Here is a 41640-nt window from a genome sequence, read left to right as displayed (position 1 = left end):
GAGTTACTGGATCGCGTGATCGCGGGAGTGAAGTTCGTCGATGGTGTCGAACTCAACCCCAAGGCAATAGCAGCGTAAACACATTTACCCTTGGGATGCCCTCCACCCCCCGCCATCCACAACTTTTGGAAATTTCTCCGCCGCCGATTCGGATGGCGACTGCGTCACGGGGAGGGAAACGCACTGACGCCCCAAAGCCCACCGCAAACTCGAATCGTATCACATTGGTTGCAGTTTGCCGCCGCGTGCCCGCATCAAGGCGCACCGGTTAGAGAGGCTTGAGCCGTATGAAGGGAAACTTTCACGTACGGTTCTTAGAGGGGGGCGGGCTGGCAACGGCCTGCCCCCACTCGATTGAGCTTTGCTTCATTTTCAGAAGCGTTCATAATCGAGAAGCTGCCCCAGCGTCCAAATTCTTCGGCACCACCGATGCGATGGTTGGCGCGTACAGTTCAAGTTCGAGGGCAAGGCGAGTCAGGTACCGCTCATTTATTTTCCGAGGACGTTGGAGGTGTCTTGGTCAGAGTGACTTCAGCGCCTCTAGCTGTTGCGCTGACGAAGATACAAAGGCCAACCTTGCTTGGTGGGTAAACGAAGGTCGGGCCATGCCGGTCATTGGCTGGGCAATAAAATTGGGGCTCGCCATACGCGGACGTTAGAAGGTTCGTCAAGGCTTCAAATCCAATTCCCTTTGTGTCAATCGCAGAACCAAGATTGTCTCGCTTCACGTTCCAATCCCCACGCAATTCGCTAGTCCATGCCACATCATTCGTCGTTCCGTGGAGGCAACCAATTTCATTGGCCAAAAAACCAGTGAAGTTTCGATCCCCTGTGCATCCTGCCGCACATAGGACCATGGTCCATGCGAACGTCCTAACCAAGCGCGACGTAGGGTTCATTTTTTCTCCTTTGGAACTGGGTAAAATATGTCTTTGACCGTCTTTTTCCAATTCTTCCAACATTCAGCATCCCCGGCAAGACAAATACACTTTGCTATTGCATCCATCTCGTTGTCGGCTTGCGCAGGGGACTGTTTCATTGTTTGCAGATGGCCCCAGATGCAATCGCAAATTGCCCGTCCGCTGATGACTGACGAGCAGGGACTCAGGCATTTCTTCGGGTTGTTTGGCATGTTATCATAGACCTTCTTCAGGAATTTGAGCAAATCTATGAAAGGTTTAGCATCGTTATCGTCGGAAAGGCCAAAGGCGTCAATACGGGAACTGGGTGAGTTATGAAGAAAGGCGTACTCATTCGCAGAAGTCCCAATCTCACCCGAACTTCTCTGTCTCAGCGCCTCATGGCCCAATTCTGACAACGGATCTCTATTCAACCACCTTTGCAAATTCGGAGGATAGAACCGTTCGCCGTAGTAATACAACCCGCTGTTGACGTGGATTTCCTTGCTCGAAAAACGATACACGTTCGCTGCGGCGAGCGTGCCGCCGGACGAAATCAAATTCCCAAATGGATCGAAACGATACTCCGCCACTTTGCTCTGCGAACTGTTCAGCATGTACGTCACGTTCCCGTTTCCGTCCGCAAAGTAAACATTGTGATTTGTCAAATTTCCGGAACTACCGTTCGCACGGCCCAGCAATCCGCCAATCCCGCCCGCGCCTTCCAAGCTCCCGCTCAAATCAGTACCCCGCGTGTAAGCTACCGTCGGCGTGTTGCCGCTGTTGCGCTCCTGAATCACCCGCATCCCGTCATAAATGTAGCGCGTCTCAGTTGAAACTGCCCAAGCCGAACCAGTGACATTGTACTCCACCCGCTTGCGCAAGCGGCCTTTGCCATCGTAAACGAACTCCGTCCGCTTGTCCTTGGAGTCTGTCGGCTCCCCGTTGCCGTTGTAGCCGCCGTCATAATGATACCAATTCTGCAATTGATTCTCGTCGTCGTACGCGTAGCCTTGGAAAGAGCCGTCGGCGTAAGTCAAGTTGCCGTTGTCATCGTACGTTTGTCCGCCCATCGGCGTCGCGTTGGTCAACTGGTTCTTAACATCCACCAGGAACGTGTTCAGCGTCGTGTTGTTCGTCCGATAATTCAAGTTCCACGCCTCATCATAAACATACTTGCGATCCTGCGCCGCCAACGAGCTGTCCGCATTCGTCAACTGGCCGATCTTGTCGTAGGTGTAACCATACGTGGCGGCGTCCATGAAGGTCTGCTGCGTGCGCTGGTTGCCGACGTTGTAAGTGTATTCGTGCTTGTTCGTCAGCACGTTGCCGCTCGTTTTCAAATACGTGCCCGTCAGTCGCGCCATGCTGTCGTAGGTGTTGGTGATGTAACTCGTGTTGGGCAGGAGCAGTTTTTGGATGAGAGTTGAGGGTTGAGAGAAAGAATAGGAAAATGTGCCGGCGGGCGACGTGACATTCGTCAGTCGTTTCGCGGCATCGTAGCCAAACTGATTGGTCCAACTGCCGGTCGGCTGGGCCAGACTCAGGTTCGTCCGCATCCGATTGTAATACGTGTTGGTCACGGTAAACGGGTCAGTCCCGCAGATCCGCATATTTATTCAACCATTAAGTCTCGCACAGACACGCTGCGGTGTAGCCCGCTGTGCCCATCGCCAGGCGCTCGCCTATCCAGGCCCACGTCATCGTCGTCTCAGTGCGCAGTCGCCGCGCAATCATGATCTTCTCCGCGTCGGCTTTGCGGCGTGCCTCCAATTCGGCTCTGTTCCATTTGCGGCGAGCCATTTCCTCCACCACGATGCGTTCGGCTTTGGCCCTGGCTGTTTCGTTCCGCTCGGCCCCGCCGTGATGCGCGCCCATTCTTTCACCCATCTGTTCGAGGAGTTCCTTGCGAAATCGTTCCTCGCCCAAACACCAGCCTCGTCGCAACGCCTTCCAATCCTCCGGCTCGTCGCCTTGCCGGCGCTCTTCCATCAGCCGCTGGAATTGCTTGCGCCCGGCAGGGTTGTCTTTGGGGATGCGCAGCTCGCCCAGCAAGCGCTCCACGCGCAGCCAGGCGGGACGTTGCGGCGGCGGTTTGAGGTATTCCGCATAACTGCTCCAGGGATACGCGCGCAGGGATTGCTCCGGCTTGATGAGTTTCGCCCGCACGGGGTTCAGATGCACGTAATCGCAAACTGTGCGCAGATAGCCGTTGCCGCTGCCGTCCACGATCAGCGCTTTGTAACGTCCACTAAACAGATGGCCGAAAAGCTTGTGGCGGCGATTGAACCGCGAAGTGTATGTGCCCAGAAACCATTTCATGCCCGCCACGAGGTTGCCCTGCGGGGTTTCCAGCACCAAATGAAAATGATGTCCCATCAGACACCAGGCGTGGATTTGCCATCCGGTCCTGGCGCAGGTTTGGCCGAGGGTCTCCAGAAACAGCCGGCGGTCGGTGTCGTCCCGGAAGATGGGTTCCCGGCGGTCGCCACGATTGAGGACATGATAAATGGCGCCGGGATATTCCACCCGAAGTTTGCGAGCCATGAAGTGGAGCTTGCCTCGGCGCCGCTCTTTGTCAATCCCCCCTACTGTTGAATATGCGGGACTGACCCCTGGCGTGGTGTCGCCACCCAACGCTCTGAATCGGTCAGGAACATTTGTTCGGGCAGGAAACCCAAGGGCGCTTTTCGCAGCGGGAACGAGGGCGGCACTTCATGGCGCGGCGACAGGCATTCCATGATGAAACGTCCCCAGCTATGCTCATCGGCCCGCATCCAATCCGTCAGAAAACGGGCATCCAGCGACTTGGGTGTGAGGTAGAGCGCCTTGATGGGTTTCTGATAGTCGTTGATGGCGAAGAATTCTTCCTGCGCATTCAACGTGACCCAGATGCACTGACGTTTGCCGTACCACGCCACCGCCCACGGAATGTCGCTCATCATCAATTCGGATTCCTTCATCCAGCGCGCGGAGTTCTGAATCACCGGAGGGAAATACGGCGGATAAGCCATGGGATGCGCGCGGGGCGGCAAGAGGGCAAAGATCAGCGGCATTCCGGCCACCGCCAGGAACAGACCGATCACGAGATAACGCGCCTGCGGCACGGGAAAATTGATCCGCCCCAGCAACAACAAGAACATGCTCACCGCGTACATGAACACCAGCGGCGCCAGCAGGACCAGCAGGTTTTCGGAATTGATCTCCGGTGAGTCGTCCGATAAATGCGTCCGCCCTAACGCCTGCACCACCACGAGGACAGCCAGGGAGAACATCAAGAAGTATCGCAACCGGCTGATGGTTGGGCTCAGGAATCCCACCAGCAAACCGACCAGGAAGAAAGCCGTCACCCAACTGCCCCCGATTTTCGGAATGTCGCTCTGGATGATCTGCCGGGTGTTCGACAGGAACTTGTACCAGAAGTCGTAAAAGCCAACCTGTCTGAAATCCGGATTCAATGCGCGCTCCAGACGATTTCCCGGAAAAGCTGACGTGGCTTCAACCGCCGCATAACCGGCGGTGCCGAAGGATGTGCCGCTGACCTGGTAATTACGAACCACCCACGGCGCCATGAAAACCAGGAAGGCACCCGTGGCGGCTAGACACAGCACCACCCGGCGCTGGCCAAAGAACGACAACAGAAACACAAAAACCGGGATCATAAGCCAGCCGAACGAGTAACGGGTCAATGCGCCAACACCCACCAAAGCACCCGCCAGCGCGGCCAGCGTCACCAAAGCCCGTTCGCTGCGTGTCCCCTCCCGCGCTCCCTGCTCCAGCAGCGCCAGACACCAAACCAAACCCAAAAAAATCAGCAACAGCAACATTGTGGAAAGCCCGGATGCGCTGAACCGCCAGAAAGTTTCCGTGAGCAGGAACACGGTGGCCGAGAGCCAGGCCACCGTCGCGTCGAACAGCCGGCGGGCCAGAAAAAAAACCAGCAGGATGCAGAGAAAGAACAGAGCTTGATTGAAGAGGCTGATGAAGAAATCCGGTTGATACCACCAGAACTTTTGGTTCTCGTTCCAAAAAGATTTCCCCATGCTGATCTCAAAATGAAACGGGAGAATTTTCATCAAACCGGCCAGCACGAGCGGATAGGCGGGCGGATTGGCGAGATCCGGGTGCAGGCCGTCGAGCTGCGCGGTGCCCGGCGTCAAGGCCGCTGCCGGTTTGGCGCTCGCTTTTTGCAACAGGTAGATGCTTAACGGGCGGATGAACAGCGTGGTGTAGCCTTTGCCCTCCGCCAGGTTGCGCGCCAGTTGCGCTGAATCCATCGCCTCTTCGGTGGCCATGTTTCTGTACGCCCGCCAATTGTAACTCGCGGTCAGCGTCAACAGCGTGAGGAAGAGCGCAAGGTGTTTCAGGTAGCGGGTGCCGGTGCCCTGCTCCAGTTTATGAATCCATTCCTGTACATCCGCCATGTTTAGAATCCTTCCAGATGATAGGCGTGTAACTTGCGATGCAACGTGCGCCGGCTCATGCCGATCTTGGCCGCCGCCGCCGTGCGGTTTCCGTTCGCTTCTTTCAACGCGCGGATGATCAACTGCTTTTCCGCCTCCTTGACCGTCAAGTCCCGTTGCGTGAACAAACGTTGCGCGTCGGAGTCCACCGGTGCGCTGCCTTGATGGCGCACCGAAGGCGGCAGATCACGCGCGGCGATGCGTTCGCCGCGACTCAGCACAACCGCATGCTCGATGGCCGTGCGGAGCTCGCGCACATTGCCCGGCCATTGATAATGCATGATGGCTTCGAGCGCCTCCAACGTGAAATCGTTCACCGTTTTGCCATTTTCCTTTGCGAACTCGCGCAGGAAACTTTGCGCCAGCAGCGGGATGTCGCCGGTGCGTTCGCGCAAGGGCGGCAGCCAGACTTCCACCACGCGCAACCGGAAGAACAAGTCCTCGCGGAAAGTTCCCGCCTTCACCAGTTCCTCCAGATTCTTGTTCGTGGCAGTGATCAAGCGCACGTCTGCCGTCAGGGTCTTGTTGGAGCCGACGCGCTCGAAGGTTCGCTCGCCCAGAAAGCGGAGTAGCTTGATTTGAATCGTGGCGTCGATCTCTCCGATCTCGTCGAGAAATAGCGTGCCGCCCTGCGCCTGTTCGAACCGGCCCATTCGCCGCTCATGCGCGCCCGTGAAGGCGCCCTTTTCGTGCCCGAACAACTCGCTCTCCAGCAGCGTCGGTGAAAGCGCCGCGCAATGGACGGACACCATCGGTTGACGGGCGCGCGGACTGAGTTGGTGTATCGCCTTGGCGATCAATTCCTTTCCCGTGCCGCTTTCGCCCTGGAGCAACACCGTGGCCCGCGTCGGGGCCACTTGCTGAACCATGTCGAAAACTTCCTTCATTGCCGGCGATTCGCCGATGATGCTTTCGAGGCCGAACTTGGTGTCGAGCTGTTGCCGCAGACTGACGTTTTCGACTTCCAGATTTTGCTGGCGCAAGGCGCGGGCAATCCGCATCTCCAGTTCATCAATTTGCATCCGGCCCTTGGCGATGTAATCGTCGGCGCCGTGTTTCATGGCGTCCACCGCCAGTTCCTCCGAACCATAAGCCGTCATCAGGATGCAAACGGGCGGTTTGCTGAGGGACTTGGCCCGCGCAATCAATTTCATCCCGTCTTCCGTGGGCAATCGGAAATCCGTCAAGAGCACGTCAAAGTTTTCCTGCTCCAGCAGATTCATGGCGGCGCTGGCGTCTTCGGCCACATACACATCAAAACGATCTTCCAACGCGGTCCGCAGTCCATCGCGCGTCGGCTTCTCGTCATCGACAATGAGTAAAGTTGGTTTAATCACGCTTTGTTTTGAAATTTGATGCCTCGAATCATGTCAGATTCTTACGCGCGGATTTCCTTAAAAGTGTTCCGATAGTAGTAACCATTGCTGCCACGACGGTATAGAACACGGTTAATAATAGTTTATCTCCAAGTTCTGAACGGGCTTCCAAGCCGTCGCCTCTAGGTACATCAAGGTCGCTGGACAAGATCGGCCAATACCCCAAGAAGAGTGACAAAGCAGCAATCCCAAACAGCGTCCAGGCCGCAGAAAGTAGCAGTCCCTTTCTCATGTCGCAGAAAGTCGAGGGAAAATTGATCTCGCCTTAATCATGCAATCGCGCCTCCAGCAAACGCGGTGGTCGCTCGTGCAACGGCAGCCAGATGCGGAAGATAGTGCCCTTGCCCACGTGGCTTTCGAGGTCGATCTTGCCCCCATGCGCGCGCACAATCCGCTGAACAATCATCAATCCCAGACCGGAGCCTTTTTTCTTGGTGGTATAAAAGGGTTCAAAGATGCGGTTGAGTTGCTCCTGCGGAATGCCGCCGCCGGTATCGGCCACGCTGATCCAGACGCCGTCGCCGCCTTCGCCAGTCTGCACGGTGAGCGTACCGCCCTTGGTCATGGCCTGCATGGCGTTCTTGATCAGGTTGACGAGCACCTGTTTGATCTGTCCGGGATCAATCAAGGTGGCCGGCAACCGACCCGCCAGTTTTTCTTTCACCGTCAGCGCGCGGTTGTTCAATTCCGGTTGCAGCAGTTTGAGCGTTTCCCGGGTCACGTCATTCAACGAAGTCAATTTTAATTGTGGCGGCGTGGGCCGGATCGCCTGCAAAAATTGTGTAACAATGTAATCCAGCCGGGCAATTTCGCCCTTCGCTACGGTGAGATATTGTTCCAGTTTGCCGGCAATCTCTCCCGCTTCATTTTCCGTTGCGGGTTCGCGCTCGCCCCGCGGAGTTTGGGGCGGTACTCCACGGGGCGAGGCCGACACGGATTTGAGTTTCTTGAGCTGTCGCTCCATGAGTTGCAGATGAATGTGGAGGGCGTTCAAGGGATTTCCGATTTCATGCGCCACGCTGGCCGCCAGCAGGGTCAACGCTTGGACGCGTTCACTCTCGATGGCCTCAAAAGTTTTTTGGCGCGCTTCGGTGGCGTCGTGCAAAATCAGCGCCAGGCCGGAACTGCCGCTGGCGTCGCCATCAAGCGGCGCGGCGTAAAGACGCAGGAAGCGGGGACGCGGGTAACTCACTTCGAATTCGTGGCGGACGACCCGCTGCCCGCCTGCTTTGTCCAGCTCGGAAAGTTTCTGCCAGTCCAACTCTGGAAGAAGATGAGCAATCAATTTGCCCTCAGCGGCATTGGCCTGCAGACCAAGCAGACGAGTCACAGCTTGATTGAAATAAATGACGCGACCCATTTCATCCACGACCAGCACTCCGTCTTCAATGGTGTTGAAGAGCGTCTCGAGGAAACCGCGTTCGCGTGCCAGCCGTTGCACCACGGTTTGCAACCCTTCGGCGTCAAGCTGACCGATCCGGCCCAGCACCTTGTCGAGAAAACTGGATTTCGTCGAAGCCACGGGAATTAAAAATTATAGATTAGAACTGCAGAATTGAAACACGATGAACCATGGTGATGCGTCGGCGGCCACATCTTGAGTTTCGAAATCTTCATTTGAAATCGGCATCAAAACCATTCTTTCTTTTTGAAATACCAGTAGGTCACCAGCGTGGAGACAATCGTGACCACGACGGCCACCGTGTAACCGAGAGGCTGGTCCAACTCCGGCATGTTCTTGAAATTCATCCCGTACCACGTACCCACCATCATCAATGGCGTGGTAATCACCGTGATCATGGTCAGCAACTTTACAACCTCGCCGGTTTGATTCGACGACATGTTCAGATAAACCTGAAGGATACCGGTGAGCGAGTCGGTTTAATTCTGCGCCAGCTCGGAAATGTGGAAGAGGGCATCATATACATTGCGGTAATACGGGACCAGATGCGCGCGGATCAGCTTGAACTCGCCTTTGGCGAAGCGCGCCAGCACTTCCCGCTGCGGCCCGATGATCTGGCGCAGGTGCAAGACCTCTTTTTTCACCTGCAAGATTTTGTTGAGCGTCTCCTTGGTTGGGTATTGCAGGGCTTGCTGTTCCAGTTCGGCGATCTCCAAAGAGAGTTCCTCCAGCGCCGGCTTGTAGTTGTCCACGAGACCGTCCAGCAACGTGTGGGCCACGCGGTCCGGCGCGCGCGCGATGTGTATCGTGCCTTTCATGCAGCGTTCCTCGGCGGACTGAATGCTGCGCAGCGGCACGTCGTGATAAGTCACGAGAAAATTCTTACCGAGAAAAAAGTTCAACTCACTCGTCGCAAACACGCCGTCCTTGCGACTGTAATCGACCGCGTGAATCACCATGAATAGATAGGGCGAGAACTTGTCCTCCTCCTTCGGCGTATATTCCTCCACCTTGGGCGAGGGACTGGCCGTCACACAGTCCTCAATCGACAGCGGATGAAAGTGAAACACGTCTTCGAGGACAAATTTGGTTTCTTCGGCCTTGGGATCCTCCAAATCCACCCAAAGAAAAAGGTTCGTGTCCGCCAACAGTGTCGGCATCAGAAACCTTTCGATGTTTTCGCTGTGGAGACGGCCCTGAGTTGTAAAAGCAAATGACCGGATCATGCGCAAAATTGTCTGCGACCGGACTTCCCGCCGCGCCAAGTTGTCCCGCATCTTAGGCAGAAGGCTTCGCAAGGCAAGTTTGTTTGCGCTCCATCTCCTCCGATTGTTGAACGAAGTTAAGCCGCCCGTTGTAAGCGTAGCCGGGAGAATGACAGTCGGGCAGGAGTTTCCGATTTCCAAAATCCACCTTTTGCCGCTGGCGGTTGCCGTCGTGCTTCGACGTTGTTGAAGGGCTGTTAGATGAACGTGAGCAACCAATCCAATTTCGAGTCGCTTTCCTATCGATCGGTCGTTTGGCCGATGAGCGGTTGCAGCTTTATTCACGCCTTGCCTCGAAAGGAGGATGCGCTACGTGCCAGTCACAAGTCCGGCATCAAGGGCTACATTAATAAATTGATGGACATCGGGAAATTCACACTGGCACAATCCAAGTATCGAGGCTCTGTTGCCTGGTGCTGAATCCGGCAACGCGTCAAATACTGAACTCCGCATGAACAAACCTATTCGCGTCCTGGTCGTCGAAGACTCCGAATATGACACCTTGTTACTGGTGTATGAGCTTCGGCGCGGCGCGTTTGATCCAATGTTTCAAAGAGTCGATACGCCCGCCACCATGAGCGCCGCCCTCGACCAGCAAACTTGGGACATCGTGGTCGCCGATTTTTCCATGCCGCAGTTTAACGCGCTGGCCGCGCTGGAGTTGCTAAAGAAAAAGGGACTCGATGTGCCCTTCATCATCGTATCCGGCACCATCGGTGAGGAAGTCGCGGTCGCTGCCATGAAAAACGGCGCGCAGGATTACATCATGAAAAATAACTTGAATCGCCTCGTTCCGGCGGTCGAGCGGGAGCTGCGGGAGGCGGTGGCCCGGCGTAAACGGACGCGCGCTGAAGCTGAGTTACGCGAGAACAAGGAACAATTCCGCGTGGCGCGCGAAATCCAGCAACGGCTTTTCCCCAAAGCAGCGCCGCAATTCGGCCCCTTCGACCTTGCGGGAGGGTCGTACCCGGCGGAAGCCACGGGGGGCGATTATTTTGATTATCTGCCCCTGGCCGATGGCGGGCTTGGAGTGGTCGTTGCCGACGTGACCGGACATGGCGTTGGTCCCGCGCTCCTGATGGCGGAAACCCGCGCTTATTTGCGCACGCTGACAATGAACGACACAGACGTGGGTGAAATCCTGACGCGGGCAAATCGACTTCTGGCCGACGACGTGGATTGCGAGCACTATGTCACATTGATCCTGGCCAAGCTGGATCCCCTCTCGCAATCCTTGGTTTACGCCAGCGCCGGTCATCCCAACGGCTACGTGCTCGATGCCTCGGGAAAACCAAAAGCCTTGCTCCAGCGCACCGGCGTCCCCTTGGGACTCCAGCCCGGCGGACCTTACATCGCGGCGCCGCCGATTCGATTGTTGGCGGGAGACATTGTGGTGCTCGTGACCGACGGAATTGAGGAGTCGCTCTCGCCTGAAAATGACTTCTTTGGCCGGCAAAGGATTTTTGAGGTGGCCCGCGACCACGCGAAAGAATCCGCCCGCGAGATTTTAGAAGCTCTGTTTGGGGCCGTGCGCAATTTTTCGCAAGGCCGGCCACAATTGGACGATCTGACCGTTGTGGTAGCCAAGGTCAGCCCGTCTCCTTGACACAGCGACCGCTGGCAGAATCCCGAGGCTGTTGCTGCTCAGGAGAGCATTCCCAACCCCAACAAGAAACGCCCAATCTTTGCCAAGAATCGTGGAGCGGCAATTTCCCGCGCCGCTATTTTGAACTTACTTATGCGACATATTTCCCCAAACAAATTGGAGGATTAATGAGTCGTTTGCTGCTATTGCCACCGCCCCCGACGGAAGAAGAGGTCTTCCCGGAATCTGCCCCTCCCCTCAATATCGTGGTGCTTTTTGCCGACGTTGTCATGGCCAGGCGGTCATTGCGCATTTACAACGACCTTATCGATCAGTTCGCGCCGGATTGCGTCTTCAACGCGTCATGGTGGCAGTTTGACCGACTTCAGCGACCGGAGTGGTCCGAAGCTGCCAGTCACGCTGCGGCGGAAGCTGACATCGTGATGGTAGCGGCGCATGCCGACGATGCCTTGCCCGACGTGGTCAAGGCCTGGATGCACATGACGCTGGGTCAATCCGCAAAGCCGGATCGCCTCTTGATTGGTCTGCTCGGTGCGACGACCACACTGGATCGTGGAGAATCGCCGGTCGATCGATATTTGCAGACAGCGGCGCAAGAAGCGGGGATGGAGTACTTGTTGCATTGGTCGGCCTTTCCGTCCCGGATGTCGAACGGCTCTCTGGAGGACATTGCCAGTCGCGCGCAGTCGGTCACGCCAGTGCTGGCCGAAATCCTGGCTCACCCGATGGCCATTCCGCATGGCGGCATCAACGATTAGGAATCACCGTCCACCGCAAGAGCGAAGCGCGACTTGGGATGATAAACACGAAAGAGTTCCACACCTCCGTCTTAAAAAGATTCAGAGCTTGACGGTTTTTTGGCGTGTTCTTTACTTCTGATTCAGCCTAGCCGGACCTGTCGCCGATGGCAGTTCTTTGAGACCAAGTTCGAGGGAATCCAGAAATTCTGTCATTCCCTTCCGAGAATGCAGTTTACGTTGTGAAACCGAGCAATAGGCCGGAACAAAGCCACTTGAACTTGAAGCCAATCTCAAGAATGCCACGAATGAATGAATTCCGGGACGGTCATCGATGTCTAAATTCCAGTAATGAAAGTATAACTCCACCGAAATTATGAAAATGAAAATGAAAGCATCACCCTTGGTTTCCTTGATTAGTCTTATCGCGGGCCTCGCCTGTGCCGCCGACGTCCAGGAGAACTGGACCAAAAACTGCGCTGCCTGTCACGGCAAGGACGGTAAAGGCGAAACAAAAGCCGGCAAAAAAGCTGAAGTCAAGGACCTGACTGATGCGACCTATCAAGCGTCCTTTACCGATGAGCAAATGTTCAAGCAGATCAAAGAGGGAATGAAGGACCAAAGCGGTAAGGAGAAAATGAAGGCCTTTGCCGGCAAGCTCACTGACGAGGAGATCAAGGCGCTGGTGACTCATGTCAGGTCGTTCAAGAAATAATCGCAGTCGGAAACCGGGACGGGTCCGGCGGAATTAATCGTTCAAATACGACAACCCCGAATTACTTTGCGATCTTCCTCTGGCCTGTCAACGCGGCTACAAGGAGGACGGCCTTGTGCTGTCAGACCCACAGGAAGATATGCCAGGTATTTGACAACCGAGGTTTAGCCCACCCTGCCCGGTCCGGTTGGCATCCTGCCAGAAGATGAAGCGCGACTTGATGAAGCGCGACTTGAAACAATCATGGGTGCTGGGCGGAGTGACGGGGGCGTTTCTTGCGCTGACAACAGCTTTTCTCTTGAACCTCTGGGTCACTCCGCCCCATCGCCACTCATTCCACTGGTGGCGATACTTCGGGCCTCGATTGCCACGCCTGCCACGAAAAAAAGCAAGCCGCCCAAACTCACCTTCGATGCCGAGAACAACATCGTGCTGCCAAAGGAACACGAAGATCTCGTTATGGGCCACGGCCGGCACCAACGGAACAGCAACTGTTTCAATTGCCATGACGAAACGAACCTCGCGTTGTTGCAGACTCGCGACGGGCACAAGGTGAAGATTACGGACAGCCCGGAGCGGTGCACACCAGATGACGCACCTTCGACACTCATCATCTGTTGAATCACTTGGAGCAAAAGATGCGAAGAGTTTGCCAATCTATGGATAGCCGATTTTTGCGGCGGACAACAAATTGTGCCTGAAATGAACGCGTGAATCCGAACAAGGTCGCCGTTGGGTCCGGCGAAACTCTGCCACCGGCAAGCGCCGAAGCGCCGAGGGCTTGAATGGACCAAACGTCACCGATGCAACTGATGGCGATCTCAAATCCAGAATCGAACTAAACCAAATAACAATCAACCAGCAGAGCAAACTATATGGACTCGTTATCCAAACTCCTCAGCGTCGCCACCTGGCTGGTGGCGGTCGTGATCGTGGCCGTGGTAATCCTCCCCCAAACCTTCCGCGTTTTGCGCGAATACCAGCGCGGCGTCATTTTTCGACTCGGCAAGTTGCTGCGCGCAAAAGGCCCCGGGCTGATCTTCCTGTATCCCTTCGTTGACCGGATGGTGCGCATGGACCTGCGCGTCGTCACGATTGATGTCGATAAACAAGAAATCATGACGCGCGACAATGTGCCGGCCACGGTGGACGCAGTGGTTTACTTTCGCGTCGTGGACCCGGTGGCGGCGGTCATCAAGGTGGAGAACTATCTGAAGGCGACCTCGCTGATTGCGCAGACGACGCTGCGGAGCGTGCTGGGCGGGGCCGATCTGGACGAGCTGTTATCCCACCGGGACAAGATCAACCACACGTTGCAGGAAATCATTGACCGGCAGACCGACCCGTGGGGCGTGAAAGTCACGGCGGTCGAAGTTCGGGATGTCGCACTGCCAGAAAGCATGAAGCGCGCGATGGCCACGCAGGCCGAAGCGGAACGGGAACGGCGCGCCAAGATCGTCAATGCGGAAGGCGAATTTCAGGCCGCTGAGAAGATGGTCCAGGCCGCCGCGATGATGAGCCAGCAGCCGATTGCGCTGCAATTGCGCTTTCTGCAAACCATGCGGGAGATTTCCAGCGAGCATAACACGACGACGTTCTTGCCGATACCCATTGATCTGTTCTCGCCGTTTCTGAAGAAGTCGTAAGCTGCTTGCAATACCCTGAGCATAGCCATCATCCTCGTTATCCAAGACGAATCGCCTTCGTCCTCGTCCTCGTGCTTGATGGTCGGGGCTTTTTCGATGACCAGGGACGAGGATGCGGACGAGAAGGATCACGAATGGGCAAGCCCGATTTTGTGAAGAAGTGAGCAAAAAATGCGAAGCTCTGGACAACCCTTGTTTAGCGGAAGGCTCGGCGTCCGGTCATGTTGAGGGCAGCAGAGTATGAATGCCGACACCAAAACCGCCGCTGTGCTGATCGCCTCGGCCGTTCTGTTCCTCGCGCTGGCCGCTGCGTTCCAACGGGATTTGTGGGGGCGGCCGGCTGCGCTGCCGGCTATCCCGTTGGTGGACCCCGCGTTCACCAATCCGGCGCCCACGCGGGTTTCGGCGGCGGAGCTGAAACAGACCGGGGGCGACACTTCGGGTCTGGAATGCAACACGTGCCACGAGTTGAACAAGCCGGTCACCTTGAAGTTCGACGCCAAGGGTCAAGTCATCCTGCCCAAGGAACACGACGATCTCGTGATGCATCACGGGCGAAACGACCGCAACAACAATTGCTTCAACTGCCACAACCCGCTAAATCGCGAGGAATTGATGACCAAGGACGGGCACAAATTGAAAATCGAGGAGAGCACGCGGCTCTGTGCCAGTTGTCACGGGCCGACCTACCGCGATTGGGAATTAGGCGTGCATGGCCGGATGAGCGGTTATTGGGATCGCGCACTGGGGCCGTTCACCCGGTTGGACTGCGTTTCGTGTCACCATCCACACGCGCCCATTTTTGCGTCGCGCCCACCGGCCCCCGGCCCGCATCCGCTCCGTCCGGCGGCGGTTCCGCCCAACCCGCAACACTCGCCCCGTGGGATAAAGCCTCCAGCATCCGTCTCAGTACCGGCGGCGCGTATCCCACAGGGCGAGAGTCACTGATATGAACGATCCTGCTTCCAAACAAGGCCCGGCGTGGGCGTGGTCAGACCCCTCGAAGGGGAATGGTATGAATCGGCGCAGTTTTCTTCGCGCCACCGTCGCGGCGGCTTCGGGACTGGCGGCCGTGGCCGCTTTGGCGCCGCTGCGGGAGTTGAATAACTTTACGTCCGTGGATGAGTTCCTGCAAAAACACTATACGGAACTGACTCCGGAGGAAATGGCGAAGGTCCTCAAGCGCATCGAGAACGAAGTCGAGAAGCAATACGGTCTGCGCCCCCACGTTAAAGATTACAAGCCGATGAACGGCGTCGAGTTCGTCTATTGCCTCAACCTGACACGCTGCATCGGTTGCCGCAAATGCGTCCATGCCTGCGTGGCGGAAAACAACCAGTCGCGCACCCCAGAGATTCAGTACATCCGCGTCCTCAAGATGCCCAACGGCACCTTCGACACGGAAAGGGCCGAACACAATTACGCGCCGGAATCCGTACCGGAACCAGGTTTTTATTACATGCCGGTGCAATGCCACCAGTGCAAGAATCCGCCGTGCGTCAAAGTCTGCCCGGTCAAGGCCACTTGGCAGGACGGCGACGGCATCACGGTGATTGATTACAATTGGTGCATCGGCTGTCGGTACTGCGAAGCCGCCTGCCCGTACTGGGCGCGCCGGTTCAATTGGACGAAGCCTTCGATCCCGAAGGAGCGACTCAATCTCGACATGTCGTATCTGGGCAATCGGCCGCGCAAACAGGGCGTGATGGAGAAATGCCATTTCTGCATCCAACGCACGCGGGCCGGGCGGTATCCGGCGTGTGTGGAGGTTTGTCCCGCGGGCGCGCGCAAGTTCGGCAATATCCTCGACCCGGCCAGTGAGGTCTCGCACATCCTGAAAGACAAGCGCGTCTTCGTCCTGAAGGAGGAGATCGGCACCTTGCCGCGCTTCTACTACTACTTCGAGATCTGATGCGAGCTGTTACGAGCTACCTCACCTTCCTCAGCCGCTGTGCGCGCATCGCGCTCGTCGGTGACTGGCGCTACTACCTTTGGGTGGGCGTGCTCGGCGTGGTGTGCCTGCTCGGGCTGAATGCCTACGCCAAGCAGTTCGTCCACGGGCTGGTGGTCACCGGCATGAGCGATCAGGTATCCTGGGGCGTTTACATCGCCAACTTCACCTTCCTGGTCGGTGTCGCCGCCGCGGCCGTGATGCTCGTGATCCCGGTTTACATCTACAAGAATGAGGAACTGGAAGAACTGGTCATCTTTGGCGAACTCCTGGCGGTGGCGGCGATCCTCATGTGTCTGGCCTTTGTGACGGTGGATTTGGGCCGGCCCGACCGTTTCTGGCATTTGCTGCCTGGGATCGGAAAATTCAATTTTCCCGGTTCGATGCTCAGTTGGGACGTGATCGTGCTGAATGGGTATCTGGTTTTGAACGTGTATATCTGCGGTTACATGCTCCACAGTCGTTACCGGGGCAAACATCCCAGCAAATGGTTTTACATCCCGTTTGTTTTCATTGGCATTGTCTGGGCCGTCTCCATTCACACGGTCACAGCCTTTCTCTATGTCGGTTTGGGGGGGCGGCCATTTTGGAACTCCGCCATCGTGGCGCCGCGGTTTCTGGCTTCGGCGTTCACCGCCGGTCCGGCGCTGATCATCCTGGCGCTGCAAGTTATTCGTCGGGTCACCTCTTACCGAAGTCCAGGCGCGATGGGTTTGGAGCGGATGGCCACCGACCTGGGGTCCGGCCGGGCCGCCGGCCTTGAGGATCTGGATACCCTGGCCGTGCATCTGCCGGCCCTGCGGAACGTTTCGAAGGAAATCCGCCACGAATGTCTGGTCGGAGCGCGCGTGTTTGAAGTGCCAGCCGGCGCCGTCGTGACGCACGAGGGCGACACACAAACGAACAGCTTCTTCATCCTGAGTGGACGGGTGCTCATGCGCCGGCAGGAGGGTGAGAATTACCGCATTGTGAAAATCCTCAACGCCGGCGGACTTTTCGGTGAAATCGCCGCGCTTACGGGCGCCCCCCGCGCCGCCACCGCGATCACCGACGGCCCGGTCCAACTCTTGCGCTTGCCGCCAACGTCTCTGCGCCGGCTCATGCGCGACCACAAGATGCACTCGCTGATCAAGTCCGGCATGGCCCGGCGGGTGGTGATCACGGACCGCGCGCTCCTCACCTTGCGCGGCATCGTGCAGGTTTCCATGGTCATCAACGTTTTTCTGTTGTTCACCGAGGTCTTCAAAGAGTTCTACACCGAGAGCCTGCACGGCGCCTCGGCCAAATACCTCTTCTTCGGTCTGCACGGGTATCACGCGTTGAACCCGTGGATCTGGACGGCGATCGCGTGCAACTTGACCGCGATGGTGTTGCTCCTCCTGCCGGTCAGCCGCAGTCTGAAGTTCCTCGATGTCGCCTGTGTGCTGGCCATTGTGGGCATCTGGATCGAGAAGGGCATGGGCCTGGTCATCCCCGGTTTCGTTCCCACGCCCCTCGGCGAAATGGTGGAATACACGCCCTCGCTGAATGAGACGCTGATTTGCCTTGGCATCTGGGCGTTCGGACTGCTGTGCTACACGGTGTTGCTCCGCGTGGCTGTGCCGATCTTGCAAGGCGAGATCTCGCAAGCCAACGAGCCGGGGGCCGGGCTGCAAGACACGGATGCTCAGTTGCGGTCGCTGGTTGAAGCGCAGTCTTCGCACAAATCCCATGTCGAAACCGCTTACGATTGAAGACGGACGGCAATCGTTGAACGCGCACGTCGCCAGCAAAGCCGACGAGATTCGTGCGAAATACGGTCCGCACATCGGCTGGAAAGAGTTGCTGCGGATCGTGGAAGACCGCGCGTGCGTGCGTTACCCGTGCGAAATCGTCTTCGATGCCGGACCGTTGAAGGAGGGTGAACTGGCGCATCCGATCGCGAAAGGCGAACGTCCGGAAGACGGCTTTACGATGTTCGTTCACCCCATCTTCATGACGCAGCTTCCGCAAGTGCCTTACCTGGTTCTCTACCAGCTCGTGTTGGTGAACTACGGTGACTTTGCTTCGCCGGACGACGCCGAGACATTCGGGGCCACGGTGCTGGGCCTCTCCAAGGATGAATACTATCGGGCGCTCTGCGAGATGGCGGACGCGCTGGGCAATGGCGACTGCGCGTAGCTGCCACGCGCATTCCACCTTGCTCTTCCGCTGATGGAATCCGGCGAAAATCTGCGAACCGCTTGGCGTCGAGTCGTCCCGAACAAACCACGTTCGTAGGGCTCTTCGTATGCCGGATGAAAGCCAAAAAATGTCAACAGTTCGCCAATCTTTGGTGAGCCGGCGCGCTCACGGGAAGTCAATGTTGCCGCAGTTATGAATCGCGCAGCGATCAAAGAGTCGGCAGCGACCCATTCGGGAAGCAGGCGCTTCGACGTTGCGGACGATGGTTTCCAAGATCCACTCCAACCCTGGTTGATAGAAACACTGCTATGAAAAAAATACTCGTGCTCATCGTCGCCGCCCTGGCGGCAACCGCATTGGCCGCTCGCGCCGCCGAGGCCAAAGAAATCTTCACCAAGCAATGCGTATCGTGCCATGGCCCTGACGGCAAAGGGGACACCAAGGCAGGGAAAAAAATGGGTGCGGCCAACTTCACCGATCCGAAGCTGCAAGAAAAATTCACGGATGAGCAGATGTTCAAGACCATCAAGGAAGGCGTCAAGGACCAGGAGGGTAAGATCAAAATGAAACCGGCGGAGAAAGTGACCGACGATGAGATCAACGCCCTCGTGAAACTGGTCCGCTCCTTTAAGAAGTAGTGCCCAGTGACTGAAACAAAATTCTGGCACGCTGGTCTCGATCGGGAGTACCTTTCCTCTAAATGCCACAGTCTTACAACGTCACGGTTCCGGATGTTGGCTATTTTGAGCGACAGGTGCTCTGTCGCACGGGTTGTCCGGTTCAGACGGATGCCGGCGGTTACGTTCAAGCAATCGCCGAGGGCCGGCACGAAGACGCCTACGTCATCGCCCGCAGGCCGAATCCCTTCGCCTCCATCTGTGGGCGCGTGTGTGCGGCGCCGTGCGAGGCGAAATGCCGGCGCAAAGACATTGACGCCGCCGTCGCCATCCGCGCGCTGAAACGATTCGTGTGCGAGCAGCACGGGGTGGACTCGGGACACTTCGATCTCGACAAGGTTTATCCCACCGCCCAACGCACTGAGCGCGCCAAGTTGGGCAACGGTCGCAGAGTTGCCGTGATCGGGGCCGGGCCGGCGGGCTTGGGCTGCGCGCACGATCTCGCCTTGATGGGATTCAAGGCGACGGTCTTCGAGGCGCAGAACATGGCGGGCGGGATGTTGACGCTGGGGATTCCGCAATACCGTTTGCCGCGCGAAATCATCCAGGCCGAGATCCAGGTGATCGTCAATCTCGGAGTCGAGATCAAGTTGAACAGCCGGCTGGGCCGCGACTTCTCGCTGACCAGTCTCAAGCAGGATGGCTTCGAGGCGATCTTCCTCGGCATCGGCGCGCACAAGAGCCGCGAGTTGAACATCGAAGGCGTGGACCTGGACGGCACGTTCCGCGCGATTGATTATCTGCTCAACATCAATCTCGGCTACCAGATCAATCTACACGGCAAGGTGGTCGTGATCGGCGGCGGCAATGTGGCCTTCGATGTCGCGCGTTCGGTCGTGCGGCAAGCCGGAGAGATTGACGACATGAGTCCGGAAGCGATGCGCAAGATTCTGAAGGAAGCCACGACCACCCTCGATCAACTCACCCGGGGAGAAAAGGAAGGCCCGGAGGACTTGAAAGTGGCGCTCGACGTGGCCCGGCAGGCGTTGCGCGCCGGGGTGCGCGAAGTCCACATGTATTGCCTCGAAAGTTTGGAGGAGATGCCCGCGACGAAAGCCGAGATTGATGAGGCCGTCGAGGAAGGCGTGAAACTCCACACGCGCTGGGGACCGAAACGCATTCTGGGCAAGGACGGAAAGGTTTCTGGAATCGAGTTGATCAAAGTCGCCTCCGTCTTCGATCAGAACCGGCGTTTCAATCCCACGTTCCTGGAAGGCACGGAGGAAACGGTCCCCGCCGACGGGGTCGTTCTCGCCATCGGCCAGTCGGCGGACCTGTCCTGGGTGCGCCCCGAAGACAATCTCAAGACTACTGGCCGCGGCACGATTGAAGCCGATCCGCAGACCTTGGCCACTTCGCGGCCCGACGTGTTCGCCGGTGGCGATCTTGCTTTCGGGCCGCGCATCATCATCACCGCCGTGGCCGAAGGCCGCCGTGCGGCGCGGTCCATCGCCACGTTTTTGACCGGCAAGCCGCCGACCGAATCCACGACCGTCCGCACGACCATCTACAACGCGCACCGGATGTTTCCCGGTTACGAGCGGCTGCCGCGTCGCGAACCGCCCGCCATCGCGATTGAACGGCGCGTCGGCATCGCCGAAGTCGAGAACGCCTTTCCGCAGCCCGAGGCGTGGACGCAGGCCAATCGTTGTTTGAAGTGCCACGTCGGCCCGGTTTTTGACGGCGACCTTTGCGTGCTGTGCGGCGGCTGTGTGGATGTCTGCCCCGAATCCTGCCTGCGGATTGTGGACGTGACCAACATGAAGGGCGACGCAACGCTGACCGCCGCCATCACCGCGCGCTACGGAAGCCCGCCGACCAGCGGCATGGCCGCGGCGATCATCAAGGACGAAACCGCCTGCATCCGCTGCGGTCTCTGCGCCGCCCGCTGCCCAACTCACGCCATTACCATGGAACGCGTTGAACGACTGCAACTCGCCTGAGCTATGAACAAAGGCCATTCTCCCACCGCCACGCCCGCCTCGACCCGCGCACCGCAACCCGCCAACGGTTCCAGCCGGCGCAGTTTCATCTGGTTGAGCTTCGGCTGGCTGGCTTCGTTGTTTGCGCTGGCCGCGAGCGGCTTTGCCACGGTGCGCTCGCTGGTGCCGAATGTTTTGTATGAGCCGAGCCGCCGTTTCAAAGCCGGCCGGCCAACAGACTATCCGGATGACACCGCCACCTTCATTGAGGAGGTGCGTCTGTTCGTCGTGCGCAAAGGAAACACCTATCGCGCCATGAGCGGCATTTGTCCCCATCTCGGTTGCACGGTGAACGCCGTCCCCGGCAAGCTTCCCTTTCTCTGTCCGTGTCACGGCAGCCACTTTGACAACAACGGCGCCGTGGTCAGCGGCCCCTCGCCGCGCGGGTTGACTTGGTTTTCGGTGACCATGAGCAAGGACGGGCGTCTGGTGATTGACATGGACCTGGCCGTGACCCACGACAAGAACCTCGTCATCAAAGCATGAAATCACTCAAGCAGATTTGGCAGACGTTTGCCGGAACGCGCGTCGGCCAGTCAGGCCCGATAAATAACTGGTCGTTTAAGCAATAGAATGAATCGCCCGATTTATCTTGATTACAACGCAACGACGCCCGTTGACCCGCGCGTGGCGGAGGAGATGTGGCCGTTCGTCGAGGAGCAGTTCGGCAATCCGTCGAGCGCGCACGCATTGGGGCAAACGGCCAAGGCGGCAGTGGAGAAAGCGCGCGGCGAAGTGGCCGGCCTCCTGGGCTGCCAGCCTGACGAGGTCGTGTTCACCAGCGGCGGCAGCGAATCGAACAACATGGCCATCAAAGGTGTGGCGTACTCGCTTCGCGCGAAAGGCAACCACCTCATCACCTCGCAGGTCGAACATCCCGCTGTGCTCAACCCTCTGCGGTTTCTGGAGCGTAACGGATTCAGGGTGACGTATCTGCCCGTTGATCGCTTCGCCATGGTCCGCGTACCCGATGTGGAAGCCGCGGTCACGCCGCAGACGATTCTCATCACCATCATGCACGCCAACAACGAGGTCGGCACGGTCGAACCTATCGCGGCGATCGGGCAAATCGGCCGGGCGCGCGGCGTGCTGGTTCACACCGACGCGGCGCAATCGGTGGGCAAAATCCCGACGCGCGTGGACGATCTGAACGTGGATTTGCTCACCGTCGCGGGCCACAAACTGTATGCGCCCAAAGGCGTCGGTGCGCTTTACGTGCGGCGCGGAGTGAAATTCGAGCCGCTGATTCACGGCGCGGAACACGAGTCGGGCCGACGCGCGGGCACGGAGAACGTGCCGTCCATCGTCGCGCTCGGCAAAGCGTGCGCACTTGCTGGAAAGGAACTGGACGAGCGCCGCGCGCGCCTGACCGAGTTGCGCGACCATCTTCACAACGACTTGCAGAGGCTGTACAGCGACCACCTGCACCTGAACGGTCATCCCAGCGAGCGGCTGCCGAACACACTCAATGTGAGTTTCGAGGGCCGCATCGGCAGCGAAGTGTTGGACGCGCTGGGTCAGGTCGCGGCCTCGACGGGTTCGGCCTGCCACGCCGGCACGCACCTACTCTCGCCCGTGCTCAAGGCGATGGGCGTGCCCGAGCGCCTCAGCCTAGGCGCGGTGCGGTTCAGCCTGGGCCAGGGGACGACCGACACGGAGATTGACCGTGTGACAAAGTTTTTCCAAGAAAAGGTGAAATGATCAGTTCCGCCAAGCAGAAGCCACTTTCGGAAATGACCTCCAACGAGATCAAGGCGGCGGTGCGGGAAAAATACTCGTTGGTGGCGACGACGCCGGACGCGGAGTTCAACTTTCCCGTTGGACGCACGTTCGCGGAAAGCGTCGGCTACCCGAAACTGTTGCTCGATCAACTACCTGCCTCGATATGGGAATCGTTCACGGGCGCGGGCAACCCGCAGCCATTTGTGGACGCCAAGCCCGGCGAAACGTTGCTCGATCTCGGCTGCGGCGCGGGGCTTGATCTCTACCTGTACGCGCGCGCAGTCGGACCGACGGGCCGGTGCTACGGCGTGGACATCGCCGAGGCGATGGCCGCCAAGGCGCGCGAGAACCTGCGCACGCTCGGCGTAGCCAACGTCGAGATTCTAGTGGGCCACTCGGACAACATCCCATTGCCTGACGCCTCGGTGGAAATCGTAGCCAGCAACGGCATCTATAATCTCTCGCCACTTAAAGAGCCGGTGATGCGCGAGGTCTTCCGCGTGCTCAAGCCTGGCGGGCGCACTGTCTTCGCCGAGATAGTGTTGAAGAGAGCGCTGCCCGAGGAAGTCCGTAAGAGCGTAAAGGACTGGTTTCGATGCATCGGCGGAGCGTTGCCTGAGTCCGATTTCGTGGCAGCGATGAAGAAAATTGGATTCGAGCGGATCGAGGTACTGGCCAAAGGCCGCAACGCCCGTACGGGCCACGAGTTGGCCTTGTGCGCCACCATGCGGGCTTTCAAACAACACACCTAAGGGCAATGCCAATGCAGATACAACTCTGGAAAAAATTCCTCAACACGCGCGTCGGCCAATCCATCTTTCGCGTTGGTTTGCCGGAGAGCAATCTGGGCCGGATGCAGGCGATGGTTTCGAGTTTCCTGCTCCACCTGCACCCGGCCAAGGTGCACCGGCACTCGCTCAAGTTTTCCTACACCCTGGGCTTGGGCCTGATTTCGCTCTACCTCTTTTTGATTCTGTGCATCACCGGCGTGGCGCTGATGTTCTTCTACGTCCCGAGTCCGGAGCACGCGTACAACAACATGAAGGACCTGGAATTTGTGGTGTCGGCGGGAATGATCGCGCGCAACATGCACCGGTGGTCCGCGCACCTGATGGTGCTCTGCGTGTTCCTGCACATGTGCCGCGTGTTTTATACCGGGGGTTACAAGCCGCCGCGCGAATTCAACTGGACCGTTGGTGTCGGCTTGTTCGTCATGACGCTGGGCCTTTCCTTCACCGGCTATCTGCTGCCGTGGGACCAACTGGCCTTCTGGGCGATCACGGTCGGAACGAACATCGCCGGCTACGCGCCAATCATCGGGAAGAAGATTCAGTTCGTTCTGCTGGGCGGAAATATCGTCGGCGAATCGGCGCTGCTCCGCTTTTACGTGCTGCACGTCATCCTGCTTCCCGCCGTCGTGGTGTTTATGATCGCCCTGCACCTCTGGCGGGTGCGCAAGGACGGCGGACTCTCGCGGCCCGGCGAACCCGACGTGCTCGTGCAACAGTCGGAAACCGGCCAGCTTTCCACGAGCAAGACCTACGGACTGATGGAACTCGCGCGCGGCACATCGCCTGCCGTGGGTCTCAAGCCCGAGGAGGAATTGCCGGCCTGGCCGCACCTGGTGTTTCGCGAACTTCTCTTGTTCCTGGCCACGATGGTCGTGGTCATGTTCCTGAGCGTGTTCTGGAATGCACCGCTCGAGGAGTTCGCGAATGCGACGCATCCGCCGAATCCAGCAAAGGCGCCTTGGTATTTTCTCGGGTTGCAGGAACTTGTGGCTTACTCGGCGTTCTGGGGAGGCGTGGCGGTGCCGGCGCTGCTGCTCGTGGCGCTCGTCGCCCTGCCCTATCTCGACCGCAAACGAGCGGGGATCGGCGTCTGGTTTGCGCGCGAGCGACGCGTGGCGGTCACGATCTTCACGATTTGCGTCGTGGCCGCAGTGGTCTTCACCGTCATCGGCACTTATTTCCGCGGGCCGAACTGGGGCTGGGTTTGGCCGTGGGCTGCGTCGGCTCTCACCCCTCACTGAACTATGGACTCTTTGCGAAAACTTTATCCGTGGTTTGCGCTACTCGGACTCGCCGTCGGCGGATTGGTGTTGGCGGGCTACTACAACGACGAATACCGGGAATGGAAACGCTGGCAGCAGAAATTCATTGCGCAGGAACTCAACCGCGCCACCACGCCCGAACAAAAGGAACTGGCCCGCGCCCTGCCGATCGAAATCAAGCAGGTTGTCTTGCCGGGACTGCAACGCGTGGATCGTTGCATTACTTGTCATCTGGCCGTCGAAGATCCGAGCTATGCCGGCTATCAACAACCGCTGGGTTATCACCCCAATCATTCGCAACATCCGGTCGAGAAATTCGGTTGCACCATCTGCCATCAAGGCCAGGGACGGGCGACGGACCGCGAGGCCGCGCACGGCCACATCAAGCATTGGGAGCATCCGATGCTGCCCATGAAATACATCGAGGCCTCATGCGCCAAGTGTCATTCTGCGGCAGACCTGCCCCGGGAAAATGTCCTGACCCGGGGCCGCGCCGTGTTCGACGAACAAGGTTGCATTGGCTGCCATAAACTCGGCGGCTTCGGCGGAAACATCGGTCCCGAGTTGGACAAAGTCGGCGCCAAACGCAGTCCGGAATGGCTGGCCCAACATTTCAAGACGCCAGGGGAAATCGTGCCCGGCTCCGGCATGCCGCCGTTGAAGCGCAGCGAGGCGGAGATCGAGGCGCTCACCCTCTTCATGCTCGGCCAGACGGGCGAGCCGCTCACGGAATATTACGTTTCGATGAAGACGATCCCCGGGCCTGAACTTGGCCTGCGGCTGTTCGAACAGAAAGGCTGCATCGGCTGCCATTCGGTTGGAGGCAATGGCGGCAAAGTCGGCCCCGCCCTGGATGAAGCCGCGAAGCGACGTGGCAGCGACTGGATTGTGAAACATTTTCGCGATCCGGCGGCCGTCACGCCTGGAACCGTGATGCCGAAATTTAATTTTGCGGAGCCGGAAATCCGGGCGCTGACTTCCTTTCTGGTGTCGCTGACGGAAACCAACCTCGTCGGGTTCATGCGCGTGCCGACGCAGGCCTCGCCCGTTGAACGCGGCAAAGCCGTGTATCGGAAATACGGCTGTGGCGGCTGTCACGGGTCGAACGGCGAAGGCGGCGTGCCGAATCCCAATGCCGCCAAGGCGAACCAGCACGTCCCGCCACTCACCGGCTCGAAGGATGTCTCCGATGTTTTTCTGGAGTCCTACATCACTGAAGGCATACCGACGACCGCACAACTGGACGAGAAAGGTCCCAAGCCGCCCCTCTACATGCCGGGCTGGGGCGACAAGATCACCGAGGGCGAACTGGCGGATCTCATCAAGTATCTGCAAAGCCTGAAGCCGTAATGAAAACCAAACACCGGATCGCGCGAACAAGCGCGCCCGCCACCGATGTCGAAGCAACTCACGGCTGACGATTTCAAGCGATCCCTCAACGTGCCCCTGGCGACGAATGGCGAGTAGATTCGCGAGAAATCCGGACCGTACATCGGGTGGAAGAACTCTTGCGCATCCTGGAAGACCGCACGTGCGCGCGCTATCCCTGCGAAATCGTCTTCGACGCCGCGCAACTCGAACCTGGTGAGTGCGCGCACCCGGTGTCACAAGACGAAAATCCCGAAACGGGTTTCACAATGTTCGTGCAGCCGGTTTTCCTGACCGAGGTGCCGTGTGTTCCGCCTCTGGTTCTCTACCAGCTCGTGCTCGTGAACTGCGGGGGTTTTGCCTCGCCGGACAATGCCGAAACGTTCAGCGCGAGCGCGCACAGCGTTTCCAAGGAAGAGTAGTACGCGGCGCCTTGCGAAATGGCGGACCCGCTTGGCAGTTGCGAACGAGTTCGAAGCGTCCAGGTGCGCGCGTCACTTGCTGATATTCCATTATGCCAAGAAATGTTCAACCTTTGCCAAAATGTGGCGAGCCACAAAATTGGGAGTGTCAGAGAGTCGCCGTACCTCGTATGAAGCAGCTACTCGCGACTCGGCCTCACCGCCTTGGCCGACAGGACGCTTGGCCAGTGTACCAAGTGTTGGAAACCCCAAAGGAAACCTATGAAAACAATGCGAATCGTTCCCATCGGCCTGGCCGCTCTGGCCGCGGTGTTTTTTCAAAAAGTTCCAGTTTCGGCAGTTGATACGCCACCCTTCATCGAAAGCTTCTCCAAACCCGAATCTGGGGAAATGGAAATCATTTTCTATGGCGGCACCGGCCCGTTTCGGATTGAGATGAGAACTTCCCTCGACCCTTCCGCGTCGTGGGTCAATGTCGCCGGAGCGAGCGCGACCGAGCTTCGTCCAGGCGTGTACCGGGGTCTTATTCCAAGCGGTACCGAGGACATCGCGTTCTATCGGGTCGCGAGCGAAAGTGATGGTATCGCCGAACTGAATGGGTGGACTATTGTGGCGAAAGTTTCCGCTCCTTCCAACGGGCTCTATTTTGTCCAGGGCGAAAGTCCGGTGGTGACCGTCACTATCCTGGATACGTTCGCGCCGCACCTGAGCCTGCGCGAATTCTCCACGCTCAATCTCTACCTGTACGGTCCCCAAGACCCGCGAGAAACTGTGACGGCGGCCAAGTTGCTCAACGCCTCCACTAATCGCGCCGCCAGGCCGCATCATTACATCGATCTCAAGACGAACCCGGACGTTCAGGTCAACAACAATGTGCTCACCTATCGGTTGCGACCCGTGACTGACGAGGCGCCAGGCACCTACCGGATGAGCGTCTGGTCCGTACTGGCGTCGGACCCGATTCAGCAAATTATGAAGTTCGCGGATCTGCAGATCGGCTCCGCCACCGTCGAGAGTCCGGTGGTGGCCAAGACCAAGTGCGCCGCCTGCCACGAAGGACCGATCAGCGGCAAGACATACTTGCATCACATCGACCCATCTGGATCACCCGGGTCAGTGGGCAATTGGTCCCTGGATTTCGAGCCGGTGAAGACCTGCAAGAGTTGTCACAACAATGAGGGCTATGCCGCCTACTCCGATACGAATGCGCCCGGGGGCCGCGTGCCGGATCCCATTGTGCGGCGGGTTCATGGCGTTCACATGGGCGCGGACCTGAAGCTGCCTTTTAACATTGATCCCGCAACGGGCGACTTCAAGGATTACATTCATGTCGAGTTCCCTGCCAATATCCGCAATTGCACGAAATGCCACCTGGACGACCGGTGGAAAACTAATCCCACCCGTACGCTCTGCGTCACCTGCCACGATAACGTTTGGTTCGGCCCCACGGCGCAGACACCCACGGGTATGGAAAACCACCCGGTTCCCTTGTCGGATGACCTAAATTGTTCGTTTTGCCACCCGCCTGATACTGGCGGGTTCATATGGAATGGCAAGGACATGGCAATAGCTGCGGCCCATTATGTGCCTCCAACGGCGATTGGCTATCCTCCACGGGCGATGAATGTGATCGATGTCACGCTGACCCCGCCTGCCAACGGCGAGTTTTATATCGCGGGCGAGCGGCCGGTGGTCACGCTGGTCTTCAAGAACGATGCGGGCAATTCCATTGGCGACCACGCAGTGGTAAACACCACCAACTTCTCCACGGCCAGCCTCTTTGTCTATGGGCCACGCAGCCGCGCGCTGCCGGTGCTGACCAGCCTGGCCAAGCTCGGAGTGGATACCAAACGCGCCTCCGTGACGTGCGCCACCAATGGCCCGTGGGCCATCAACGGGAAGACGTTCAAGATTGGCATCAACGGTACTGCCCCGCAGAATATAACGATCGTAGGGACCAACAGCCTGGTGACGGCGGCACAGGTGGTCGCTTCGCTGAACCCGGTCATCACGAACCTGAACGGCGGCGCCATAGCCTCCGTTTCCGGCTCCAGGGTGAACATCAGGAGCCTGATCCGGGGAGTGGCTGCCCGGATCGAGATCTACAACGGTGACGGTGAGGTCACGACGGCTATGGGCTGGAAGGCCAAGGGTGTGGTCTTGGAACCGGATGTCTTTGTCGCGGCGGTATCCACACCGGGCAATGACCTCCGGCCGATTACGGCGGATCCTCTCGACTTCAACGATCCGATGGTGACGCGCACGACGACGAACATTATGTATCAGTTGGACAATGTGGCAGGTCTCACGCCGGGCACGTATAACATCTATGTCTATTATCTGCCGGTGGCCGGCAAGATACCCGGGATCACCAACCTCACCGGCATCGGGCACCTCATGTTCCAGGTGGGAACGAGCACGCCGGAAAAAAAGATCGCCACAAGCTGCAAGAATTGTCATGGCGACACGATCTGGCACTTGTATGAAGGCCCCATCCATGCCGAGCCGTTCGACACGGATTACTGCACAGCCTGCCACGATTACAGTCATCCCAATACGGGCGACATGTTCAAGAACCAGGGCGGGACTTCGCTCAACGGCTGGAGCGGTTTCGGCGCGATGCCCATCGTCAGGCGAGTCCACGGGGTTCACCGCGGGAATTACCTGGAACATCCGGAGGAGATCTACGCCAATGCGACGGTCGATACCTTCGGCCACATCATCTTCCCGCAGGATATCCGGAACTGCACGAAGTGTCATGCCGAAAGCACCACGTGGAAGCAAAAGCCGGCGCGGATGGTGTGTCTGGCCTGCCACGACAGTGACGCAGCAAAGGTCCACGGCCTGCTCATGACCTATATTCCGGATCCGAACGATCCGTACGGATCGAAGGCGCAGGAATCCTGCGAAGTCTGTCACGGCGCGGACGCGGCGTTCTCACCGGACAAGGTGCATAACATATCGAATCCCTACGTGCCGCCCTACCCGCGGGCGCCGAGAGAAGAGGAGATCATCCGAGTGCTGACTCCCCTCGAGGCCGCGAATGTGGCTCGGGGCGGGGCGCTCTACGACGAGTGGTGGGCGGTGACGGGCGCCGCCGAGCCCAGCACCAATCATCCGTTATGGGCCTCGCGGCCGGACACGACCAGTAACACCCGCACAGGCTCAGTCACTTGGCGGTGTAAGGAGTGCCACGGGTGGGACTACAAGGGAGTGAACGGCGCCTACGGTTCGGGCAGCCACCGGACGGGCATCGGCGGAATCTTCGGCACCACGAAGGCAGCCCAAGAGGTTTTCGATCTAGTCAAGACCGACCACGCGTATGGTGCTGCGGGACTGAGCGACCTGAGCATCTGGGATCTGGTAAAGTTTGTTCTCCAAGGACAGATCAACACGGGGGCGATCATCGACGCGAGCCGTAAATTCACCGGGAGTACAGCTAGGGGACAGACGCTGTATAACTCGGGGATCGGCTCGAACACTTCGTGTATGACCTGCCACGGCCTCGACGGGCTGACCCCACCGCCGGATTATCCCGCGTTTGACCAATACCCCGGATTTCTATCGAACGACAACCCGTGGGAATTCCAGCACAAGGTGCGGTTTGGTCAGCCGGGCAGAGCGATGCCCAGTGCGGTGGCCGGAGGGGGCACGCTCCAGGACGTGGCGGACGTGTCGGCGTACTGCCAGACGCTGCCGGAGTCACCAGGTCCGTAATGGAATGGGGCTTCCGGCGGAGCGGGGCTACGCCCAAGGTGGGCGGCGACGGGCCGCTCACCCTGCCGAACCGTCGGCACCAAGACGATCCCGGCGCCTCGAAAGCGGTGCTCAAAGCACACGCACTCTCTTACGTTGGCGCAACTTCGCATCGGTTATTCCAAAGCGACGGTTTTGTGTTGTTCGCGCGCCAGACGCTTGAGCCACTACAGAGATGCGTCACTCGATCGTCCAGAGCGTCACAGAGTCCTGGTCCTTGACGAACAGTCGATTGCCGGCGACGACGGGGTGGGCGTAGGTCTGCGTGTCCGCGACCTTGAACTTGGCCAGTTCCTCGTATGCCTTGTCGTTGGGCCGGAAGACCGTCAGTTGGGATGTGGCAGTCAACCCCAACAGGACAGAGCCGACGTCAACGATGGACCCGAAATCGCCGCGCCCGCCGGTGGGTTCGACCCACGCTGTCTGCCCAGTCAGGGCGTTAATGCAGAAGAATTTACCGCGCTGCGAGAGGCCGAAAATCAGACCGTTCTTGAGGACCGGCGAGTTAAACGCAACGGAGTTGTCCGGATTGGCCCACAACGCCCTGGCGGCGAAGTGGTCCCCCTGCTTCTCGATCTTCACCGCCTTGGTGCCGCGGCCCTGCCCGCAGTAGATCACCGTTTGCCCATCGACGATTGGCGTGGCGGCGTTGTAAGCCATGCCCTTTGCCTCGAATGGGGTTTGCCACAGCAGCTTCCCATCGGCTGCGTCAATACCGACCATGCTCCGTGCCGTCTGCGTGATGATCATCTTGCTGCTCCCGGCTGAAAGCGGCACGGGCGAGGCGTAGGCCGGGCCTTCGCCAGCCCATTTCCACTTCGGCTCACCGGCGACAAGGTCATACGCGACCAAGGTGCCCTTGTTTTCCTTGCCGAGATGCACGATGGCCAGACCGTCCACGATGAGCGGCGACATTGCAGTGTGAAACTGGGGCCAGGCGCCCGGGAAATCGTCTTTGCGCCACAGCATTTTGCCCGAGGCGGTATCGAGGCAGGAGACGGTTCCGCCGACGCCAAGGGTGACAACTCTTTCGTTTGCCACGGAAGGCGAGCTTCTGGGGCCGCCGTGTCCCACGTCGGGCCCCGACACGGCGGGCGCTGCATACTTGTCCTGCCACAGTACTTTTCCGGTGCGGGCGTCCAGGCAGCGCGTGATCTCCTCGGCCTCCTGCCGCGCGAAGACAAAGAGTTTGTCGCTCACCAGGGCCGGCGTGGCGTCACCCGCGCCGACTTCGACCTTCCACTTCCGGGTCAGCTCTTTGGGCCAGGTTTTCGGCGCGGAAAATCCGCTGACCTTGCCGTCTCGATTCGGTCCGCGCCACTGAGGCCAATCCTGTGCCCTCGCGCCGCAAGCAATTATCACAACCACGCCGCTCGCAATCGCTGTCATTACTCGATTCACATTTTTCATGGTAGCTCCCGTTCAGTTGTTTCTGGAGGCGATTTTGCCTTTTTGAAATGTATCGGAGCATACGCTTGATCGGGCCGTCAGCTAAAGAAGAAACTCACCAATTGAGAGTTGGCGCGCGTTCCCAATCTCGCCCTCCACCACCTGGTGCTGGTGAACTGTGGTGATTTCGCCTCACCGGAAGACGCGGCGATATTTGGCGCGCGAGTGCGCCTGACATTTCCAAGGAAGAGGACTACGCGGCATTTTGTGAAATGGCGGACCAGCTTGGCGGTGGCAAACCTGTGTGAAGCGCCCGGGAGGAGGCGTCACTGGCTGATTTTCCATTACGCCAAGAAATGTTCAACCATTGCCAAAATCGGAATTGCCAGCGGCTCTCCGGGCCGCGAAAGTGAATATGTGAAAAGGGCGCGGCATTTCGCCAGCCATTCCGGGAAGACGAAAGCCGGCAGCCCAACCAGGTAAGAAACTGAAAATTGAAACTCGTATGAAAAAACTACTCGCACTCGGCCTCACCGCCTTCGTCGCCGCGACAGTGTCCGCGAGCGCCGCCGACGCCAAGGCCACCTATGAAAAAGACTGCGCCAAGTGTCACGGCGTGGACGGCAAGGGCCAGACCAAAATGGGCCAGAAACTCGGCGCGAAGGATTACACGGACGCCAAAGTCCAGGCCGAGTTGAAGGACGAAGCCGCGATCAAAGCCATCAAGGAAGGTCTGAAAGATAAAGATGGCAAAGTCCTGATGAAACCGGCGGAAGGATTGTCCGACGCCGACATCAAGGCGCTCGTGGCTCACATGCGGACGTTCAAGAAGTAAGTCCGCACTCTCCACGTTCCAAGCGTTCCTGGAATTGACGCGGTTGGCGGACAATGCTTCCATCATTGCCCGCTGACCCCGGTTGGAGTTGTTGTGTATCCATGCCGCGACCAGTTGCGAAAATATGCGAAGCGCAAAGCAAAAACATGACCGGGCTTCCGACCTGTTCACGACATGAACACTGAGAATCCCATCCCAACTCGTCGCACTCCCTCGCTGCTGCGCAACTGGATCAGTCTGACGGGACTCGTCATCATCATCGGCAGCCTGTTCTCGTTCCTCCTGTTGTTCTTCTTTGACACGATCGCGCATTTCTCCAATCCGTACATTGGTCTCCTCACTTACGTTATCGCGCCAGGATTCCTGTTTCTCGGTTTGTTCCTGGGGATTGTTGGCGTGCTTCGCGCGCGGAAGAAGTTGGGACAGTCGGTTGGATTGTTGCCCAAAGTGGTGGTGGACCTCTCGCGTCCGCGCGACCGGAAAATCATGGGTTTGTTCATTGCGGGTACCATTATTTTCCTCCTGCTCTCGGCGGTGGGCAGCTATCACACGTATCATTTCACCGAATCGGTGCAGTTTTGCGGGCAGGCGTGTCATACCGTGATGAAGCCTGAACTGGTCACCTACGAGCACGGCTCGCACGCGCGCGTGGCGTGTGTGCAATGTCACATCGGGCCGGGCGCCGAATGGTTCGTAAAGGCGAAAATCTCCGGCACGTATCAGCTTTACGCGGTGGCCTTCAACAAATATCCCCGCCCCGTGCCGACTCCGATCAAGAATCTGCGTCCCGCGCAGGAAACCTGCGAGCAATGTCACTGGCCGAAGAAATTCGTCGGCAATCTGGATCGCACCTACAACTATTTTCTCGGCGAGGAAACCAACACGCCGTTTTCCGTGCGCCTGACGATGAAGGTCGGCGGCGGGGATCCCACGCACGGGCCGGTGGGCGGGATTCACTGGCACATGAATGTCGGCAACCAAGTTCAATATTATGCGGCGACGAACGTAAACGGGACGTGGATTGCCGACGAGCAACGGCAGAGCATTCCGTGGGTGCGCATCGTGAATTCACAAGGCGTCGTCACGGAATTCCGCAAACCCAATTTCACCAACGCGGTGCCGGAGAGCGAATTACGCACGATGGACTGCATGGATTGCCACAATCGTCCGGCGCACAAATACATGTCGCCCGACAAGGCGGTGAACTTGGCCATGTCGCTCGAAGACCAGATTGACAGGACATTGCCATGGATCAAGACCAACGCTGTGTATGCGCTTACGCGAAACTACACGAACGAGACGCTCGCCTTGCAGGGGATTGCCACGATTCTGGCGGCGCAATATCCGGCGGATAGATTTCCCACCAAGCAGGAAAGCGTGCGCAAAACCATCGGCATCGTGCAGCGGATCTATCGCGACAACTTTTTTCCGGAGATGAAGGCGTCCTGGGACAAGTATCCGGACAACATCGGTCACATGATCTGGCCGGGCTGTTTCCGCTGTCATGATGGCAAGCATATTGCCGCTGACGGCAAACGCAGTATCAAGGCGAGTGATTGCAACACCTGCCACACCATCCTCGCGCAAGGCAGCGGTGCGGAACTCAATTTGCTCACGCCTGGCGGACAGAAATTCAAACATCCGGGAGACGAAGTCGATGGCGCCTGTAACGATTGTCACACGGGCGGGCTTTGAACGCGGCGACTTGATTTGGAATCGGGGCGCGGCGCGCGGACCGCACGGGAATTGGAAAAGAAAACTTTTTTCCTTCACGCTGATTTGCTGCCTGGTGACGCCAGCCTTCGCGGCGGATAAGATTTCCAACGCCGATTGCCTCGATTGCCATCTTGACCCCGCCACGACGCACAAGGTGAATGGGAAAGTCGTCCCGCTGCTTTTTCCGACGAACGCCTTCAACAAATCCATCCATGCCAGGTTGGATTGCATTGATTGCCACGAGGGCATCAAGGACTTGGTGCACCCGAGCAAGCTGCCGGCACCGAATTGCTCGGGTTGTCATGAAAAGGAAGGCAAGGACTATGCGACGAGCATCCACGGCGCGAGCCACACGCTGGGCGCGTCAGGCGCTGCGAGTTGTTGGAGCTGCCACGGCTCGCATGAAATCGGTCCGGTCAAGCTGGCTGACTCGCCCGTCTTCAAACTCAATCTGCCAAACACCTGCGCCATCTGCCACACCAACGCCGGCCTCACGAAGGAATACCAGATGAAGTTTCCAGAGGCGGCGGCGCAATATAAGGACAGCATCCACGGCCGCGCGCTGCTCAAGATGGGACTCATCATCGCACCGTCGTGCAACGATTGTCACGGCGTTCATGACATCAAGCGTGGCGTGGATCGCGACGCGCCCATCAATCACGCCAACGTCGCCAAGACCTGCGGCAAATGTCATCTCGGCATCGAGCAAACCTACGCACAAAGCATCCACGGCCAGTTGCTCGCCAAGGGCGACAAGCGAGGGCCGGTCTGCACTGATTGCCACACTGCGCACGAAGTCGAGACGCCCAAGAACGGTCATTTCAAAATGGCCAGCGATGCGCGTTGCGGCAAATGCCACGAAGATCGCCTCGAACATTATCGTGACACGTACCACGGCAAAGCCATGGCGCTGGGCAGACCAACGGTCGCCTCCGCGGTTGCCGCGTGCTATGACTGCCACGGCCACCACGACGTGCTGCCGCCGTCCATTCCCGCGTCGCGCCTGTCGCCCTCGAACATCCTCGCGACGTGTCAGCAGTGTCATCCAACGGCGACGGCAAAATTCACCGAATACAAGCCGCACGCGAATCCGCTCGACGCGAAAAACTACCCGGCGCTCCATTGGACTTTTATCTTCATGACTTCACTGCTCGTCGGAGTGTTTGTTTTCTTCGGCGCGCATACCATCGCGTGGCTGACCCGCGCGGCCTATCTCTACTGGCACGACTCGAAGAAGTTTCGCGATGCAAAGGTCGCGACGCAGAATGGCGATGAATGGTTCACGCGTTTTGTGCCGTTTGAGCGCTTCCTGCATCTCCTCGTCGTGACGAGTTTTCTGCTTTTGGTCATCACTGGCATGCCGCTCAAGTTTTACTACACGGACTGGGCAAAGATTTTGTTCCAGTATATCGGCGGCGCGGAAACGGCGCGCGCACTGCATCACTTTGGGGCGATGGTGACGTTCGCCTATTTTGGACTGCACGTCGTATCGCTCGTTGGCCGGTGCTGGAAAGGCCGGGCAAGAATTCGCAATGCGCAAACCGGCAGTTTCAGTTTCAAACAGCTATGGGATGTTCTTTTCGGCCCGGACTCGATGATACCATCGTGGCAGGACTGGCGCGATTTCGTCGCGCACAACAAATGGTTCTTCGGCAAGGGGGAGAAGCCATGTTTCGACCGCTGGACGTATTGGGAGAAGTTTGATTACTTCGCGGTGTTCTGGGGCGTTGCGATCATCGGCGCGTCGGGCTTGATCTTGTGGTTCCCGGTTTTCTTTACGAAGTTCCTGCCGGGCTGGCTCATCAACATCGCGCTCATCATTCACTCGGACGAAGCGCTGCTCGCCGCGGGCTTCATTTTCTCGATTCACTTTTTCAACACGCATTTCCGCATCGAGAAATTTCCGATGGACACCGTGATCTTCTCGGGTCGCATTTCGAAGGCGGAAATGCTGCACGACCGCAAGCGGTGGTACGACCGGCTGGTGGCCGAAGGCCGGTTGGACCAGCACCGCGCCAAAGGCGACTGGGAAGGGTGGAAGAACATTGCGCGTTCCTTCGGCTATTTTTTCCTGGGCCTCGGCCTCCTCCTTCTCGTGCTCATCATCTATGCGATGGTGTCGCGCCTGGCGCATTAAGCCGCGCTCAACCTTGGATTTCATTCTGCGGTAGCCAATGATGATGGCCGCGCTGGACCAGAAGCACGCGGCGCACGAGTGGAGCGGCTGGCCTCCCTCGCCCGGTCGGTTTCCTGCCCGACAGTTTCCTCACACTATGACGACCGATCGACAGATGATCGGCTTGAGTTCGCCGCTGCGCCAAAAAATAAGAAGGACTCGCCAATTCCGGTGCAGCATGGCCGGAGGCGACCGCATACGTTCGCAGCGCGATGGTAATGCTGGAGACTGTCAATAGATGAGAACTGCACCCAACCGACGAGAAAAGGATACCCACGATGCGGCGACTCTTTAAATTGCCGCCCCAGATTGTCCGCCTGGTCCTGCTCACCATCGGTATTGTCACCGTCTATTGTACCGCGCGATTTTTTCTTACTCCGCCAACGTTCGCGCAGTATGGCTGGTTTCGCGGCGATGCCTTGGCGGAAATAGCGGCGCGTGAACCGGTCCATGCCGGCAAGAAGGCCTGCGATGAGTGCCATTCCGAAGAATACCAGAAGGTCGCCAAGTTTGAGCACAAGACTGTCTCGTGCGAAGCCTGTCACGGGGTGGGCAAACCCCACGCTGACAATCCAGATACGCCGATTGCGAAACTGGCCTTCAGCCGTTGCGTACGCTGCCATGAAGCTGATCCCTCGCGACCAAAATGGTTGAAACAGATCAATTCGCGCAACCATTACACGGGCCAGCGCTGCACCGAATGCCACATTCCTCATCAACCGAACGAAGTGCCATGAAGCAACAATTCACACGCCGCAATCTTCTGACCACGTTGACCGGGGTGCTGGCGGGTCTGGCCACATGGCCGGTGGCACGCACCGCCAAGGCAGCCGTCCAAAAATTCTTCGTCTCAACCCAGGCGCCCGGCGGTTACGATCCGACCAAACACAAATGGCTCATGGCGATTGATGTGGATCGCTGCATCGGCTGCGGGCTTTGTGTTGAAGCGTGCAAGAAGGAAAACAACGTGCCCGAAGGCGAAAGTTATTTCCGCACCTGGATTGAACGCTACACCATCACCAAACCAAAGGCGGGTTCGGGTGAAACCCGCGGCGAAGTCTTCGTGGATTCCCCGAATGGCGGAATTCATGGTTTTCCGCCCAATACAATTCCCAAGGACCAAATCCTGAAATCCTTCTTCGTGCCCAAGCTGTGCAACCTTTGCCAGCACTCGCCCTGCTCTCAGGTTTGCCCGGTCGGCGCCACCTTTGACACCCCCGATGGCGCGGTCCTGGTGGATCCGAAGTATTGTATCGGGTGCGGCTTTTGCGTCCAAGCGTGTCCGTACGGCTGTCGCTTTTTGAATCCCATCACCAAGACGGCCGAGAAGTGTTCGCTTTGCTACCACCGCATCACGCGTGGATTGCTGCCGGCCTGCGTTGAAGTGTGCCCCGGACAGGCCCGCATCTTCGGGGATTTGAAGAATCTGTCGCCCGACGACCCCATCCAGCGTTTTTTCGAAAGCAACAAGGCGCAGAGCCTGAAGCCGCACCTCGGCACTGGTCCCCGCGTGCTCTACGCCGAATTGGACAAGGAGGTCAGATAACATGGAAGCGACAAATATTATGGTGGACGTGCTGCCGAGGTTTGAAGGTTTTGTCTATCCAAACGAACGCACTCTGCATCCGCTATGGAGTGTGCTCATTGTGCTGTATCCTTACATCACTGGTTTGGTGGCCGGCGCCTTCATCATGGCATCCCTGGTCCGCGTCTTCAAAGTCAAGCCGCTCGAACCGGTGTACCGGCTCTCATTGCTGACCGCGCTGGCTTTCCTGCTCTGCGCGCCCTTGCCGCTGCTGTTTCATCTGGGTCACCCGGAGCGCTCCTTTGAAATCATGATGACGCCGCACCTCAGTTCTCCAATGGCGATGTTCGGGTTTGTCTATGCGTGGTACTTGATGGCGGTGTTGCTGCTGGAATTATGGTTTGATTACCGCCACGATTTTGTCGAATGGTCGAAAACCGAGAGTGGCTTCCGGGGCATTCTTTACCGCGCGTTCACGCTCGGCGTGGACGATACCCACGATGAGGCCTTGCGGCTGGATGCGCGGATGGGTCGCATCATTTCAATCGTGGGAATTCCGTCGGCATTTTTGCTGCACGGCTATGTCGGCTTCATCTTCGGCTCGGTCAAAGCCAATCCGTGGTGGGGCAATGTCTTGATGCCGATCATTTTCATTCTGTCGGCCATTGTCTCCGGCATGGCGCTGTGCGTTTTTGTTTACATGATTCTATGCTGGGCGCGACGCACGCCGGTGGACATCCGGTGCCTCGATATGATGGTCACCTTCCTTTTTTATGCCTTGATGATCGATGCCACAATCGAGGGTCTCGATTGGATGCATCGGCTCTATTCGGCGGACGAATCGATCCAGGTCCTAAAATCACTGGCTTCCGGGAAACTGTTTTACACGCTGCTGGTCGGCCAGGCCTGTCTGGGCACGGCAGTGCCCTTGGTCCTGCTCGGATTAAATCAGCTTTTCCGCAAGCGCATTGCCGTCCTGGTTCGGGAACGGATGTATTTCGCCAGTTCCGTGCTGATCCTGATTGGCGTGCTGGCGATGCGGTGGAATGTGGTCATCGGCGGCCAGCTTTTCTCCAAGAGCCTGCGCGGTTTCATGAGTTACAAGATTGAGTTCGCCGGGCATGAAGGCTGGATGTTGTCCCTCGCCATTCTGTGCCTCCCTTTCATCTTGTTGGCGATTCTGGTGAAATATTTTTTGGACACCAAACTCCCGGTCGCGGAACCAGTGGAAACGCATCCTTCGCCACATTGATCCCAGCCAGCGTCTCCGGAACTGGCTTGAACTTCGCGCGTGCCAAAGCGAACCGTCGCCAATCATTCACGCCCGTTGCAGATCTGCCGCACACTTACTGGTTTCATGTTTGGTCCCATTTGGTAATTCTTGTCGCGTTGCCATCAGAATCGAAATCGAAAACCATGAATGAAAATCTGCCGACTCTTGCCGCCGGCGCTCTGGTGCTCGCCCTGACCGCCGGTGTTTACGCCGATGACAAACCGACTGTTGATTCAATCAAACAGCCAACGTCGCCACCGGCGCAGGCCAGCGCCGGTCTGGTCAACGATTGGTTGCGCGAAGAATCTTCCTTCTTCGATCCGTGGGACCTCGGCGGCCAGTTCCGCACCCGCTTCGAGCATAAGGAGCACTTCGCCATTGGCGGCACTCCCGGCTCATTTGATTTTCGGGAAAGCGGAGCGGACACGGACAATACCTATCTCCTGTTCCGAGAGAAAGTGCATCTCGGCTACACGCCTTGTCCGTGGTTCACCGCCTTCGTCGAAGGTCGCGACAGCTTCGAGCAACATGACGACCGCAATCCCGATCCCGAGTCGGATAGATTCGACCTGAATCAGGCCTGGTTGAGGTTCGGTAACGCGACGGAATTTCCGCTGACCGCCAAGGTGGGTCGTCAGGAATTGGCCTATGGGGATGAACGATTGATTGGGACGTCCGACTGGAACAATTTGGGACGTGTGTTCGATGCCGCCAAACTTCGATATGAGAACGAAGACCTCTGGATGGATGTCTTTTCGAGTCGAGTGGTCCTGGTCGATGACAACAATTTCAACGTCTCGAATGATTACGATTATCTCTCCGGCATTTATGCTTCCACGCGAACGCTCGTGCCGAAGCAGGAAACGCAATTTTATTTCTTGTCGCGCAATACGAGCGCGGACTCGCCCAACGCCACTTCGGGTTCACCGCAAGCCGGCGGGCCGGCGGCGCGCGACATCTACACCGCCGGGCTGCGCGTCAAATCATTGCCCGGTGGCTATGGCGGGTGGGATTACTCTGCAGAAGTGGCCGGGCAGTTTGGCCGGATCAAGGAAACCGCCGGCCCGCAGGCGGGAGTGAACCTCGACCACGAAGCGTTGGCGGTCACCGCGAGCGGGGGTTACACCTGGACCAAAGCCTTCGGCTCGCCGCGCGTTGGACTGGAATACAACTACGCCAGCGGTGACCGCAATCCGAATGACGGCAAACACGAAACCTTTGAAAACCTGTTCCCTACGAACCACAAGTTTTACGGTCTCATGGATTTCTTTTCCTGGCAGAACATCCACAACCTTCACCTGACCTCCTCGTTCAAGCCGTGCAAAAAGCTGACCTTGACCGCCAGCTACGATTTCTTCTGGCTCGCCGACACACACGATAACTTCTACACCTCGGCGGGTGCGCGACGCGGTGGCGTGACGCCAACGCCGGGCACGGGCTATGGAATCAACCCAACTTACAGCAACTATGTTGGTTCGGAGTTGGACTTGATCGGCACCTATGCGATCAAGCCCTACGCCAGCGCGCAAGTCGGCTATGGTCACTTCTTTATCGGCGATTACGTGAAAAGCTCGCTCTCCGCCATCGGTTCGAGTGATGCGGATTTTGTTTACGTCCAGGTGTTGTTTGCGTTTTGAGCGCCAGTGCCTCACGAAAGTCTCCCGCCTGCCATACCAAGAAATAGCCTGTCTTTGCCAAATTTGGTGAAGCGCAATCGCCAGTAACGGCGTCAATCTCAGCCGTAATAACACCAATACTGGAAACAAGTAATGCCTGTTTCATACCGTCCTGGAAACCAACAGACAGCCCTGAGACAAACTGGAGAATCCAAACCACGAAAACCAAGTTTAATTCAAACCCGGCGCTCAACGCGAAGGTGGAAACGTGCAAAGACACAGCGCAGCAAGGCCGCCCCCAAAGGAGCGCGGACAGCCTTGTTCGCGCGAAGCTCGCGTCGGGGAAGAAACTCGCGGACAAGACTGTCCGCGCTCCTGGAAAATCTTCGCAGAACGCGACGATGTTACGAGATAGCGCGGCGTCGGTGATGAACGGGCCTGACGCTCCAATTGGTGTGGGAGAATTCACCGCGCGGTGTGTCGCTGCGCTCGTTGACCTGCAAGTGCGTTGGCTGGAACCATCCCGAACCGTCCACTCTAGGTTTGAAGTGCGAGGCGAATGGATTCTCAATCAAACTGGATCACCACCGGGTGGAGTGCAAACGGGTGCGGCATTGGGAGGAGTGCTTTATTGCTGAGGTCACTCAAATCCTGACGGCGATTGAGCGGGGCGAAACCAGCGCGGCAGAAGACTTGTTGCCTTTGGTCTATGCCGAACTGCGCCACCTTGCTGCTCGCAAGCTTTCCCACGAGAAACCCGGCCAAACCCTCCAGGCCACTGCCCTCGTCCATGAAGCGTGGCTGCGTCTGACGCGGGAAGACGGACGGAATTGGAATGGCTCCCGCCACTTTTTCTTTGCCGCGGCCGAGGCCATGCGCCGCATCCTCATCGAGAACGCCCGGCACA

At 58.1% G+C, this 41640-nt stretch carries 35 protein-coding genes (1 of these 35 cut by a window edge); 26 read left to right on the top strand and 9 right to left on the bottom strand.

Annotated features, from left to right (window positions below; genetic code table 11):
* Window positions 1-895 precede the first annotated feature (895 nt).
* From HY298_06185 to HY298_06150, 8 genes are all read right to left on the bottom strand, one after another.
* A complete protein-coding gene (locus HY298_06185) occupies window positions 896-2512 on the bottom strand; it encodes an RHS repeat-associated core domain-containing protein (GenBank protein MBI3849865.1) in 1617 nt (538 codons plus the stop codon).
* 13 nt (window positions 2513-2525) lie between these two features.
* The gene (locus HY298_06180) at window positions 2526-3446 is read right to left on the bottom strand and encodes a transposase (GenBank protein ID MBI3849864.1); all 921 of its coding nucleotides are present in this window, start codon (window positions 3444-3446) and stop codon (window positions 2526-2528) included.
* Window positions 3447-3487: 41 nt separating this feature from the next.
* Window positions 3488-5323, bottom strand: coding sequence for a glycosyltransferase family 39 protein (locus tag HY298_06175; protein MBI3849863.1), 1836 nt, complete (start codon window positions 5321-5323; stop codon window positions 3488-3490).
* 2 nt (window positions 5324-5325) lie between these two features.
* Window positions 5326-6696 carry a sigma-54-dependent Fis family transcriptional regulator gene (locus HY298_06170; protein ID MBI3849862.1) on the bottom strand — a complete coding sequence of 457 codons (1371 nt, stop codon included), beginning with the start codon at window positions 6694-6696 and terminating at the stop codon, window positions 5326-5328.
* A 31-nt stretch (window positions 6697-6727) separates the two neighbouring features.
* Entirely contained in the window at window positions 6728-6970 is a 243-nt protein-coding gene (locus HY298_06165) for a hypothetical protein (protein ID MBI3849861.1), read from the bottom strand.
* Window positions 6971-7003: 33 nt separating this feature from the next.
* On the bottom strand, window positions 7004-8260 hold the full coding sequence (locus HY298_06160) for a PAS domain S-box protein (protein ID MBI3849860.1): 1257 nt from the start codon (window positions 8258-8260) through the stop codon (window positions 7004-7006).
* Between the two features lie 107 nt (window positions 8261-8367).
* On the bottom strand, window positions 8368-8580 hold the full coding sequence (locus tag HY298_06155) for a hypothetical protein (GenBank protein MBI3849859.1): 213 nt from the start codon (window positions 8578-8580) through the stop codon (window positions 8368-8370).
* A 39-nt stretch (window positions 8581-8619) separates the two neighbouring features.
* Window positions 8620-9300 carry a magnesium transporter CorA family protein gene (locus HY298_06150; protein MBI3849858.1) on the bottom strand — a complete coding sequence of 227 codons (681 nt, stop codon included), beginning with the start codon at window positions 9298-9300 and terminating at the stop codon, window positions 8620-8622.
* A 556-nt stretch (window positions 9301-9856) separates the two neighbouring features.
* Here HY298_06150 and HY298_06145 point away from each other — a divergent pair.
* The 18 genes from HY298_06145 (at window position 9857) to HY298_06060 (ending at window position 30164) form a co-directional block, all read left to right on the top strand.
* Window positions 9857-11011, top strand: coding sequence for a SpoIIE family protein phosphatase (locus HY298_06145; protein ID MBI3849857.1), 1155 nt, complete (start codon window positions 9857-9859; stop codon window positions 11009-11011).
* Window positions 11012-11178: 167 nt separating this feature from the next.
* A complete protein-coding gene (locus HY298_06140; GenBank protein ID MBI3849856.1) occupies window positions 11179-11769 on the top strand; it encodes a hypothetical protein in 591 nt (196 codons plus the stop codon).
* 355 nt (window positions 11770-12124) lie between these two features.
* Complete coding sequence (locus HY298_06135; protein MBI3849855.1) at window positions 12125-12463, top strand: cytochrome c; 339 nt, start codon at window positions 12125-12127, stop codon at window positions 12461-12463.
* A gap of 342 nt (window positions 12464-12805) precedes the next feature.
* Window positions 12806-13084, top strand: coding sequence for a hypothetical protein (locus HY298_06130; GenBank protein ID MBI3849854.1), 279 nt, complete (start codon window positions 12806-12808; stop codon window positions 13082-13084).
* Between the two features lie 254 nt (window positions 13085-13338).
* Entirely contained in the window at window positions 13339-14109 is a 771-nt protein-coding gene (locus HY298_06125; protein ID MBI3849853.1) for a slipin family protein, read from the top strand.
* Between the two features lie 240 nt (window positions 14110-14349).
* Window positions 14350-15057, top strand: a complete 708-nt coding sequence (locus HY298_06120) for a hypothetical protein (GenBank protein MBI3849852.1) — start codon at window positions 14350-14352, stop codon at window positions 15055-15057.
* 67 nt (window positions 15058-15124) lie between these two features.
* Window positions 15125-16021, top strand: a complete 897-nt coding sequence (locus HY298_06115) for a 4Fe-4S dicluster domain-containing protein (GenBank protein MBI3849851.1) — start codon at window positions 15125-15127, stop codon at window positions 16019-16021.
* Window positions 16021-17793, top strand: coding sequence for a polysulfide reductase NrfD (gene nrfD / locus HY298_06110; GenBank protein ID MBI3849850.1), 1773 nt, complete (start codon window positions 16021-16023; stop codon window positions 17791-17793). The genes HY298_06115 and nrfD (HY298_06110) overlap by 1 nt, the downstream gene beginning before the upstream one ends.
* Window positions 17771-18220, top strand: a complete 450-nt coding sequence (locus tag HY298_06105; protein MBI3849849.1) for a hypothetical protein — start codon at window positions 17771-17773, stop codon at window positions 18218-18220. Before nrfD (HY298_06110) ends, HY298_06105 begins: the two co-directional genes overlap by 23 nt.
* A gap of 311 nt (window positions 18221-18531) precedes the next feature.
* Window positions 18532-18861: a cytochrome c gene (locus HY298_06100; protein MBI3849848.1), complete on the top strand. Its 330-nt coding sequence runs from the start codon at window positions 18532-18534 to the stop codon at window positions 18859-18861.
* Window positions 18862-18923: 62 nt separating this feature from the next.
* On the top strand, window positions 18924-20843 hold the full coding sequence (locus HY298_06095; GenBank protein MBI3849847.1) for an FAD-dependent oxidoreductase: 1920 nt from the start codon (window positions 18924-18926) through the stop codon (window positions 20841-20843).
* Between the two features lie 3 nt (window positions 20844-20846).
* Complete coding sequence (locus tag HY298_06090) at window positions 20847-21368, top strand: Rieske 2Fe-2S domain-containing protein (GenBank protein ID MBI3849846.1); 522 nt, start codon at window positions 20847-20849, stop codon at window positions 21366-21368.
* A gap of 87 nt (window positions 21369-21455) precedes the next feature.
* A complete protein-coding gene (locus tag HY298_06085) occupies window positions 21456-22583 on the top strand; it encodes a cysteine desulfurase (GenBank protein ID MBI3849845.1) in 1128 nt (375 codons plus the stop codon).
* Entirely contained in the window at window positions 22580-23356 is a 777-nt protein-coding gene (locus HY298_06080; GenBank protein ID MBI3849844.1) for a methyltransferase domain-containing protein, read from the top strand. The genes HY298_06085 and HY298_06080 overlap by 4 nt, the downstream gene beginning before the upstream one ends.
* Window positions 23357-23361: 5 nt before the next feature.
* Entirely contained in the window at window positions 23362-24636 is a 1275-nt protein-coding gene (locus HY298_06075) for a cytochrome b N-terminal domain-containing protein (GenBank protein ID MBI3849843.1), read from the top strand.
* Between the two features lie 3 nt (window positions 24637-24639).
* Window positions 24640-26007, top strand: coding sequence for a c-type cytochrome (locus tag HY298_06070; GenBank protein MBI3849842.1), 1368 nt, complete (start codon window positions 24640-24642; stop codon window positions 26005-26007).
* A 146-nt stretch (window positions 26008-26153) separates the two neighbouring features.
* Window positions 26154-26447 (top strand): hypothetical protein, encoded by a 294-nt coding sequence (locus tag HY298_06065; protein ID MBI3849841.1) that lies wholly within the window; start codon window positions 26154-26156, stop codon window positions 26445-26447.
* A gap of 261 nt (window positions 26448-26708) precedes the next feature.
* Window positions 26709-30164 (top strand): hypothetical protein, encoded by a 3456-nt coding sequence (locus HY298_06060; protein ID MBI3849840.1) that lies wholly within the window; start codon window positions 26709-26711, stop codon window positions 30162-30164.
* Between the two features lie 219 nt (window positions 30165-30383).
* Here the strand turns inward: HY298_06060 and HY298_06055 are convergent, their stop codons facing one another.
* On the bottom strand, window positions 30384-31613 hold the full coding sequence (locus HY298_06055; GenBank protein MBI3849839.1) for a PQQ-like beta-propeller repeat protein: 1230 nt from the start codon (window positions 31611-31613) through the stop codon (window positions 30384-30386).
* A gap of 484 nt (window positions 31614-32097) precedes the next feature.
* Between HY298_06055 and HY298_06050 the strand changes: the two genes are divergently transcribed.
* The 8 genes from HY298_06050 to HY298_06015 form a co-directional block, all read left to right on the top strand.
* Window positions 32098-32427, top strand: coding sequence for a cytochrome c (locus HY298_06050; GenBank protein ID MBI3849838.1), 330 nt, complete (start codon window positions 32098-32100; stop codon window positions 32425-32427).
* A gap of 174 nt (window positions 32428-32601) precedes the next feature.
* Window positions 32602-34122, top strand: coding sequence for a NapC/NirT family cytochrome c (locus HY298_06045; GenBank protein MBI3849837.1), 1521 nt, complete (start codon window positions 32602-32604; stop codon window positions 34120-34122).
* Window positions 34085-36280, top strand: a complete 2196-nt coding sequence (locus tag HY298_06040; protein MBI3849836.1) for a cytochrome c3 family protein — start codon at window positions 34085-34087, stop codon at window positions 36278-36280. Before HY298_06045 ends, HY298_06040 begins: the two co-directional genes overlap by 38 nt.
* A gap of 317 nt (window positions 36281-36597) precedes the next feature.
* Entirely contained in the window at window positions 36598-37056 is a 459-nt protein-coding gene (locus HY298_06035) for a cytochrome c3 family protein (GenBank protein ID MBI3849835.1), read from the top strand.
* Window positions 37053-37865 carry a 4Fe-4S dicluster domain-containing protein gene (locus tag HY298_06030; protein MBI3849834.1) on the top strand — a complete coding sequence of 271 codons (813 nt, stop codon included), beginning with the start codon at window positions 37053-37055 and terminating at the stop codon, window positions 37863-37865. Before HY298_06035 ends, HY298_06030 begins: the two co-directional genes overlap by 4 nt.
* A 19-nt stretch (window positions 37866-37884) precedes the next feature.
* Complete coding sequence (gene nrfD, locus HY298_06025) at window positions 37885-39096, top strand: polysulfide reductase NrfD (GenBank protein MBI3849833.1); 1212 nt, start codon at window positions 37885-37887, stop codon at window positions 39094-39096.
* Window positions 39097-39260: 164 nt separating this feature from the next.
* The gene (locus HY298_06020) at window positions 39261-40754 is read left to right on the top strand and encodes an alginate export family protein (protein ID MBI3849832.1); all 1494 of its coding nucleotides are present in this window, start codon (window positions 39261-39263) and stop codon (window positions 40752-40754) included.
* Between the two features lie 609 nt (window positions 40755-41363).
* Window positions 41364-41640, top strand: the 5' end (the start) of a protein-coding gene (locus HY298_06015; GenBank protein MBI3849831.1) for a sigma-70 family RNA polymerase sigma factor. 290 nt of this gene lie beyond the right edge of the window; only the first 277 of its 567 coding nucleotides appear in the window; its start codon is at window positions 41364-41366; its stop codon lies beyond the right edge, outside the window.

The sequence above is a fragment of the Verrucomicrobiota bacterium genome, from assembly GCA_016200005.1.
GTDB lineage: Bacteria > Verrucomicrobiota > Verrucomicrobiia > Limisphaerales > PALSA-1396 > PALSA-1396.
This window is presented reverse-complemented; position numbering and strand designations above follow the sequence as displayed.

Coding starts and splice junctions, on each gene's coding strand:
- HY298_06185 (MBI3849865.1), bottom strand. CDS start 2,512: ATGCGGATCTGCGGGACTGACCCGTTTACCGTGACCAACACGTATTAC.
- HY298_06180 (MBI3849864.1), bottom strand. CDS start 3,446: ATGGCTCGCAAACTTCGGGTGGAATATCCCGGCGCCATTTATCATGTC.
- HY298_06175 (MBI3849863.1), bottom strand. CDS start 5,323: ATGGCGGATGTACAGGAATGGATTCATAAACTGGAGCAGGGCACCGGC.
- HY298_06165 (MBI3849861.1), bottom strand. CDS start 6,970: ATGAGAAAGGGACTGCTACTTTCTGCGGCCTGGACGCTGTTTGGGATT.
- HY298_06155 (MBI3849859.1), bottom strand. CDS start 8,580: ATGTCGTCGAATCAAACCGGCGAGGTTGTAAAGTTGCTGACCATGATC.
- HY298_06150 (MBI3849858.1), bottom strand. CDS start 9,300: ATGCCGACACTGTTGGCGGACACGAACCTTTTTCTTTGGGTGGATTTG.
- HY298_06145 (MBI3849857.1), top strand. CDS start 9,857: ATGAACAAACCTATTCGCGTCCTGGTCGTCGAAGACTCCGAATATGAC.
- HY298_06140 (MBI3849856.1), top strand. CDS start 11,179: ATGAGTCGTTTGCTGCTATTGCCACCGCCCCCGACGGAAGAAGAGGTC.
- HY298_06135 (MBI3849855.1), top strand. CDS start 12,125: ATGAAAATGAAAATGAAAGCATCACCCTTGGTTTCCTTGATTAGTCTT.
- HY298_06125 (MBI3849853.1), top strand. CDS start 13,339: ATGGACTCGTTATCCAAACTCCTCAGCGTCGCCACCTGGCTGGTGGCG.
- HY298_06120 (MBI3849852.1), top strand. CDS start 14,350: ATGAATGCCGACACCAAAACCGCCGCTGTGCTGATCGCCTCGGCCGTT.
- HY298_06115 (MBI3849851.1), top strand. CDS start 15,125: ATGAATCGGCGCAGTTTTCTTCGCGCCACCGTCGCGGCGGCTTCGGGA.
- nrfD (MBI3849850.1), top strand. CDS start 16,021: ATGCGAGCTGTTACGAGCTACCTCACCTTCCTCAGCCGCTGTGCGCGC.
- HY298_06105 (MBI3849849.1), top strand. CDS start 17,771: ATGTCGAAACCGCTTACGATTGAAGACGGACGGCAATCGTTGAACGCG.
- HY298_06100 (MBI3849848.1), top strand. CDS start 18,532: ATGAAAAAAATACTCGTGCTCATCGTCGCCGCCCTGGCGGCAACCGCA.
- HY298_06095 (MBI3849847.1), top strand. CDS start 18,924: ATGCCACAGTCTTACAACGTCACGGTTCCGGATGTTGGCTATTTTGAG.
- HY298_06090 (MBI3849846.1), top strand. CDS start 20,847: ATGAACAAAGGCCATTCTCCCACCGCCACGCCCGCCTCGACCCGCGCA.
- HY298_06085 (MBI3849845.1), top strand. CDS start 21,456: ATGAATCGCCCGATTTATCTTGATTACAACGCAACGACGCCCGTTGAC.
- HY298_06080 (MBI3849844.1), top strand. CDS start 22,580: ATGATCAGTTCCGCCAAGCAGAAGCCACTTTCGGAAATGACCTCCAAC.
- HY298_06075 (MBI3849843.1), top strand. CDS start 23,362: ATGCCAATGCAGATACAACTCTGGAAAAAATTCCTCAACACGCGCGTC.
- HY298_06070 (MBI3849842.1), top strand. CDS start 24,640: ATGGACTCTTTGCGAAAACTTTATCCGTGGTTTGCGCTACTCGGACTC.
- HY298_06060 (MBI3849840.1), top strand. CDS start 26,709: ATGAAAACAATGCGAATCGTTCCCATCGGCCTGGCCGCTCTGGCCGCG.
- HY298_06055 (MBI3849839.1), bottom strand. CDS start 31,613: ATGAAAAATGTGAATCGAGTAATGACAGCGATTGCGAGCGGCGTGGTT.
- HY298_06050 (MBI3849838.1), top strand. CDS start 32,098: ATGAAAAAACTACTCGCACTCGGCCTCACCGCCTTCGTCGCCGCGACA.
- HY298_06045 (MBI3849837.1), top strand. CDS start 32,602: ATGAACACTGAGAATCCCATCCCAACTCGTCGCACTCCCTCGCTGCTG.
- HY298_06040 (MBI3849836.1), top strand. CDS start 34,085: ATGGCGCCTGTAACGATTGTCACACGGGCGGGCTTTGAACGCGGCGAC.
- HY298_06035 (MBI3849835.1), top strand. CDS start 36,598: ATGCGGCGACTCTTTAAATTGCCGCCCCAGATTGTCCGCCTGGTCCTG.
- HY298_06030 (MBI3849834.1), top strand. CDS start 37,053: ATGAAGCAACAATTCACACGCCGCAATCTTCTGACCACGTTGACCGGG.
- nrfD (MBI3849833.1), top strand. CDS start 37,885: ATGGTGGACGTGCTGCCGAGGTTTGAAGGTTTTGTCTATCCAAACGAA.
- HY298_06020 (MBI3849832.1), top strand. CDS start 39,261: ATGAATGAAAATCTGCCGACTCTTGCCGCCGGCGCTCTGGTGCTCGCC.